This window comes from Robiginitalea rubriflava (assembly GCF_052540725.1).
This window is the reverse complement of record NZ_CP199309.1, coordinates 655,786-713,456: the sequence shown is the minus strand read 5'-3', so window position 1 is coordinate 713,456 and position 57,671 is coordinate 655,786. Positions and strand designations below refer to the sequence as shown.

Here is a 57,671-nt window from a genome sequence, read left to right as displayed (position 1 = left end):
AGTCACTGCACCATTCCCAGATATTCCCGTTCAGGTCATATAAGCCCAGCTTATTTGGTTTAAAGGAACCCACGGGAGCCGTAAATGCATAACCATCATCGTAACCTGCCCAGATATTGCTTCTTGAAGTTTCTTTCCGTAAGGATTCATCTGCCAGGTTTTCGCCCTCGGGCTTGCCATTGCCCCAGGGATAATTACCTTTTTCGCCTCCATTGCGCAAGGCGTATTCAAATTCTGCTTCTGTTGGCAAACGATACTTTTCATCGGTTCTGGCATTCAGCCACTCTATGTAGCTGCTGGCATCATTCCATGAAGTATTTATAATCGGATGCGTATCGATCCAGCCCCATCCGGGTTCTTTTGGCATGTCCCTGCCGGTGGCTACACAGAATGCTCTGTATTGCGAAACGGTAACCTCAAATTTTGCGAGGTAGAAATCCCTGATTTCAACAAGGTGTTCGGGTTTTTCGTCCTGTTCCCCATCCTTCTGCCCCATAGTGAAGGTTCCCCCTTGGATCCTGACCATTTCCGGTTTGTCGATAGCAACTTTAAGGGAATCTGCATCTTTTGAAAACCCCAGTAAAGTAAAACCGAGTAGGGCAATAATCCACTTCTTTGAATTCTCTGCGATTGTTTTCATTTTTTCAAGGATTCAAATGGGAAACAGTTTAAGACAGTTTATCTTGTTATGAAATATTCTGCCCAAAAGTAAGCAGGTTGTTGTCCGGGTCCAGTATGGAAAACTCCTTTTGTCCCCAGGGCTTGATTTCTAAGGGTCCATTCGGGTGAATAGCGGTACCTTTCTCCAATAGCGATTGGTAAAAACCTTCGATATCATCCGTTCTTATATAAACCATTCCATAATTCTCTCTTGGATTCAATTCCTTAAATTCAAAAAAGTGAATTTCAATATGGTCTTTTCCCAACATCAAATACCCTTCATAATCTGTGTTGCCCAGTACCTTAAAACCCAATTTATTCTGATAGTATTCTCGCGTAATGGCTTTGTCACGCATGGGTAATTTCGGATGTATGTTTTTGAGCATAATGCTACAAGATAAATAATATTCCGCCAGGGTTTGGTATGGGCTTCGTGAGAGGTTTACCGGCCATAATAATTATTAAGGCAGCCCTTTATTCCATTATGTATTATTCAGCAAATCCTTTAATTCCAACTGAAACTGCTTTATAAGCTCTGATTCAACGAACCAAGACTTTCTTTCTTCATTACAGTTGTTGATCTGGATCGTAATCAAAACCCCGATGACCAACAGTTATATCTTCCCGACGGCCCAAAGGGAGTATTTGGTGATTATGTTCTTGCCGGGTAATCCCGCTTTTACTTTTCTAAATGATGCCAGCACCTAGTGCAAGAGATATTATAATCAATAAAATAGCCACGGTAACCTGTACAAACCTCAATGTAACTTTTTTCAGTAGTTTATTTCCAATAAATGACCCGGCAACTCCGGAAAGTGTTGTAAAAATTACCAGGCTCAGGTTATCGATCAGGCCGGATTTTAAAAACCCGGAAGCATAGACGCTCAATCTTGTAAAATCAACAAAGGTGGAAACCACTACTGCCGTTCCAATAAATGCCTCTTTTGATAGCCCGGCCTTAATCAGAAAGGCAGTGCGCAATGCGCCCTGATTGCCCGAAAGCCCGCCGAAAAACCCACTTAAGGCCCCACCCAAAGGCAATTTGTCTTTTCCAAATTGAAGTTTATTGAAATAGGGGATAAGATCAATGGAGGCAAATATGATCAGGAGAATTGATATCAGGAATTTTACGGGATATACTTCAAAAAAAGAACCAAAGGCATGGTAAGAAAATAGCGGTTGGACGTCTTTAATATTTATTAATACCCAGGAACCAAAAAAGGCTGCAATTACTGCAGGAATTCCAAAGCGGATCAAAACATCCTTGTTTGCATTTCTGCCCACTAACCCAAGCTTATAAATGTTGTTAAAGAAATGCACCACGCCTGTAAGGGCGATTGCCAGTTCAACAGGGAAGAATATCATCAGAACCGGCGTAAGGATGGTGCCCAATCCGAAACCAGAAAAGAAGGTCAAAATGGCGACCAGAAATGCTACGATTGAAATTATTACGATTTCCATCCGAATTTTTCAGCTAATTAATACAAATTTCCTGAAATCTGATATCCAGGATTCCCTTACAAGGAGGAAGACCAGATTATCCAGGGCGTTGCCAGAAGGAAGATAACCGTATTTAAAATGGTGATAACTGCCCCCTGTTTATATATTTCCTTCGACGGTAAAAACCCACTTCCGGCAAACAGCACATTGGAACTGGAGGCCTGGGGTGTCATGACCGCAAAATAATTGGTAGCGAAAGACAACATAAAGGCCATAAGTGCAGCGGGTACCTCTGCATTTACCGCCACTTGTAAAAAAACGGCGTACAATGCCAGCAATTGGGCCGTCTGACTTACAAACAGATAGTGGATCAGCACATATAAGACAGTCAAAAGGATATAGACCGTAAACCAATTATAATCACTGATGTATGTAGCTATCTGCGCTCCCAGGGTCTTCATAAAACCCATGTCGTTCAGGGCGGTACTCATCATATACAAAATGGCAAACCACACATAGGTTTCCAGTGCATCTCCGGCACCTTCTCTGATATCTTCAAGGGAGTACACATTGGTCAGTATCAAAATCGATAGCCCAAAAAAGGCCACGATGGCTAAATTCAGGTTCAGGACAGGGGAAAGTGCCCAAAGGAGGATCATTCCAAAAAAGGTCACTCCCATAATCCATTCCTGACTGCTCATGGGGCCCATTTTGTCCAATGCCTTCCTGGCCATTTTGGGGGCTTGCGGGGTGAACTTATTTTCAGGGGGAAACAGCTTATACAAAACGAAAGGAATGGCAACGAGCGCTATTATACAGGGTACAGAGGCCACTAAGAGCCAATTTCCAAAATTCATGTTTACGCCAAATTGGGCAGCAATTCCGGCACCCACCGGGTTGGCGGCCATTCCTGTAAACCAGAGTGCTGAACTGATGGTGTGTCCGGATATGGCAGTCATCATAAGGTAACTTCCGGTCCTCTTTCGGCCTTCTGCTGTTGGCAGGGACCCGGTATCTAAAGACAATGCATGGGCTATGGGATAGAGTATTCCCGACCTGGCCGTATTGCTGGGGATGGCGGGTCCTAGCAGGGTGTCCGTCGCAACAATGCAATAGCCCAAATTCAGGGTAGATTTCCCGAAGCGGCGGATCAGTAAAAAGGCAATCCGCCTGCCCAGGCCAGACTTAATGACCCCTTTTGCCACTAAAAATGCGGCCAGGATAAGCAGGATAAAGCTCTCTGAGAACCCTGAGAAAGCCTGTTCGGGGGGGAGCACCCTTAACAGCACCACAGCCACCAGTGCCAGGACAGATGCCGTAAAAATAGAAAGGGCTTCGATTAAAACCCCCAGGATGGCCGTTATAAAGACGGCGAACAAATGCCAGGTATCAGGTGTCAGGTCCCAGGGAACAGGAAGGTTCCAGATAAGTATCCCAAATAAAAGGGTGAAGCTTCGTTTTCCCCAAAGTATTTTCTGATGTTGTGAGAGTTCTTTCAAGTTATAAGGCTGATAAGGTTAGATCTATACCCATCTTTAAACCAATGGGTCTGCTTTCGTCAATTATTTTTCTATCATATTAAGTATTTTATCAGAAGCTGTAATTAATTCTTCGTAAAAGGTTTCTAATGAACTGCATTGGTAGTATCGGGACACTAAAAGGGTTTCCAAGGTTTTATCCTTAAGAAACTTTTCTGCGTCAATCATGGATACTGGCCTTGGGTCCTTTTTGTAATATTCTGAAATGAACCCCCACTGATTGTTCTTTTGAAAAATGACAGGATAATGTTCATTCAGATAGGGTTCGTACTTTGTCTGTATTTGAGTGTTGGAGATATGCTCTCTTTCTTTAGTTCTTTCAATTAATGCGTAATAGTCCAGGACAACAGTTCTTAATTCGTTATTCAATGCAGGTATTTCATTGGACTGGTTTATTGTTTCAATTGCATTTGTATTTGGACTGAACTTAAATTCCTGATATAGCATTATCAGATACTTCTTTAATTGAATATCTGTTGGCCTTATGGTCATCATCTGAAATAGTGCGGAATCTGCGGCCTGCTTCCTTTCAGTCAAACTGTTCTTCAACTCCCGCAGTTGTATTTGGTCTTCGTTTAAATCCTTTTTGAGGATTTCAAGATGCTCAACAATCGATTGATTCAGCTTGTTTCGTTCATTCCAGTTATTGATCCCCAACGCAATTAATATTCCAATAACCACAAGCACAATTTCGCCAATGGCATATTTCAGATACTGTCCAGTCTTGCCTTCTGAAAGTAAGTTTTGTCTGATTCGCCTGAAGAGTTTGATCATTGAGAGTGCGTTATGCTAAAGATAGGATTTTCAGAAACAGCAGTGAACGGTATCAATTCTGACAGTCCATTTTGAATCGGTTCTTAATCAAACAGTGTTGGTTTAAGCACAAGCCTATTTACCTTTAAATTTTTTCCTTTAAAAAAGTCAAGTAGTATATCCCCGATAAGGGGGGATGCCATATACAAGTCGTGTCCGGCATTTTCAATTATCAGGTGTTGCCCCTTTTTAAACTTTTTGGCTATTTCAAACCCGCTCTCTAGGTAGGTCCGGCCATCCAGGGTCCCACTTAAAAGCAGCGCATCAACGGTGTTTGTTTTTAGTACTCTAAAACTATCCGGTAGTTGTGGAAAGCTGTTAGATTTCATCCATTCATAAAGCAAGAAGTTTATGGTACTTCCAAGAATGGTGTTGTCTATTTGTTCTCCAACTGCCTCAGCTCTTAGATCAGAGATACCGCTCTGCATATCCATGGCAAAGGGCATGGGTCTGATGCCATTGAAAATGTACCGTTTTACAACCATTACATCAGCTGCAATTCCAGAGAAGTCTCCCTGGTATAGCTGTGAGTAGGTTTTGGGCAGCTTCCTGGAATCGTCAGGGTTTTTTAAATAGAATGTTGCTATGGCAGCTTGCAGTTCAAAATTGGAAATGCCTATCGTATCCATCCCGCCACTCCTATTTTTATAGGAAGCGGTTACTGCTTTATTTTTGAGTCTTTTATGTACCGCAAGGATCTTTTCTTTAAGGTCAGGGTATTTTTTGTCAGCGCCGTAATTGTCTTTTGCCAATTCGGCTATTTTAAATACAAAAGCCTCGGTGTGCTTTGGCAATTTTATGGTTTGGTTCGGGCCTTCAAGACTGGCCAGCACCATTTTATTAATATTGTCTTCAAAAAGCCTTAAGTATTCAAAAGCGAGATGTGAGCCGTAACTAATACCCCAGATTGAAATCTTTTCAGCGCCAAGGACTTTTCTCAGTTCGTCAATATCTCTTGCGCTTTCGGTGGTATTATAGGCGTTTAGATTTACATTTTCTTCCTCCCAGAAGTTCAGGCATTTTGTAATGTTTTCTCTTGATTTTTGAAGGTATTCAGCCTTTTCAATCGGTCTTTTTAGTTCAAATACTGCCCTGTACGGGCAATCGGGAAGTTGATCGGACATCCCGGTACCGCGCTGGTCAAAGGCGATCACATCTGCAATTTCCCGCAGTTTCATAAACAATTTAAAACGGCCTCCTTCGGCTGTTCCCGATCCTGAGCCACCGGGGCCACCTGCCAAATAAACTATGGGGCTTCCCGGCTTCGGATTGGTACTTTTAAACCGGATAAAAGCAAGGCGGATTGAATCTTTTGAAGGGTTTGCCCGATCTTCCAACACCTTAAAATTCCCCAGTTCGGCCAGCACGGTATCTTGTGCCCTGGAAACAAACACATAGGGTTCTAAATCCAGTTTTTGGGCTAGCAGGATTGACTGAGCAAAAAGCAATAGTAATAAGGTCCCTATTTTAATCTTCATTGCCTGTTTTAATGAAATTGTGCTTAACGACCCCGACTCTTTGACATTGTGCCTGGGTCTTAGTTATGCTTAGGTCGAACTACAGCTTAATCACTGTTTATTTACAATCTAAGCTGTAGTTAATTATTAATTATTTAAAAATAGGAAATTTCTTTAGGGCGGTCGGGGTTAAGGTGAACAGCTTCTTTTAGTAAGGGCTATTTAAGAATATTCAGCGATGCTATCATATTGGAAATTCTATATTCTCCCAGTCTATGGTCGTTTAATTCAATGTCCGTGTAATCAATTAATACCTTCTTTTCTGTTTAACTACTCGCTATATACAACTGTGCCATAAGTATGGTGTCCATATAGGCATGGGCTAAAATTAAAATCCAAAGTCTCTTTTTTAATTTGATATAACTGATTCCCAAGGCTAATCCCATAAAGCCTATTTGCACAATCCCCATGGGCCCCCAGGCATAATGAATAAGCCCGAAAATAACTGAACTAAGGATAACAGCGATAATGGTGGCTTTTTTAGAATCATTGCCGATTTGGGAAATTCTGTTTATCAGGAATCCTCTGTAAATAACTTCTTCGCCAAATGAAGAAACGATATAAACACCTGCAAGTGTTATGATAAGCATCCAAATATTACCTTTTAAATAATCATAACCGCTCATGTTGGCTCCTTCGGGAATGCCCGTTATATTGGCCATGATAATGGACCCTATTAGGAAGCCGGTTACTGCGAGAGCAAACACCAGTAGGGAGAGCAGTGTAACTTTAACTGCGCTCCTCAAAGAAATGGATCCAAAGACCAGCCCAAAGTCTTTCCAACTTTCGCCGCGGAGTTTTAGTCCTATCCAAACATAAATCAGCATCAGAATATTCGCCGTCCAGACAACTGCTTGTATTAAAAGGGGGTTGTCTCCGGTGAGAGGTATTATTAGCGTAATGAAGGTATATGTTAAAATGAAAAGCAAGAATATTTCCCCTGCTTTAACCAGCTTATTTTTATGCAGCTGATTTCCAAGTTTGGCCAATAGAGCATTGTTTGCTTTATCTGTCATTGCAACATTTTTTATTTGGGTACATCCCAGGTAAAAGAACCTTTCTACCTGCACAAGTACTGCCTTAAAACAGCCCGCAGCAATCAAACAGGCAAGTTTTTTAATTACCTGGGTTACTTAAAAGTAGGAAATTTCTTTTTGAAAAATTTAGAGCAGGTAGGTAGCTGCTTATGCAATTGAATGGACGATAAACAGGTATTTCATTATGGTCGGTTTTTATAGTCAGTGAAGCATCTACGTTTAGTACCTATAAAATATGCCTTTATCGGCACAATAGCAGGGGTAAGGATATCAATTTTAAATGGTTTAACCTTAACCTAAACATCTGGGGATACAGAATTGACAATTGGGCAACAAATATCAACGATTAGGTATTTAGAATAAGGAAATAACCACTGGTGGGTGGTAATTTTATAAAGATGGCTTAGCAGCCCGTGAATTAACCAACAACCACAGATATGACTACTGCACAACCTGTTACCTCCGGAGAACGCATACAGGCGCTCGATTTTCTAAGGGGATTTGCCCTCCTAGGCATCCTGATTATGAATATTCAACTTATGGCCATGCCTCTTGCGGCCTACCTGAATCCCACCGCGTTTGGTGACTTTAGTGGAATCAACAAAGGGGTCTGGATATTCGGCCACCTGTTCGCTGAAGAAAAATTCATGACCATTTTCTCCATTCTTTTCGGGGCAGGCGTATTGCTTATGACCCAGCGCGCGGAAGCACGTAGCGGTAAGTCTGCCGGATTGCACTACAGACGTACGTTCTGGTTATTACTTATCGGGCTTGTGCATGCCCACCTGATCTGGTCCGGGGATATCCTGGTGTCCTATGCCATAGCGGCCCTATTCGTGTACCTCTTTCGCAAAGCAAGGCCTGTTACGCTTGTCATCGTTGGTATTTTGGTAATCTCCGTACATACGCTGATATATGTATTTATGGGATCGACCATGGAACACTGGCCCCCTGAAAGCCTGGAGATGGCCAAACAAAGCTGGATACTATCCGAAGCGGAACTTCAGCATCAGATTGATGCTGTGACCGGATCCCTGAGCGAACAGATCGCCTATAATTCGGCCGAAGCTACTTTCCTGGAGACCTTCGTGCTCTTTATGCAGCTATTCTGGCGAGCAACAGGGTTAATGCTAATTGGCATGGCTTTGTATAAGTGGGGTGTGCTTTTGGCAAAGAAGTCGAAAGCATTTTATATCCGGGGCCTGATTATTGGATGTAGCCTGGGTCTGCTCATTTCGGGTTATGGGATGTATACAAACTTCAATGCCAATTTCTCATTTGAGTATTCCATGTACCTTGGGTCGCAGTGGAATTACTGGGGTAGCCTGTTTATGAGTTTTGGATATATCTGTGGCATCATGGCTATTGCCAAATCAAATGCCTTTCCCTGGGTACGCGACCGATTGGCGGCAGTAGGCCAAATGGCCCTGACTAACTACCTGATGCATTCCATAATCGGGGTATTTATTTTCTGGGGGATTGGCCTGGGCTTGTGCGGGCAGTTAGACCGCTGGCAGCAATTATTGGTTGTAGTAGGTATATGGACCTTGCAGATATTTTGGTCCCGTCCCTGGCTGAACCGCTTCCATTTCGGACCCTTTGAATGGCTATGGCGCAGTCTCACCTATATGAAGAAACAGCCGATGAGGAAAAACAGGATCAAGGCAGGATCTTAGGCCCGGTGTTTGATTTTAAGGCATGGCCAGCACTCTATATCAGATAAAGCGAACCTGCCGGCAACAGTAGAGCCTTATATACCCCTGCTTTAACCAGCTTATTTTTATGCAGCTGATTTCCAAGTTTGGCCAACAGGGCATTTTTCGCTTTATCTGTCATTGCAGCATTTTTTCTATGGGCATAGCCCAGTTTATACAACCTTTCTGTAGCGCGATTGTTCTGCCTTAAAACGACCCAGAGCAATAAACCAGACAGCTGTTTTATTTGCCGGGGTTGCTTAAAAGCAGGAAATTTCTTTTTGAAAAATTTAGAGCAGGTAGGTAGCTGCTTATGCAATTGCTAATACATTATTCCTCTCTGGATAATAGCCCTAAACGTTCTCCCATTAACAGGTGTTTGTATGAAGTTCCATCATCCTGCATGGGGGCATCTAAAGTAAAGGTAACGCCCTCCTGGAAGATCATGATAAAATCGGATCCGCCGAAGGCAAAATGGCCCAGCATATCACCTTTTTTTATTGTGGTGCCCGGAGTGATATTGTCTTCAAAATTGACGGAACCCACAACTGCCATCCCGATAGGTAATAAGGCCACAAGGCCATACTCCTCGGTTTCCAGTATCACACACCCCCTTGTTTCAACGGCCTGCCATCCGGTCTTGGCACTCGGGTTAAAGGCATAACGGTTGTTCTGCTGGTCCCACCACAGCTGGCCACCTGTAGGATTGATACCCTGGATGATCCTGGCTTCTTTTATGGTTCCGCTTAAGGGAAAGTGATATCTGTGATAGTCGTTTACGTTCAGGAAGGAGTGGGTAAGTGAACCACCTGCAAATACGTCTTTGTACGCACTGTCTTCACCAATAAGTTCTGATACAGAATTGAGCGTGGCAGATTTTACCGGGACCCCGTCTTTGTCCAGCAGGTTGGAGTTATCGTCTATTTTCCAGACACCCATAGGTTGGGAATCGGCAAAGGAGACCACCACAGAATCCTGTTCAGGATTTGCAATGGGCCGCATATCGGGAGACTTCAGGTACCTGGCAAAGAATTGATTGAAGGTTTTCCAGTTTGAAGGGTCTTCATACCAGCCCTTTTGCAATCCAAAATTCGGGTCATTTAATGCCATTTGATAATATTCTTCATTCCAGGAAGCTTCGGTATCGAGAAACGCACCCCAGGATTTGCTGAAGGTTGTGAGCCATGTTGCAAAGGGTTCATAGTACTGCAAGGAATTATTGACCAGGCCTTTTCCTTCAAGCGCTGCCAGGGGCTGGTCAATCAGGAAATAAAACGCACAAAAACCCTGAAAAATATGATCAAAGATCTCGGAATATTCTTCCTTTTTTACGATTGCCCAGGGCATGGTGGTTTCTGTCCAGCTAATAAACTCATAATACTCCTCAAGGGTCTGGGCAGGATTTGTATCCCTGTCTGGATTGATTTCCTTTGCCTGGTATATAGAAGACTGCAGCATTGCTTTTAGTTCCGGGTTGCTTTCAACCAGGGTAATTAATTCTTTGGTTGCATCACCGTATACAACTTCCTTTTTGGGGGAATTGCAGTTAACAAGGCCAACAAGCAGGAAGAATATGAGAATGGAATTCTGAAGCTGTTTCATTTGCAAGGATTATTATGCTTTTATTTATTAAATAACTGTTACTTTCTGATGTATTCCCCTCCCATAATTTTGGAGAGTCCTTCTTCGGTTTTTGCAAAAAGCGACCAGTTAAAACTATTATCATTTAGAAATTCCCAGTTCTCCTGATAGGTTTCTGATACGCCATTTGCCGTGTAAGTGGTTAATGCATTCATCATATTTTTTCCTTCAAATGCCGTGGTGTATTCAAAAAAACTATAAGGCATATCCACCGCCGTGAAATAGCCTTTTATGACTTTTAAGCCCGGATGCCAGAACCATGCACCTTCGGCTACAAGCTTTGCCTGCCCGTCTACCAGAAAATAGCTTTTAGATATTACAGACAGCTTGCCCACACCCCACTCAAAGGTCTGATATGAATTATCCAGGTACCATTCGCCTCCAATCAAAACAGAAAAGTCTGCCAGGGGACCATCAATGGAAGGCTTATTGTCCTGCGCCGACGATTCCCAGGAATTAAATAATAAGAGGGACAGGCCTAAAATAGTCGCAGTTACGAATTTGGAAGGTTTCATCTTCATAAGATACGACTTAATAATAAATTCTTTTTAAACTCTCTTTGATTCAAAAATCGCCTGGGCCTCAGGTATAGGATATAAAAGCATGGGCCAAACCGAAATAAAAATTAGCAAAAGATTCTGATTTTGGGGTAAGAGGGAAAGCCGTTTAAGGCTGAGGTCATTGGCGAATCAAATAGTATGATCTAAACTGCCATTCTCTTCGAATTCCAGTCGGTCTTTCTTGCGAAAGAACCATATCCCGCCATGAATCTGGATAATATAACAGACAAGGGCAGAAACAAAAATAAAAACTGAACCAAGTGCCAGAAGAAAAATGGTTAACCCCCAAAGGCCAGGGGTGGAATCAATTCTTGAATTAAGATGATATTGAGAATCATCCGGATCATACAGGATTTTTACTTTTTCTCCAACAAAATAAGCGGGTGGATTGGTTCCCGTCTTGGAATAATGCGTGCGGGTAAAACCGTTGTGGTCAGAATATTCTACCAGAGGCCGAGATGTCCCATCCTTTTTCTGAAGGCCAACAACTATGCCATCTACAGATATCGCTTTCTCCACAAAGGTATGGGTAGTGGAATAGCAATAAGAGCCTATCGCCAGGAGCAAAACACCAACGGAAAATATTATTAGCAGTAAACCCTTTTCTCCAGAAGTCATGGTTGCAATAACAGGTTATGTATACTAACGATAGATTTGGACATAAATTCTATCTGTTTGAAGCATGATACCAGGTTGTTCCGGGAAGCTGACTGATCAATTAAAATTAGGAATTCCCTTTTTGGGAAAGGGAAGCGATAGTCGTTTCGGCTCTTGGAACTATAAAGATGTTAATCAGCGGAACCATCTGGCATCTCATTCGAATTGCGCCATTTGGCGTTGGCCCCATCAAAAACCTGAAACATTTTAAGCCTGAAATAATAGGAGTTCAGGTCCTTTTCAGACAGGTCTTCAGCCATAAATTCAACAACCCGCTCCGGGTTTTGTTTGAGTTCCGGGGAGTCAGGATTGAGCATCCTGCGCCATTTGGGATCGCTCTCCTGTAAGGATGCAAGCATTTCCTTCTCGCACTCCATTACGGCCAAACCGCTACTCTGAACTATTTTGATGTAAGGATCGTTTTCCATAAAGGCCGGGGCCTGAATGCGATAACCTTTATCTGTGTATACTTTTTGCAACACGGCCAAGTAACTCTCACTGGAGCCATCTTGTAAGACACCTTTTTCGATTAATACTTTTTCATAATCATCTATGATGGTTTTGATGTCATAGCCTTCCGCCTCGTATCTGGAGGCATAACATTCGAGTATGATCCGGTCGAGTTCCGAAGCTGGCTCCTGGCAGGCATTGCCTAAAAGCATTAAAGCGCATATAAGTAAGATTCTAACGTTCATTTTTAAACCGGGATTTTAATTTTTCACATCGTCCTTTGAGGGTAGCCCTTAAGTTAGATAAAAACAGGGACAATCTGTAGCCTGGATCACGGCAGGAGGCAGGTATTTTGAGTTTCAACTTGCTGTGGTTGCTGTCCAATGTATTTTGAATAATCAGTACGGTTCAGAAGGCTTTGTCTAAGGATTATATTTTGTGTAGCAATCTTTTTCATAAAGGAGTTTACTACAAATAGTGTTTTCCTTCAAATCAAAAACGTAACGATTCCTGTAAACAGGCTGTCCGGATCCGGCGATTAAAACATTTCCCTTTAGAGTATACGCAGTATTGTTGTTTAGCATTAACTGCCCGTTCTGAATAGTAAGTTCTAAGGTGTCTCCAAGGTTATTTAGATAGCTGCCGACTAGTTTTTCTGTATCCGATGGGGAGAGTTTCAGGTAAAAATTCGCAATAGCATCCGGATACTCTGTGGGTTGTGTCAGCACAACATTTATTTCAATAAAAAGGTCGACAAGCTGCTGTTGCAAGCCGGTGAGGGCGGCCATCATTTCCCGCATCCTCAGATGAAAATTAAACGCCCGGTTTTTGAAATGGTAATCGTCCATCAAATACTTGATAAACCCCGGGTCTATGTCTTCTGCATTCCTTTTTAGAAAGGAAGTGTACCAGGGCTGGAAATAACTATTCACCTGGAGAGCTTTTGTAGCTCCTGGCGGATTTTTTCCTGTACTACTACTGTCTGCGCCCTCATTTTATAAAGGTGGGACACAAAGTTCGCTCCTTCTGCCGCGATATAGGACAGGTTATTGATGAATTCGTGGTCTGTCCGGAGTTTTTCAAAGTTTGTGGGAACCGTCCGGTTTACTTCATTCAGCGTTAGGAATCGCTTGTTCGCTAGGGTCATGGAATTGATATGGATGTCTTTCCTTAAATCCAGCATGAGCGTATTGAGGGGATATTGCTCATCGTAAAGCCGGATTATGTCGGATCGCAGCTCCTCATTGTGGATAAGGTCCAGGCTTTTGGATTTCAGGGCCTCGTAGGCCATCCTTCGGGGGGAGAAAACATCATAACGGCTAATTTGCCCGAAATAGGTTTGCAGGGAATCATGGTAGGCAGCCTGAGGGTCCTGCATAAAGGCGAGCAACCGTCTGTTATCTACTACCTGCAGGGAATCTTCTGCATACACCCTTCGAAGTTCAAGCAGATTATATTTAAGGTCATCATTCAGGTTTTTTAGTATTACTATTTCCTGCCTAGCTTCTTTTTGCGCCTCATTCCAGTCGTTTATGCTAACAGCAATTAAGATACCGATTACAACCAATATGATCTCCCCTATGGCATACAGCAGGTAGGTGGAGAACCTGTTTTTGGTTAACAATGCTTTGCGGACTTTGCGAAGGAAGAAGAGCATGAATTTACGGTTTTAGTTCTCGGGAAATATCAGCCAGGATCTTTTGGGTGAGGGACTGTATTTCTTTTCGTTTACCCTGAGTACGTTGCAGGAGGGTTCCTTTCGTTAGCATCAGGTGCAAAAAATCTTTGGCGTGCTTTTCGGAATCAATATCTGAAAAGGAGGTAAACTTACTGAGATACAGTTTATTGCTGTTTAATCCGGCATACTCTTTAAAGTACAATGAGCTTACTTCAAAATATTGTGGCTGGAAATTATCTGCGATGTCTTTTAACTCGGAGTGCAGGGCATCCAATTCCAGAAGCGGTTTTTGGATCGCTCCCAGCAATTCGATCTTCCCAGACGAAATGAGTGATTTAAAGGTAGCATCTTTGAACCTTCTGATAGGAGCAAAATAAACGTCAAAATCATTTGCGTTCAGGAACATCAGACTGTCTGCAGTGAAAGCAGGGCGTTCCATTTTTTGTCGTAATGTTTCCAGCTGTAGCAGTTTTTCATCATTAAAGCCTATGGATATTGCCAGGTCTGTGGAATCTTTTTTCAGATCTTGCTTTAGAGATATAAGGAAGTTTCTGGCAGTCGATTTTGCGATGCGATCCTCGTTCCAGTTGTTGATGCGTACTGCAATCAGTATCCCAATAACCACCAGCACAATTTCCCCTATGGCATAAAACAAGTATTTGCTGACTTTATTTTCGGAGAGTAGTTTCTGTCTTATTTTTCTGAAAAACTTGATCATGTCTTTTGTTTTTTAAGGCCAGCGTACCGTCTGGCTCCTCACTTACAAAGGTCTGCGAGACCTTTGTTATCCGTTCGGCCCTCTGAAGAATTTTATCATGGGCTGGCAGCGACTTTTATTGGGAATAAAGCACAAGTTCTTCGGCGGCCCCGGCTGCCTTAAACTAAGATAGGGAATATGAGCCGATTGGGATAACGAAGGTTTATTTCAGTCTTTTGAGTCTTAAGAATTTAGTCCTTCCAATTGTCCATTACTTTTTTTAAGTCGGAGCCTTCAGTTGCCTCGAGTATTTCAAAATATATTCCATTTGGATCTATTGCATGTGCAATGTTGACATGGGTAAATGGACTGACAGTGGATTTTGTGCATTCCATGCCCAAACTATGAAAATGGCTAACCACCGCTTCATTGTTTTGGGTCTCCAGGCCGAAGTGATCTATCCCTTCAGGATGTTCTTCAGTAGCCGGCAACAGCTCTATAAAGGTGGACTGACTGATCTGAACGTAAGCGAAAATGGGCTTGCCTTCTTTGTTGTCGAATTTATATGTCATCGGGAAACCCAGGTCATTTTGATAAAACTCCAGGGCCTTTTCAAAATCAGCCACCCTTAAACCCACGTGATTGAGGCCAAGGATTTTACCTTCTTTTTTAGAATCAAAACCAATATAATGTCCCGTTATTAATCCTGAAACGAATAAAATGGGTACAGCCAGAATGAAAATAATTTTATGCTTCATATAATTCGGTTTCTTAAAATATGTTGGCTTCACTTAAGGAGAGGCATTTAGAAGAAAAGGCCTGGGAGGGCAAAGTGCAGCTACTATCAGCAGTGGTTAGTGCCGTAGGATCTACTCAGAAGAACAGTGGTCGGAATATATACGACTGCACTTTCAATCAGACTTATAGGCTTCCAGTTCAATTTCAACCATAAATTCGGGGAGTGCCAATTCCTTCACCCCGAGCCAAGAACCTGTCGGGAAATTGTTTTTATATATTTCAGCCCGGTACGCAGATTTTTCCACCAATAAAGGCATATTCGTCGTAAAAATATTTTCTACTATTACATCATCAAAGGTGCAGCCATAGTGTTGTAGGATTTTCTCCAAATCTGCATAACAGTTTTTCAATTGTTGTTCTATATCACCAACTGCGGTAGGGTTCCCCTGATTGTCCATACTCACTGCTCCGGAGATTTTAATCTTTTTGCCAATTTTTACGGCATGGGAATACCCATAGGCTTTTTCGACCTCAGGCCGTAACAGAAAATATTCAGGTTTATCGGATTCGACTATTATTTTCTCTTCTACTTCTTCAGTTTTTTCTTTTTCTGCTTGTTCACAACTTTGTAACCCAAGGGCCAGCGCAAAAAGGGTTGTGGTTAAAGCCAGTTGCTTGCTTATTGTTTTCATAATTCTGATCGTTTAGTGCCCGCTTTGTTAGGGTATGGCTACCGCCGGGTGTCTTTTGGTTTTACCTAAGATAGGAAATAAGCACTGAACATTGCTGCCAACCGTTTTGCGCCAGGTTTATTTACTATCATCCAGGGATTGAATGACCTGTTCAGCTACTTCTAAGGTCTTTGTCTGGCTCCGTATCCAGGCCCCTCTTAAATCATCGTATAAATATAAAAGGGATACCGCCTGAATTTTGGTGTACCCGCCCCTTTCTATGTCCAGTAATGAAATACGCTTGTTGGTAACAGTGAGGTTGCTGAAACTCAAGCCGGTTTTGATAATAAAATCGGTTGATTTTGAATTCCAGTACTCGTCAAGAAAGAATTCAGTCTTTTTGACATTCAAATGTTGGGCCGTTAACTTTCTGAGGGAACTTACAAAGGCTTCATCCTTCGTTTTTAATTTGGTATCTGAACTCAGAATATCTTCCAGGACAAAGGTATTGAGTTGGGGAGTGGCGTAATTAAAACAATTTACCAAAGACAAGACTGAAAGCGTTGTGAAATGGTTATTGATGGAATCTACTACCTTGATGGTATTGGCCCCATGCTGCTTATTTTCCTTTATGGAAGCTTTTAAAATGGCAATATTGCTGTTTATTTCATCTTTTAAAGATGCCAGTATCTCTTGTTCTTCCCTGCGTTCTTTGCTGTATTCATTCCAGTTATTAATCTGCAGGGCAATTAAGATGCCTATTACAACCAATACTATTTCTCCGAGGGCATATTTAACATAGGTTGCAGTTTTCCCTTCTGAAAGCAAGTTTTGTCTGATTTTCCTTAAGAACGTGAGCATAAGCTGTAGGTTTGTTAATAGGTTTATTGTGATGAAGGATGACCACAGGTGCTAAGTGCTTGCCTTGCACAGTATGCCTGAAAAACAGTTAAGGTAAGACTTTCAGGCTCCTTTCCCCCAGGCCAGGAAAATATAAATGATGGGCTCATCATTTTCATTCCAGAAAACGTGGTCGTGATCAGGTGGTATGAAATAGGCTTCGTTTTCTTTTACTGCAATGGTGTCATTCCCAATTTTTGCATACCCCTGCCCCTGGGTGATTATAAAATACTGCGGAAACGGATTAGTGTCCCCGGGTTCGTTTACCTGTTCGCCTTTGTTTATTTGATACCATGCGCTTCTGACTCCAATATCATCCGCTTTTTGGTAGAAAATAGGGATCGCAAGCCCGCCATGAACCACTCTTGCATGCTCCTGCCCCAGTTTAACGAGGTCGTAAGGAGTGGTGTTAAAAAACCGCTGTGCTACAAAAATAAAATCATTGGTTGCATTATCGGATATGGCCCTTTGTATCTCGAAGTTTAAGGGGATGGGATCAGAAGAGGTTGCCTGCCCCATTGAGGTCATGGCAGTTATATCGCCCCTGAAGATTTTATTGTAGTGATCCTTAGTAGCAGAAAAAGACAGATTAAAACTGTCGGTACTTTGCTTTACCAGCTCAAAGTTGTTTTTTGCAATGAGTACGTGGCAGGCTTCCGAGGAATCTGCCAGATAAAAGTTGATGGTAGCCCTGTAGGCAGAATCTATTTTTGTAACGAAAGATTCAGACCATTTTTCAACCATATAATCCAATTCATAGTTTGGCGCCTCAGTTTCGTTTAGGGTGATTAAAGCATCCTCCTTGTTTACGCCACCTGTACAGCCAAAAATGCCTAGCACAATTAATACTGAAAAAATTTTCTCCATCGTATTTAATATATAATTCTTTAAGATTGGATATAATCTATGATTTTGATGCCAGCAGTACATTCATAAAGCTGATTGCTTCAAGCCCTTTCTCTTTTAAAAATGTCATAGGCTCCTACTTCCTGAGTCCAATTTTGGCAACTAAACAAACCTCCCTTTCGCATAAGCATCTTAGTTTTTGTTATTTGTAATGCCCCCGTTCTCAGAATTTACTTCAATAAAATGTATGATTATTTGCCTATAGATGCTTTGTTCACTGAAAGACAGGTTTTTCCAGAGCCCTGCATGCGACAAGTCGTAGGCATATACCACCTGCATGTCCCTGAATGCTGTTTCCCGGACTTTTTCTTCAAAGAGTTTGGAGTATTTGTATACTTCATTGTCACAAATCAGCAAGAGTGGCGTTGATAAGTTTGAAAGATAGGTTACGGGCGATGCCTGTCTGAACCTTTCTGCACCTTCGCCAAATACGGCTTCCACGTGTAGTTTTGCAAGTTCAGGCCTTTCGCTGTTGGCCAGAGCCCTGTGGTAGTCCACTATATCAAAACCCCCTGAAACCGGAATAATCCCTTTGAATATTTCAGGAGAGAGCCCAACCTGGTTTAAATAGGTACTGTCCATACCAAGGAGTGCCGATAAATGGGCACCCGAAGAAAATCCTCCGATAAAAATATTATGGGTGTCATATCCGTATGTATCGGCATGATCGTATAACCATTTTACTGAAGCGGCCACATCCTCTATATGTTTGGGGTGCTGAATCCCTTTGTTCAGGCTGGAATCGCGCCATACTGCCGGGCTTAACCTGTGCCCGATACTGGCTACCGCTATTCCCCGGGCAGCGAACTTTTTTGCCAGGTCCATTTCCTTATCCTTGTTCACATAAGACCAGGCCCCGCCACCAATCCATATCAAAAGCGGAACGGCATCTTCCTTTATCGGCAGTACCAGATTCAGTCGCTGCAGCGAATTGACGGGTATCACATCGGGCAAATAGGAAATATCATTATGTTCAACTACCTTATAACCTTCATGGTTCTGGCTCTGGCCACAGGATAAATTCAGGCCAAGGCAAACTATGGCTATCAGGATAAAGGAAGCTTTTTTCATACTGGTATTTTATTTTACAGCAACCAATGGGCTGGAGAAAGCGAAACGCCAATAACCAAATACCAAATAATGGTGCCTGGAATTTACCTAAAGGTCCGTGCTAACAAAAACTAGCCGGGCAACCAGGCATTAGTTTAATATCAATTTAGGGAAAATGTTTCATTCTGACAGGGCCTCACAAGTGGGGTATCAACATTAAACTTTGAAATCTTAATCTACCCTCCTGAACTTCAGATAGCGCATGCTAATCAAGGCAATGAGAATGAATAAGGCTACAGACAGGAGCATGAAGGATATTGAGTAATTCAGATCGTAATACTCAACTATTATAAAAGCAATAACAATGGGCATAATTGAAATAAGGGATACAAGTACTCGGTTAAAGAAAGAATGCTCATAAATAGCTTCACAATGCTGGCAATTTATTTTTTCATAGCCCAGCCAGGCAGACCTGAGCAGTTGTTTGATTGAAAATTGATTATTGCAACTAGCACATTTTTTCATCTGCTTACCTCTTTGGGCCCCGGCTACAAAACTTGCTTTTGAACGGTTATTATGCCTAATAAATTTCTCCAGACATAAGCACTAATTATGTTCAACTTAAGCAGGGCTTAATTTTTGATTAATTAAAAGTAGGATTTTTCTTTTTTGGAAAGGAAGTGATAGCCAATAACTAATGTTGTAATTACGCTATTTATTCAATCAATAAATAACCGTTTTTTACACTGGCATATTTCTCCATACACTTTCCATCGGCATCTAATTTCTCAACTATTACGGTGTAATCCCCGCCAATACCGGCATATTCGGGTCTCGTAAATCTGAAGCTACCGGGCTTCATTGTATAGGTTCCGGTAATTTTATCGTCATTTTTTACCCTTAGGATAACATCATGCTTACTTAAATTACCCAATAAAAAACTCCTCCTTCTTTCTTTATAATCCGTTTCAGGCAACATATCGTTACATCCGAGGTGCTTAAAAGGATGCATGTCTTTGCTATTGTAAAGCATTGTTAATTCTTGTATGCCCTGTTTCTCCTTTACCACATTTATGGTACTTAGTGTTGCCATGACCTGTGCTCTGTATCGGGAGACCTGGTCAGAATAATCCTGTGCAGAAATCCAGTACAACTCAATCATTTTTTTGTATTCTTCATTTGAAAGCATGTATTCAAACCTTTCATTTTTTGAAACACTATCAATTTTAATCAATGAGACCTTGGAGGTGATTTTTTTGATGTTCTCCTGAATGGTAGTATTTAATCTTTGCCATTCAGCGTGCATGATGGTCTCTCTGTCCTTTAATAGTGTGGCAGCATTGATAATGGGCTTGTACGATTCGGGGGCACCCTTTTGATTATTTAGCAGATAATCGAGATTTTCAGATTTAGGTGACGTAATAAACCAATTCACGGCCACTATACTTATTAACTCATTATTTCGGTAATCATCTATGCTGAGTTTATCAAAAAGAACCGCTTCACAGATACTTTCCTGGGTAGCATAAAATTCGAGGATACCTGTTGCATCGTCAAAATTGTAGATAAGGTCATCCTTAAGCTGTTCAATGATTTCGACAATTTCATTTTCGCTCTTTTTGGCTTCGTTCCAATTATTGATTGCGAGCGCAATCAATATTCCAATCACCACGAGGATAATTTCGCCAATGGCGTATTTCAGATATTTTCCGGTATTGCCTTCTGAAAGTAATTTTTGTCGGATTCGCCTGAAGAATTTGATCATCGGAGGTTGGTTTCTCTAAATATAGGATTTTCTAAAATAGATACCCTTCAGAAGAACACATCCCAATCGTTAACAGACGGACAGGATTGTCTGTGACCCTTCAATAATGGAATCGATTCAATTTTCCTGTGAAAAGGATAGTGAATAATGGAATAAGAATGCCTTTTCTCTATTTTAGTGGTAATAACCGCAATATCTATCTTCTAATTATCTGGTTTATTATGGGCCGCACTTCTTTTTGCAGATATCTTTTTTACACCTTAATTGCGGTCCTGATGCTGTCCGTTTTTTCAGGCTGTTCCGATTCAGCTAAGAGCCCTGATAGGCTGGACATATCGCCCTACACCACTCTCTTTGGGGAGAACGTACTGGTATTTGATGAAACCATGGATCCGGAGGGTATCCGGACAATTCTGGATTCTATAAACCAGCAACAGATGTACAATGAATTTGGCCCGGAGCGGTACGCCTTGCTGTTTAAGCCCGGAAACTACGAGATAGATGTAACGGTCGATTATTATATGCAGGCCCTGGGGTTGGGGAGGTACCCGGGCGGGGTGACCATCCACGGAGCGGTGCAATCCACCACCACTACCAGTAGCAACAATATTCCGAATAAGGTCACTACTATGTTTTGGAGGGGTGCAGAAAACTTCAAGGTGGTGCCCAAAGATGGCGAGATGATCTATTGGGCGGTGTCCCAGGCGGCTCCCTACCGACGCATGCATGTGGCGGGCGATATCAATTTTGACAAGGGCAGCTGGGCCAGCGGGGGCGTCCTGGCCAATTCGCTTATAGAAGGCAGGGCTGGCTTGACTTCCGGGCAACAGTGGATGACACGAAATTCAGCAATCGGGTTTTGGGAAGGAGGAAACTGGAACAGGGTATTTATTGGGGTGGAAGGAGCCCCGGAAGATACCTGGCCCGATAAACCCACTACAGTGATTGACAAAACACCGGTAGTACGGGAAAAACCGTTCCTGACGTATACGGAGTCCGGAGGTTACGCTGTTTTTGTTCCGTCCCTGCAACGGGAAGCCTCCGGCCCTTCCTGGAGAGATCGGGAGGAGGACGGGGAGCTAATACCAATAGCCGGGTTCCACATCGCCTTTCCGGAAAAAGATGATGCGACGTCTATCAATAAGGCCCTGGCTAATGGAAAGCATCTTCTCCTTACACCGGGAATCTACAAGCTCGATAAAACCCTAACCGTAACAAAGCCCAATACCGTAATCCTGGGACTGGGCCTGCCAACGCTCATCCCTCAAAAAGGTAAAATTGCCCTTGCTACTGCAGATATTCAAGGGGTAAAACTGGCAGGCTTTATGGTAGATGCGGGGCCAGGGCTTTCGCCAACGCTTATTCAGATTGGGACAGTAGAATCGAATGCTGATTATCCAGACAACCCCATTTCGCTTCACGATATCTATTGTAGGGTAGGGGGTGCCTGGGCCGGGCAGGCAGAAACAACAGTGACCATCAACAGCAATTATGTGATTGGCAATCATTTTTGGTTATGGCAGGCCGACCATGGGGTGGGTACAGAATGGATGGATGGGCAAAACAAACACGGACTAATTGTCAATGGGGATCATGTTACCATTTACGGATTGTTCAATGAGCACTTCCAGGGGTACCAGACCCTTTGGCAAGGGGAATATGGCCGCACCTATTTTTATCAATCCGAAATCCCCTATCACCCGCCCAGCAATGAGGTGTGGAATGATGCCGGAAAACCAGGCTATGCCTCCTATAAGGTTGCAGATAGTGTGCAGCATCACCAGGCATACGGCCTGGGTGTCTATAGTTTTTTTAGCGGGGAACCAACGGTCTCCAATAAGGTGCGGCTGGAAAACGCCATGGAAGTCCCGGACCATCCGGGTATTTTAATCCAACATATTTCCACCTTTGCCGGACTAAACGGGAATATCAATCATCCCATTAACGGTCTGGGCCCTGCCACGAAGTCCGGAGAACTAAAACTGTACGACGGGTTTAAAGGGAGGCAATAGTGTAATATGGTTGTTAGAAGTTGCTTTTTCCTCCACTGTGACTAATTCAATTACTTTTAGAGAGAATTATTCCTGTTCTTACATCAGTTCGGTTTGGCCTTAATCGGGAAATTATGTGCTTTCATAATTTCAATATAACGAGTATCGTTTCGGTAAGGATCAATAGAAGGGCTTCCATTTATCTCCGCTAAACTGTAATCCCTGAGATCCAGTTTTGCATAGTTTGAGATCTTATTCAAATAATGAAACAAGGAATCGGTCTCTTTCAAATGGGCAAAACAGATTACTTTGAAATAATCCATAGGCTTGTATTCGGGCCTCTTAAAGACTTCATGGGTCGTTTTTGAATCGCCCTTTTTTGAATACAGCCAAGCCTTATTGGAATAATAACCTATAAGATTAAGGGGTTTTAATTGCTCCAGATATTCCTGGGCCTTTTCGTAATTACCCTGGAAGGCGTAATAATCATGAAACACTATTATTTTTTGAAACGGATTTAACAAACCCGTGAGAGCAGTGTCATTTAAAATTTTATGGGCTTCTTCAAACTGCTTATGGATATAGAAATAATTTAATTTATCCAGAATATATCCGGGATTAGTTGGATCGATTTCAAATATTCGCTTTGAATATTCCAGACTCTTTTTTCGATCCACCAAAATCCATGTGTATAATTGGTTTAATGAATGAAGTAATGAGAGATTGTCAGGATCTTCTTCTAAAGCGCGCTCATAAGTATAAATAAGTTCTTTGAGATCCTTTTTGATTGCACTGTTTATTAAACCTTCAATCCTGATGATTTCCATTGGATTTAATAGAAACTTGATTTTTTCCAGGTGGGTTTTGGCTTCCTGAATCTGATCGTTTACCAAAAGAGCTTCCAATCTTGTCTGATTTACAGGCCTGGAAAGTGGGTCCAGCTTTTGGGCTACCGTAATGTGCTTCAATAATTTTTGTGCATCATGTTGAGGCCTGTCGCGCCAATAAATGGCAAAATGGTGATGTGCCGTAGCATCATTCGGGTTGAGTTCAATGGCCTTTTCAAAGTTTGTCCGTGCCTTTTGCCAATCTCCATCCCTTATGTTCAGCATGGCCCTGACCGTATAGGGCCTGGAAATATCCGGATCGATCTCTAAAGCTTTATCAATATATTCATTAGCCTGTTTGGCGGACTCTTCTTTGCTCAGATCCCCATAAAGATAAAGCAGCATATAGGAATTGGCTATTTCGGCATAACCTTCCGCAAACAGGGGATCCAACTTTATCGCTTCTTTGAATAATTCGATACTATTTTCAAGGTTATCCTGTGCCCTGTTGTCTGCAATGTTCCGGCCTTTGGAAAACAGTTCCACTGCCATAACATTCGTAGTGGTTTCTGAGTTTAAGGCTTTTTCTTCTTCAGGGCTTATAAATATTTTAAGTTGTTTTACGATTTTTTGAGAGACCTCCTGCTGAATCTTAAAGGCATCTATTAGATTTTCATTGTAGTTATCTGCCCAAAGATGCTCATCGTTGGCTTTTATAAGCTGTGCTGTTATCAGGACCTGGTTGTCCTGTTTGCGAACACTGCCTTCAACGATATATGCCACATCCAGCTCTTTGGCAATTTGAGGTATGGATTTATCGGTGTTCCTGAATTGCATCACCGAGGTTCGTGAAATGACGCGTAAGCCTTTAACCTTGGATAAGTGCGTTAATATGTCTTCAGTAACACCAACACTAAACCATTCATTTTCCTGGTCATCACTCATATTGGTGAATGGCAGTACTGCGATAGATAATTTATCAGGGGATACGGAAGTGACCGCTCCGGGTTTAATCCAAATTAACGCAATGGTTGCCAGCAGGGCAATCATGATAACCGTATTTAAAACCCTGTTGCTGCCAGACCTCCTGGTATCGCCAACCAATTTCTCGGTCTTCTTAATTCCGGATGATGTAATTTGGTAATGCCATGAAAAGATAATCCAAAGGGGCAACCCTAAGCCCAGGGTAATGGTGATGATTTGTAAAATCCAGGCGGGTGCATTCCAAATGGGTAATACGGTTGAAAATACCTGCAGAACAAGCCAGGCGACTACCAAATAAGCGATGGTCTCTTTTAGTACATTCCTACGCTTAAGTTCCTTGATTAACTTATTCATATGCAGCAAGGCTTCTTTAAAGATAGCACATATTATCAATAGTGCTTATGGATTCGGGAAAGTCCAGATTGCAGGTTGTTATCATCAATCAACTATTTTATGGCTTACGGATTGTCTTGGAAAAACAAACGATCCTGTTCACCTCCCGGAATCCCGTAGATTTGTGAAAATCTATGCTGCCTGTATTATTCAATTCAGCATCAGAAGCAATTTCCGTACAATTTTGTTCAAGCCCCCAATCTTCTGATTTTCTGACCAGACGGCTGGCTACCCCCTGATTGCGATAAGATGGTTCAATATAGAGTCCTTCTATGTACACTATTGGCGAAGTGGTCGTCCCTTCTACATAATCAGTCCTTAATGATAATTGAATGAATCCTATAATATCGTCACCAGCTTTTGCAACAAAAATGTTTTGACGATCAGTGTTAAGAATTTCCCAGCAGTTTGCAAATTCTTCTTCATAAGAACAGCCTGGCCAAAGTTTAATGGCCAAATCGGTTATTTTGGGAATATGATTTTCGGATATTTCTTCTATTGTCAAAGTAATGTAACTTATTATCTATTCTTCTTTCATTACAAAGTCGCCTATTAACTTCACTATCCTGTCATCCTCATCGAGAATGTTAGAAAGTAGGGTCAGGTGGTCCCTGTTTGGCACTTCTTCGGTATAGACACGAAGGTTGCCAATACCTGTCATGGCTTTGGCAAATCTTTCGTTTTGTTCTTTCCTCCAGGACTCGTCCCCATCAGCATAAATTAGTAAAATATTATTCCGGTCAGGCAAAATATGGGGTGTTACAGAGGCCTGTAACCAATTTCCGGGCTCATTGCCCCAAATGCTTTTGTAGACTGAATCCCTCTCAATCCTAACTTTCGCCGTTTCTTCCACATATAGAAAAGGACTGATCAATACAGCGCCTTTTATTTTTGCGGGCGCAATATTATGGTCTTGTAAAACAGAAAAATCAATGGAAAGGAGTGCGGCAAGATACGCCCCGGCGGAATGACCCGCAACGTATATCTTTTTAGGATCACCGCCATACCTCTCTATGTTATTGATAACCCATGCTGTTGCAGCTGCTGCATCCTGTAAATGAGCCGGATGTTGAAAACCTGGAGACAAACGATAGTTGACACTTACCAGGCCAATTCCAGACTCAGCCACTTTATTACCAATATCCTTACCCCAGCTTTTATCTCCCATCAACAAGGCTCCCCCATGTAAATAGACAATAACGGGAACATTTTTGTTGCCTTCAGGCATATATATGTCCAAAAAGTCTTTGTTATCACTGTATTCAGACTCAGGAAGGTAATCAATGTCTTCATTTACAATTACCTGGGCATTAATACAGCCAGTAATCAGCATAAACAATAGTAAACTGGCGCAAAGTTTCAGGTTCATAGTTTTTATGTTAGATACCATTTAAAGTATATGAGCTATTAGCATTGGTTCGTACTGAGGATGAATCAGAACACCACAGCACATTTGTTCTTTTCGGGAAATTTTACCCGACGTTTATTTATACTAGTCATCGGTTTTAATTTCGGCTTTTATCAAATTCAGTATTTCCAGTATTCTGCTGCGTAAAGCCTCGGACTGCAGATTGGCGCCTTTGTTTAAAATAATGGCGCTTCCAAGTATAGCTTCCAGCTTTCTGCTGGTTAATATTTCATCCAGTGGCGCCCCCAGCTTTGAGGTTCCAATTTCTGCTTTAAAGGACTCTTCATTATGATCCAGTAGCCAGAGATGTCTGGAATCGTTCATAAAACTATTGTAGATATCCCTGCCCAGGCCTATTTCCGACAAAATTAAACCGAATTGCTCATATACAGCTTTAGTCCAGTTCTGCTCAATTTCCCTGACCCCTACTACATCTGACGACCAGTTGGACAGCAGGCGTTTTAATTTTGGGTTGCGAATTAAGATTAGATTGCCTGAACTTGTTAAGTCATTTTGAATAGGGTCGTATGTAGGGTCATGGAAAACGTTGGCAAGCTCTTTGACAAGACTGTCACGAATAACCCCATCGGGTTGGTCAAAGGCATTTAATGATTTCATTGCCGAAAAAATTATTCTTTCTCTGGTCGTCATTTTCTCTTCCAACTGCGCAAGATTAGCCTGATAGTCTTCCTGTAGTTGTTTCAGAACAGCCTGTTCCCTTATCCGGTCCTTTCTCTGTTCGTTCCAGTCATTCACCTGTAGGGCCAGGAGAATTCCTATCATCACCAGGATGATTTCACCAATGGCATATTTGAGGTATTTGCCCGTTTTATTTTTCTCCATAAGGCCGTATCGGATTTTCCGAAAGAATTTTATCATGGGTTATCTGTTTTCTATTTCTAATTGTAGCCTCTTTTCAAGCGATTTCATCTGGGATAAGGTCATTGCTATCCAGCGGTTGTAATATTGTCTGTTGCCCATATTTGTCTTGAGAATGGCCCTGTACGTTTTGTTGTTTTTTAATGCTTCATAGTCATTGGGAACATTGCCTCTTTCCGGCAAATACCAGGTTTTGTCAATGGATTCGAATAATTCGATCAATACAGGAGTAACCGTATTGTAGTGAAATAAAGACTGTCTTTCATCCATAGTTTGGCCAAAGGTCTGAACCTGTTCGTATAATCCCGAAAGCAATATTCTGGTTGAATCATTTTTAATAAAATCCAAACCATAGGCCTTGGCGGTCTCATAAGCATTTTTTCTTATCACCATGGTCCACCACAAATTGGCATTTTCAAAATGCAGGTCTAAGGAATCGTGATAGGGAAGGTTCTGATCAAAATGATTCAGAATTATTTCACATGAACGCGATGTCCGATTATTGCCATCAATGGCCATCTGCAATAAATTATAGTCCGCAATGATTGTACTTCGCAATTCTTTAAGCAATTTGTTTTCATACAGGTTTGAAATTCTTTGCTCATTCCAGTTATTAATCTGAAGGGCGATCAAAATTCCAATCACCACGAGGATAATTTCGCCAATAGCATATTTAAAATACTTCCCGGTTTTTCCTGCGGAAAGTAAATTTTGTCTGATTCTTCTGAAAAACTTGATCATGTCTTTTGTTTTATAGGCCAGCGCACCGTCTGGCTCCTCACTTATCCGTTCGGCCCTCGAAGAATTTTAGCATGGGTTAATGGTTGATCCCGATAACTATCGGGAATGAAGCACAAGGGCCGCTGTGGTCCAGGATGCCTTTAACTAAGATAGGGAATATGAGTAGATTAGGATAGCGATGGTAATAGCAGATGCCGTGCGCTGTTGGTATTTAATCCTTCCAATTGTCCATTACTCTTTTTAAGTCAGAGCCTTCAGTTGCCTCGATAATTTCAAAGTATATTCCATTTGGATCTATTGCATGTGCAATATTGACATGGGTAAATGGACTGACAGTGGATTTTGTACATTCTATGCCCAAGCTATGAAAATTACTAACTACCGCTTGATTGTTATGGGTTTCCAGGCCAAAGTGATCTATTCCTTCAGGATGTTCTTCATTAGCCGGCAACAGTTCTATAAAGGTTGACTTGCTGATCTGAACGTAGGCGAATATGGGGTATCCTTCTGCGTTGTCGAATTGGTATATCATCTGGAAACCCAGATCATTTTGATAAAAATCCAATGCTTTGTCGAAATCTGCCACCCTTAAACCCACATGATTGAGGCCCAAAATTTTGCCTTCTTCTTTATTTTCAGATCCGTGATGCAGTCCTGAAATAAACCCAGCAAAGAATAAAATGGGCACGGCCAGAATGAATATAATTTTTGCTTTCATAAAACTTGGTTTAAATGAGCTAAAAAATCTGTTACAACGGCAGATATGGCTTTTTAAGCGTCAATTTTCGGTTTGGTAAAGACTTTAGCAATTCTGAGTGGATTCGGACCGTGCGAAAACCGAATAAACCGAGGCTATAACTTATTTTCGCCTTTTTTAATTTCCATTGAGTTGCCTTGCATAATCATCAGCATCGTAGGTTCCGATTGATTTTTGTACAAGCCCTTGCTTATTTATTGTCCATTCCTCAAACCCACTGAATTCAACTTTATTCCCAGTCCCGTTCGGGCCTGAATTTGTTCCTTTATTGATCTTCAAAGTAATAATTACACTAATATTCCTGATCATTCTTTCCATTTGCGGAATCCTGGGAGATAATTTTTTTAAGCACCATCCCAATTTCCCAGTTCCGATGTATATCTGCGAAATTTTCCGCTCCGGGACCATCCGCCAGAAGGGGAACAACGGCTGCTGTATGATTTTTGGTTGACCATCTTATTTGCATATTGGGGTAACGATCAAAATCAGATACTGCAGAAAGGCCACCTGTTTCATGATCTGCAGTAAAAAGGACCAATGTTTCCCCGTTTGTTTTCGAAAAATCGAAAATAAGGGAAAGAGTTTTTTGAATCGATTTTAATCCGTTTAAAACTCTTTTCGAGTCATTTTCATGAGATGCCGCATCCATCTCTTCACTTTCCACCAGCAGCACAAAAGGATTATCTTGAGTTGACATGTAGCTTAAAGCCGTTTTGGTTAGATTAAAGAGGTTTGGCGATGATTGCATATCCTGAATTTCATCTTCCCTGAAAATAGCTGCGATAGGTTTTGAGCTGTTGCCACCGCCTGGAAGTTCTAGCGAGCGGTCAAGCATTATAAACCGCTTTCTTAAAATATCCAGGGATTCATTTTCTTCGGGTACATCTCCTTCACCCACATCTTCGAGTTCCCCAAAAAGCAAATCTAACTCACTTGTGGCAATCTGCTGGAGGATGCTTCTGGCATCATCTTCATTTCTAATGTGTGCCGAAAAGGCTGCAGGTGTGCCATCCCAGACGTAGGAGTCTGTCACAATTCCGGTATTATAATGCAGATCTGAGGCTAACTCAAATATGTTTTGAACCGGGTTTCCATCTTTATCCAATCCAATATGACCAAAATTCGTTGATGTTCCGGTAGCAATTGCCGTTGCAGAGGCTTCTGAGTCAGTAAGAGATCCGTAAGCGGATCTGGCGTCGTGCCAGCCTTTAACATCAAATTGCTGCCAAACCGAAACCTTTTTTTCCGACTGCTGGGTTTGCAGCGCTAAAGATAAATGACCAAACCCCATACCATCGGCTATAAAAATGATAATGTTTTTTGGTTTTTTTCCTTCGTTTGTAAAGTTTAATGGTCTCTTGGCATTGCTGGGTGAAAACTGAATATCAGAGGAAGGTATTGAAACAGAAATATTGAATAGATAAAATATTCCAATCAGCAATACCAGTAGTCCAGCTATTGTCAAAAGACTAATTTTCTTCCAATTTTTCATAATTAATCCCTGACGGTCCCGGCCATGATTCTGTTTTGATTGCAGTTAGCCAGGCGTTGGGTCTTCATCGCATTACGGAATAAATTTGCAACTGGCGCCGGCAGGTTGTTAAGGCGAAACTGCTGTAGCTAGTGTTTGGCCTGGTTGTCCTTTTAAAATTAGGATAAATTTTTAAAGGAAGGAATGGCCAACATAAATGATAGCTATTGTTGTGCTTTCGCACCGTTTTCTTTAGTAATTAAAAAGAGAATGAATACTCAATACTATTTTCTTTTTAGTCGCAGTAGGAAATTACGTTCCTTCACTATACTCTGTACAATAATTATGGCCAAAACAAGAAGCGAAACCAAACCGGAAACTAAAATATACATATAGAAAGCTTCGGAAAATTCCCGTTTAAAATAGGGCAATAATTTTAAGAATCCATAAAGGTATATTGCAAAACATATCGGTGTAATAATGTAGTTAACCTTTAACCTTAATTTGTAATGCTTTTTCAGGTATTTCTGGAATGAAATATTGTCCATGGTAACAAGCCGGCTTTCTTTTCGATAAAGCGAGACGAATTCTATAATAATGCGAAAAGTAAGGCTGGATATCATTAACAAAAGCCCGAGACTAAAGTTATTCCATTGGCTTCCGGTATAATAGGCAGCATAGATCACCAAAACTAAAACAGTTATTGACATAATTGCAATGGATGCAAATTGGCCGTTGCGTTGCTTTTTTGCTTTTCTGATAACCAACTCAGGATCCGAAAGTGGAGAATCCTTCTTTTGACTTTTCCATATCTGCGTAAGCTTATCATTTTTCATCTGTAATGCATTTTAAGAGTGCTTTTCTGATTCGGTTTAACCGCGTTCTGACTGCGCCGTGATTGATACCCAGGGTTTCTGCAATGGAGGCTTGGGGAATTTCCTCTAATTCCATTAAAATAAGGGTCTTATTGTTTTTGCTGAGTTGATTGATACAGTCGTACATTTTTGGGACTTTATCCTCCTGCTCCTCCTGATCGGGTTCCATTGTCATTTGCAGCATATTGTCCTTGATTGGAAACTGTTTAGTAGATTTTTTTAAATCGGCCAGGCAGGTGTTTACGGCTATTCTGTATATCCAGGTGCTTATGGAAGATTTCCCCTTAAATGATTTTCTGTGGTTCCAAACCTTTATAAAGGTATCCTGCTGCCATTCTTTGGCCAATTCCGGATTGCCTGAAGCGTAACCCAGGCATAATCTAAAGACCCTGGAAGCATGGTTATTATAAATAGCCGTAAACTCCTTTTCTATATCCATTTAGTTCAATGACAGGATTCTCTGAATTTGCTCCGTAAACCATTCTGGTTTATCGAACATCACAAAGTGAGCTGAATTCTCGGCAATTATCAAATCAAAGTGAGATAAATTGGCATATTGGCTTTGATAGGTTTGAGTAACCATTTCTTTTCCAAAGGGCTTCTCTGCTGCTATAATGGTTACGGGGATGGAAATATTTTTCAAGTCATCCCTCAAATCCAGTTTTAGATAATCGGTATATCCATAGACATAGGTTTTACGGTCTGCCATTATAATCCATTCCTCAATCTTTTTTTGAGCGTCCGGATTAAGGCTCATCCCTTGAGACATGCCTGTAGCCATTTGTTCGAATTCAGCCTGGTTCATGGCCAGCTGTTGATTGTTAAACGGGCTGTCATACGCCAGATTATCAGGGTTAAAATTTGGAATCATAATAGCGCCTGTGGCGGGCAGGGCATCTACCAGTACAATTTTCGATATTTTATTGTTTTCCCTGCTGGCAAGCCAGGTAGCCACGGTTCCGCCCAAGCTGTGTCCGATTACCGTTAAATCTGATAACTGTTTTTCCTCTATGTAGGCTTCAAGGGCGTTGTTAACTTTTGGGAGCCAGGGAAAATCGATTGGGTCTTTCCCTGCGAATCCCGCAATTGTAATGATATGACACTCGTGGTTTTCCTGTAGTTGCTCAACGGTGCTTTCCCAGATTTCGCCGGGAACAGTAAAGCCGGGGATGAGCAACACGGGTTTTCCCTTACCTGTTACTTCAACATGAATGGGCGGGTTTTCTTGTGCCTGAACTGCTACATAAAAAAAGAATGCTAAGAATAAAAAGAGGTTTTTCATGATTTCTGTATTTGATTTTAGCTTTAGATACAGAAATCAAAAAATGTTACATCTGTTTCATCGCATTCCTCAAGGGCATTTGGTTATTTGTTGATCTTAAAGCTTTTTAAAGTACACTGCAAAACAGTATTGACAATGATTATTGGCAGTCAGGCGGCAATGATTCAGATGGCCTGCAATTCACGGAGCGTTTGTGCGAATCAGAGGTGGGGGTAAAGGCGCTTATCTATTTTATTAGCCAGACCGACCTGCAATTAATTGTGGCGACTGGTTGTCTGGCCGATTGAGGCATAGATTAGATGCGATATTGACTACTGTTTTAGTTTGTGATTCCAACTGCTTTGTGCAGATACCTGTCGGATTCCAAATTCTCTAGCATAAAGTGGGCAACGCTGGCACGTGAGATCATTTTGGTCAGTACATAATGCCCAACCTTAATGCCATGACGATAACTCGTTCTTAATTTTCCATTGGTCAGTTGAGCAGGACGAACGATTGTCCAATCCAGATCACTTTCCATTATTCGTTTTTCTTGTTTCGATTTATCTAAAAAATAGAAAAAGAGAATTATAGGAATAGTGAAAAGAGTGTAATATAGCCCGAGCTTAAATCTACTGTCATTTATACCAAGAGAAGTGATGCAAATAAAACGTTTAACACCGTTTTTGTTCATAGCACTTATAATATTTTTTGTGCCCCTCGAAAGAATGGTTGTCTTTATAAAGAATCGTTTATGGCCTAAGGCAGATAGGGCGGCATCCTGTCCCTGAAATGAACTTTCTATGCTTTCTGGTAACAATACATCTCCTTTTACGATCCGTAAATTTGGGTTATTGATTTTTAACTTTTTAGGATTTCGGACAACAGCCGTTATTTGATGTCCCTGGGCGAGCCCTTGTTTAATCAATTCGCGACCCGTCTTGCCTGTTCCTCCGAATATCAAAAGCTTCATAGGGCTATGTTTTACCCGGGGAAATTCTCAAATTATATGTTGTTGCCAAATTTAAATTGCCTGAAGTGTCGATACTTGAGGATGAAATGAATTCGGATTGGGGATTGCAGCCGCAATTCACTAAACACCTTTTTAGCCTTGCTTTATTTCTTTGTCTAATAATTCAAGAATAAAATCAATCCTGTCGTTTGTAGGTTCAATCCATTCTTTTTGAGTGGATTGCGAAAAAGAGATAAATAGTAACAGTATATTTTGAAATTCTTTGGAATTAATTAAATCTAAGTTGCTCGAATTATTTTGGCTTTTTGATAGCCCAAAAAAGTTTTCAGATAATCCTGAATCATCCCACAATCTTTTTATATCCCCTTTTTTGCTAAACAAGTCCAATAAATTATACCATTCGTTGTGAAGATAGTTTAGATTAAGTTCCAATTCCGAATCCATAATGTCCCACTCAATTAACTGTTTTCTCAATTCCAGATTTGAAATATCTTTTAAACTCCCGGTACTTTTAATTTCATCCAGTAAGCCAATTTTAGTATTGAAACCAACAGTTCGAGCAAACGTTGCTATTAAGATTTTTGATAACTCAGGTTCATCTTCCGCCTTAATTCCATTTGCTGTTAGTTCAATTATTTCTTTAGCCGAGTTGTAAATATGAATGTTCATTTTAGATTGTTCCTCAAAGGTAATTTGGACCCGGGTAAACTCTTCTTTTAGCTGAATCAAATAGATCTGCTCTTTAGCTTTTATTATTTTATTTTCATTATTGTTATTAATATTTAATGCTATGAGTATTCCAATTACTACAAGAACAATTTCTCCTACAGCATATAATAAATATTTGCTTAATTTATTATCAGTCAGCATTTTATGTCTAATCTTACGGAAGAATTTTATCATTGCTTAGTGGTTGGTCCCGATAACTATCGGGACTGAAGATAACAGAATCGGCTATGCAAGGCTGCCCGCGCGGGTATTTTGCCTTAAAACGGCACACGGATTTAGAGCCAGACAGGCGCTGTATCTACCTGGGTTGAATACTGATTAATTAAAAGTAGGGATTTTCTTTTTGGGGAAAGGATGTTAAGGGCCTAGCCGATGTTGTAACACCTTATAGCCTTTACCAAATATCTATGGTTTCAATGAATTCTGCTTCACCTGAGACTTCAAGGGTAAGCCTGGAGGGAATAAAACTTCTTCCTTTATATTCAGGGTTTGCGTCAAAACTTAATTTTTTCCCGTCTAAGAGTAACTTCTCAACTATCCTGTCAAATCCTTCTTTGAATTCCTGGACAAATTCCGGAACGTAGAGCGTGTTAGCCGGGATATCTTCACCTCCAAACTCCAATGGCATCATATAAATTTTAGACAATTCACCTTTTTCATATAACGCAATCGCTTTTTCAATGCTATCTATATCACTAAAATCTGGTCCGTTTTCCACTTCCTGCGAAAATGAGTGTTGGGCAAATAATATAAGAAAGAAAGATAAGATTGCTTTTTTCATAAAGGATATTCTTTTTTAGCGAAGATTCGTATTAAGCAAAGAGAATAATTTTAATTTTTTTGATTTCCCTTATTAATCCTAAAGGGCAAAGTTAAGAACTTGGTAAATATTTATAAAGAAGAAAAAACCTGGAGTATAAAACTTCCTGCCTATGTTTTAAACACCTTGTTGGAGGTTCACTTTTTTTAATGACTGCCAAGGTCATGTGAATGGAGTGTGTCCCGGGAGGAATGCCTTTATAGTTATTGTTGAGGTATTGGGTTTATTTTTTTCTTTTCTCAAATTCTTCTCTAATCAGTTTTTCCAAATCGTCATATTTTATTTTCAGCGAGTTTGAAACTATGGATAATGGCGAGCCGTACATTTTATGATTAGCTTTCAATGCTCTTTTCGAAATGCCATTTTTTGCTCGATTGATGTATTTGTCAGGTTTATCAGTCTCAAGCATTAAAATTTTTGTTGAAGCCACCTGAATTGTTCCAATATCACTAATGTCATCCCATTCTATAAGTCCTACGCTTGTTGAATTGGAGTTATCGGTTATTCCCTTTTGGTCAATTATAAGTCCAGCTTTTTGGTCAAATAGTTTTTTCGCGATAAAAATCAGACATAGTCCAAAAAATCCAACTGCTACTATTCCTGCAATCCTTATCGTTTCTGGATTTCGGAAAAGGGGACTTCTAAATGGTTCAGGGTTCATTGCGAGTAGTGTTCCCAGTACTACAAAAGCGATTGCCCCGCTTAAGAGAAGAAGAATTTTGGTCTTACTTAATTGAATTTCAATTTTTTCTTCCATCCTTGGCTGTAGTTTTTCCTTTTAATATTACTTGCGCTGTTTCGGTATTATATAGTAAAAGGCCTTCTTTGTCTTTTTCCAGTTTTCCTGAGATTTCCCCTTTTTCGTTCCAAACGGCACTTTGTCCGGCACATAGTAAATTGTCGCATAATCCAATGTGATTCGCCATTATTACGGGCACTGAATATTTTTTCGCTATTTGGGGATAGTGTGCGAAGGCCTTTTCAATTCCGTTTTGAGATTTGGCAACGCTTGCCAAATAAATGGCGGCACCCAGTTTTATGGCATTTTCAGAATGCTCCTTCTGAAGGGACTCATAGCAAATAGCAGGCGCAACATTTATGTTTTTAACCGTCAAAATCAGTTGCCCCTCCGCTTCCACAAAATATGGGAGTTCATCCGGGTGCAACCTTTGTTTTGAATATTTTTTTCGGTCCTGGCCAGTTTGGAATATTGCCATGCTTATCAGAATCCCAGAATCTGACCGGGCAGGTATCCCAAGTCCGATTGTAATGTTATTCAGGTCACTTAATTTTTGGAAATCGTCCAATCTCGGATCGTTTAGGTCTATTGCCAGTTTAGCAGCCAATTCTGGTTCATAACCTGTAAGAGATAATTCCGGAAAGACAATTAAGTCTGCCTTTTCCATAATCGCAAGTTCAATCCAGGTTTTATGGATTTCAATATTCTTCTGAATATTTCCTTTACTTGTTTCTATTTGTGCTACGCCTATTTTCATCCATTTTCTCAAATTGCCACTAAAGGGCCCGGCTGCTTGAAAGGTATACCAGAGCGGGTTTGTTTGGTATACTCTAATGTAGGAAAATTTGTCCAAGCCCTGGCCGGCTAAGGGCTATAGGCGTTTTTGTAAAGCGCATTAAAAGTTCAAGTTGAGAAGCCCCCTTAATCATAGTATTCATATTCTGATTCAAAAATATTTGGGCCCTCCGCCTGTATAAGATTCTCTCGTTGGGTCTTTTTAGCCTGATTTTTTCCAAAGTCAAAGTCTTCAGGTAAATAGTATTCAGTATTTACGTAGTAGTTTAAGTTTCCTCGTTCATCAAATTTTCGTTCACTTAAGAAGCTTTTCTTATAAGGAAACTTATCTGTCATACTAGGAAATATGCCTCCGATTAATCCTTTTTTATCATGAAGTTCATATGATATGGGCTTGTCAATATTTGGGGGATAGAAAACCCAGAGCGTATCATTTCGCTTCAGTTTGCATTGCAGCAATGTGGTGTCTCGATAAAAACAAGTTTTATCACCAATTTTTTTCTCATAACTTTTTGCATTGATCCAGACCGTGTCTTTAGGATACAACAGGAAATTAATTGAATATGTCTGATTGCCATTTTTGTCAAATCCGATTTCAAAATCAAATTCGATTTCACCTTTTCTAATTTCGCGGGTTAGAGGGTCTGTTATAGCAGAATAATGTCTTGTGCGCTGTTTTTTGATCTTAGCTTGATCGCTGTTGTATTGTTGGCAGGTGCTCAAATTCAACAATATTAAGAGTAAGAATAAAAATTTCATAACAATAGGTGCCTTTTTTGCAACGGTCTTGTATATGGCCAGTGCCGCTGTTGGCAACACCTGGGAAGACTAAAACTAATTAGACCAAAAGGTAATTAATTTTGGGAAAGGGCAGAGGCATTGGCAATAATCCTTGGTGTTTTTAGATTTGTTTCATTAAGATGATCACTAAATAAACAAGAGGTATCCCGAACAACAAACCGATTAGAAAAGGGGACAAATAACTCTCCAGTTCAGGATAAAACCCCAGTCCGTTTAGAATAGATGTCAGTGTCAGAGAAAAGCAGGTAAAGCTTATGGCAGTGCCTAAAACCCTTAACATCTGTGATGCCATTTTATAGTTGTATTCGACATTTTCGGGCTTAATTCTAATGGGGTAGTTAAAAACCCATGGATACTGACTGAGCTTGGTAATGATAAGGACAATAATGCCCAGAATTATGGGTAATTCCCACAATACGCTTTTGTTACCATAACCATGGGAATCCTTCTGGGGTGTGTTGAAATGGATAGGCAGATCCTCCGGAAGGTGATTGTAATACATTAGAATAATCAGGGCTGAACTCAGTATTAATACAAGGCTCAGAATCTCTAATACCCTGTCAAATTTATTTTTCTTAATCTTTATTTTGGGGTGGCTCATTTTTTAAATTACGTACACGGTCTCGTATAACCCTCAGTCAGGGGCTTTTAGGGGATAATTTTTGTTATTCAAGCTATAATAGGATAAAATGGTTTCACCTTTTTTATAATTGCCTGTGTATTGAAGCCCAAGTTTATGCAATAAGTTGATTGACTTTATATTGTCAGGCAGTGTAATTGCAATTATATTGTCGTAGCGGTTTAAGCTTTTTATCCTTTCAAGATAAGATTTGCTTGCTTCAAAAGCATAGCCCTTTTTTTCAAACTCAGGCAAAAGGGCAAATCCTATATCGGGAAATATTTCATCTTCTCTTTTCAGAAATGTAATTATTCCAATGGCTTTTCGGGATGTTTTTAATTCAAAAATATTGTAATAAAACTCTTTATTGTCAAGTATCCTTTGAATGTAATTTTCAGCATCTTTTTTGTTCGAAACGTTTCTGTCTCCAATAAATGCTAACCAGCCTTTAGAATTCAACAAATCAATTATAAAATCAGCATCTTCTAAAGTGATCGGTCTTAATTTTAACCTCTTTGTTTCAAAGTTTATATACACCTTAATTTACATATTGTTGGCTCCTTGGTATCGTCTCGGCTTTAAGTATTTGCCTGGTTTAGTGATTAATTGCCAGTATACGCCAAACGGAGAATAAGCAATTACTTATAGCCTTGTTGGCTTTATATTATTCTTACAGGTAAAATTTAAGTCTTATAAAGAGTGTGTTTGCCCTCTTTAGTGATTTTTCTTACGCGCGTTTTATTTCTCCTGGAGAATTCCATTATCCAATGTGTTCCATCGGGTGCCATTAATCCTCCGCAAGGAGACCAAAATGTATTCGATTCGAAAATGACAGTCATTTTTCCATTAGGGCTAATTTTCTTTACATGACCTGCTCCATAAACGGCTACGAATAAATTCTTTTTCTTATCCGACCACATTCCAAATACATAGTGACGGTCAGCCACGCCTCCGAAAGACATTTTTTCCTCCTTTAGATTATCTGCTATTATGGTTACATCTCCGGCAGGGGTCACTTTTTTAATGGTCAAATGATCAACTACATAAAGGTTGCTGTCATGTTTTGAAAAATACATCCAGCGTATATCTTCGAATTTTTCATCAGTAACATAGCAGTTCTGCCCGCTTAACGTTTGCTTTATCAAAACATCATGCCCATCAGATTTTTCTACCCAATAGGTGTTATTTTCAAGATCTCTAACCAATGTATTGTTGTCGAGAAACCCTTCAACATCTGGTATGGTTTTTTCAAATACACCGTCATTGCTTAAACGCCATACATAATTGCCCCACTTATCCGTAGCTTCTCCTTCATACCATTCATGTTCTCCATATAGATTATCCTCTGGGTCTATATAAAGTTCATGTGTATGAATATTCCTGACCGCAATAGACTGTTTGCCATTTTTTGATATTTTCCATACATGATTCAAGTCTGTGTAGAATACATTACCCTTACTATCCATAACAATTCCAATACCCGGATGCGCCTCAAGGGTAGTTAAGCTGCAGATAAAACATAAAAAAAATGCGAATAGCTTAAACATTGTTCGGTGCAGATTTATTTTTCTTAAGGTGTTCGATCACGGCCTTTTTCACCTCATTATAATTTGTCTGAATTAACCAATGGCCGCCATCTAAATCCAGGAAGGTATAATCACCTTTCATATACTTATGGTTGTTTTCAGCAGCTACCTTCCCAATAGCCAAATCTTTTTTACCCCAAATAAATAATGTTGGCCGGGTTATTTCCCCAACAGCTTGTCTATTTCTTTTGCCCAGGTTTGCCCTGTAATAATTCAGAGCAGCGGTTAAAGTATATTTTCTCCTGAAAACGGAAAGGTAGTTATTCAGTTCTTCTTTCGAACTGTGTTTCCATAACCTCCTGAATTTTTTAAAATCGTTTTTCCGTAACATGATTTCAGGAATAACAGGAACCAAAAATTGTCCTATATAACGACTCTTTTTTCTTTGTTCCTTATCGGATTTAATTGCTTTTGCAAAGCCTCTGGGGTGGGGAACCGATAAGGCTGTCCAGCTTATGATTTTTTCAGGGTTTTGAAAGACAATATTCCAGCCTATACCAGCACCCCAGTCGTGACCTATAAGATGAAATTTATCGGCATGCATGGCAGCGGCAATGTTTAAAATATCGCCGCTCAATTTTTGAACGGTATAGTTATGAACGCCTTTGGGACAAGCATCCTTGCTATAACCGCGCATATCCGGGGCTACGCAATAATAGCCTAATGGAGATAGTTCTTCCATCAGATTTATCCACATGTACGAAGTTTCTGGAAACCCATGAAGTAAGATTACCAGTTCGTTTTCTTCCTTACCCGAAACCCTGCAGTCAAATTCAAACTCGTCAATTCTTATTTTGCGGATTTGCATGATCTATGAATGTTGCACCTAACGGCCCCCGGCTATACAAGGTCTATCTGGCGGCTGTTTTGGCTTTAGTTTCTTGCTTCAATTTCTTAAAGAATGATACCAGTGCTTTTATCATTACACTAGCGTTTATGTTCCGGACTATCCATCCCAGTGGTACAGCCCGCTTTCCATTCGTCTGGAAGGTTGCCATACGCGGGCACGCCACCCTGGTCTTTTAGCATTCGCGCCAAGTGCAAACAATTCCATACCAGGAAAGTGGTGTTCCTATTGGTAAAATCATTTTCCGGACCTCCAGAGCCCTCATCCATATAAGATGGTCCAGGTCCTGCTTCACCCATCCAGCCGGCATCCGCCTGTGGGGGTACGGTATAGCCAATATGAGAAAGCGAAAATAAGATGTTCATTGCACAGTGCTTTACTCCATCTTCATTCCCCGTGATGAGGGTAGCCCCAACTTTTCCGTAATCCCTGTATTGCCCTTTTTGATTAAATTGATGTGTATATCCATACATGCGTTCTAAGGTTCGGTTACATACTGATGACTTCTCTCCTAACCAAACCGAAGTACATAAAATTAAAATATCACAGGCATCCACTTCTTTTTGAATTATTGGCCAATCGTCCTTATCCCATTCAGGAGTCTTGGACATATCAAGGCCTAATCCTGCAGGAATATCGTAATCCACAGGTCTAATTATTTTGGTTGAAGCACCAACCGACTCAAAAATCATCTGAGCCTTTTTAATCAAACCTTCTGTATGCGATTGTACCGGCGTTCGATTCAATGTGCAATTAAGAAACAGCACTTTAAGGTCATCATATTTTGCAGGTGGATTTTTGCAATGCTTTTCAGTTATACTCTTAAGTTGTTCGCTCATTTTTTTGCTTTTATATTGTTTATATAAATTTTATTGCGGGCAACGAATCATATAACCCTCAGTTACCGATTAAATTAGCAATTAAAAGTGGATTAGGACGCCGTCGAATCGACCATTGCCAGCGCAGCGAACAATACAACAAATTGTGGTTACAGAAGGCTAGCCTTTAGCTATTTCCTTATTAATCAATTCAACTACTTTTTTGTTCAGGTCTTTCATTCTCTTATACTCATCGATAATTAAGGAATTCGTAAATACTGATAAGACAAATCCATTCTTAAATACTTTATCACTTATCAGGCTATCAATTTCTTCTTTTGAAAGGGGAGTATTATCAAATTCCCCGTTGTTAGCATAGAAAACAAAACTTTGGGCAAAGGGGTCTAAATCAACAGTTTTAAACCAGGGATCATAGAAATAATGCTCCATATCGTTTCTCAGATGTTCCCGATCGGATATTATTTTTTTGTGAATTAAATCTAAGTTCAGGAGCCCATTTTTTATTGAATCATTTGAAATTATGGTAAGGTTGCCTGAATTTAACAGCTCCAGGAATGTGTTGTTATTTCTCTGAAACTCCTGCCATATACCCACGTTGAACGTATGGAAATTAAACATATGTAAATTTTCCACTGGCTTGCCATTGAAGTGTTCAAGTACAATTTGAGCAGAGCTCACTATACTTTCTCTTATTCCGATATAGCTTTCAAGCTCGCTTTCTTCAAAAATTAAGTCACTCTTCAGGTTTTTCAGGAACTGAACTTCCTTGGCCCTTTGTTTATTCGATTCGTTGGAATTATTGATTTGTAATGCAATCAGAATACCGATTACAACAAGAATGATTTCACCAATTGCGTAAAACAAATATTTACTGAACTTATTTTCAGTGAGTAGATTTTGTCTGATTCTTCTGAAAAACTTTATCATTTCTTTTGTTTTTTAAGGCCAGCGCACCTTCTGGCTACACACTTATCCGTTCTGCCCTTTGAAAAATTTAATCATTGGTTATTGGATTCCATGCCTTCCAAATAATTCAGGACTGTTTCTTTTATTTGGGCAGAATTGTCTGGCGTTTGTGCCAAAGCAGGGCTATTTTGAATTAATAGCAAAACAGCAAAGAAATAAAGAGGGGTCATTATTTTTTTCATATTGAAATAATTTAATGATTGCCTACTCTATTCAGTTTTTAGCTTCCCTGTGTTCAGTTGCACTCAATTAATTATAAGTGTTTGGTTTGTCAGCAGTCTTGCCAGCGGCTGGTATAAGAATAGCATGGCGGTTATAAGCCATTCTATTTGGATGAAGCTAATGTCGTTTTTTTAATTGTCTTTTCTTTTTTAATTAATCCAAATGTTCAAAATTTGGCAACGGGCAAATTCACACAGACACTTCCATTTAGCAATTTTGCCATGTTTTTCGTACGTAGCCAGCTGCGGGCTTTGTTCATTTTGCTGGTAAATATTTATCTAAAAAATCATAAACGAAATTGAAATTTTCTAAAGGGGCAATGTGTCCACCCTCTAGTTTTACATGCTGGTAATAATACTTAAAATTTTTATTTTTTAATCTTTGAATTAATTGGTCAGACATTTCTGATGCTGGCCATTGGCCGTCATTTTTCCCTGATAGTATTAATATGGCCCCATTAATGTTTTCGACTTCAATTTCTGCTTTCTTTGAAGCTTCTTTATCTTCAAGCATCATTTTGTGAGCTGCTAACAAATCTCCTTTTAATGCAGGACCGATTGTTTTAAAAGGTGCAGGCACATAAGGAACCTCTTTATCTTTATAAGTCCAAGAAGAAGTGTTTGCAGACCAAGTAATTGCAGGGAAGCTAACGTTTGATGTTGACATTGCAATAACTGCCTTGAAATGGTCAAACCTACTAGCTAAATTCAAGACTAATTCGCCACCACGTGAACCTCCGATAAGTGCAATTTTAGACTCATCAATTTTTGGATTTTTAGCAATGTTCATTATCGTGTCTGAAATTGCGTCCAGTGAAATTCTGTCGAGATTTCTTGGCGTTCCTTCTGCGTTGAAATACCCAATCGCCAAAATCGCATAGCCTTTTTGAATTAGACTATCCCTTTTACTTTTCATGTGGTTTCTGTGCCAGTCAATGCCACCTTCTGCGCCTCCAAAAGCTACAATCAGAGGCTGATTGTCAGAATCTCCCAGGTACAAAAGCGTTTCGACAACTCCGTGTTTTTTTGATAGACCTGGCACATAAGTAAAGATGTAAACTAGCCCAGAAATGAGAGCGAGAGCGATAATGAATAGTAGTCTTTTGGTTTTTGGCTTCATTATGTGTTTTAATTCAGACTTAAAGCTACTGATTAGAATAATCAGAACTTTTGACTTAAATCAAATAATTACTTTTGAGCCCTAACCCTGCTTAAGGTTTCTTGAGTTATCCCTAAATACGAAGCAACCATTCCCAATGGGATACGATGATAAATATTAGAGTAGGTTTTCTGAAAATGAAGATATCTTTCTTTTGCTGATGTAAACCTCATAGAGGTTATACGTTCCAAAAAATGACCAAAAACAGTTCCCATAGACAGGCGTGCATAACGTTCCATTTCCGGAAAATTGTCAAAAAGATAGACAAGGTCTTTTGCCGTTATAAAATAGGCCTCTGTATTTTCTATGGCGTCAATATAATATATGTCTTTTTCTCTTTGCATAAAACTCCGAGGTGAGTTGACCCATTCATTACTTCCGCTAAAATATTCACTGACTTCTTTTCCGTCTTTAATAAAGTAAGTTCTAAGAATTCCTTTTTTGATAAAATAACTTTTTGTACAAATTTGGTCTGCATCTAATACCAGGTCTCCCTTGCGAAACGCTATCGGTTTTATTCGTTTTGTCAGTTCAGAGTTCAAATTTTCAGAAAGTCTGATAAACTTTTCAAAATGAGCGAATATATTTTCTGTTGTTTCGATGTAGTTCAATTTATGTGCGAGCGTTTCTTGAGCTTGCAACTAACGGATAGCATATAAGTCGTTTCCAGCAGCATATAGTGTAAATACATTATCAGGCTCAATTTTTTTCCATTTCATTTAAAACGGATTGTGCAATACTTTCAGCTTCTTCTACTATTCCATCTCCATTAGTGTTTGCCGAAATACATACAACCAGTTTCTTTTTTGGGTAAATTACCAACGCATTTCTTCCACCTCTGCTACGCCCGCTATGCCATGCATAATATCGTCCTTTCGCATCTGTATCATACTGCAATCCGAATCCATAATTGGTCTTGTCTCCGTTGTTGAGCCTCATTGATGTCATAACCATATTCAAGGACTCCTGGTTTAATACCTTACCCTGATGTACGGCCAGATTGAACAATACGACGTCTTTAGAAGAGGCCGAGAAGCCTCCGCCTCCAAATTTGCAAGTGTTGTTAGCATATCTGGCATTATACATTGTACCTTTCCAATATTCATAAGGCTTAGCAGTTAAATTATCAATTTCATCTGCGTTATCGAGGGTGATATTTAATTTTAATGGCTTGAAAAACGATTCTTCCAGATACTCCATAAATGGCTGGCCTGACACTTTTTCAATAACCGCACTCAACAGCACATAGCCAAATGAGGTGTAGGAATACGCCTCGCCTGGTTTAAATTCCAACGGATCATTCTGAAAGGAGATAATAGACTCAAAGGGAGTGATGCAAACACTATTCGATACTTTTTGCCACTCCTCATCTTTATAGGCACGGATTCCGGCAATATGCCCAATAAGTTGTCTGGATGTTATCATATGAAGATTTTCGTCAAGAAATGGGATATATTCAATTATTTTCTTGTCAAGATCAAGCAAGCCATCCTCGTGTAATTTTGCTGCGGCAATTGCTGTAATATGTTTTGACAAGCTGTAGATTCTGAACTTATGATAATCTTGAGTAGGCACTTTTAATTCTCTATCAGCTAATCCATATCCTTTTGAAAACAGAATGGAATCAGCAAGCCCAATGGTTATTGATGTCCCAACTATGTCTTCTCTTGCCGTAATTTCACTTAAAACCTTATCCGTGAAGACTAAAGATTCATCAAATGATTTTTGTGCATTTAAAAAGGTTGCTTGAAGTACAAATGGGATTAGCAGTAAAAAATATCTCATTCTATATTTTATTAAGCCTAACGGCCCCCGGCTATGCAAGATCACTCGGGCAGGTATTTTGCCTTAAAACGGCTCATGGCAAAACAGCCAGGCAGGAGTTGCTGTTACCTCTGGCAATTATTGGTTAATTAAATTTAGGGATTTTCTTTTTGTGAGAAGGAAGCAATGGGGTATAGCCAATGTTGGGCTCAGAATTTATTTTTAATTTCTTCGTTCCCCATAAGACTTGCAATTCCACTTCCCAGATAACCTAAGGTAATTTTGTGATGCTCCTCATCATACGATTTTACGCAGTCGGTCGCTATTATAACCTTTATGTCTCTTTGATATGCATCTATTGCCGCCATTCTAACGCAAGCATGGGTATTTATTCCGCAGATAATCAGCTGTTCGATATTTGCCCGACTTAGGATTTCATCAAGTTTGGTTTTGTAAAAAGCGCTATAACGCTTCTTTACAATTTCATAATCATTCTCGTGTATGATCAGTTCATTGAGGATTTGCGAACCTTCTGTTTTCTCAATGGTTTTGGATATGTTTTTTTCTCTCATAATCAGAAAAGCATCACTCAGGTCTTTCTTAAATTCTTGTCTAACCCAAATAACATCAAAACCTATTTCTCTGCCCAGGCCTGTTAACTCATTTATTTTATCACATAATATCTTTCTATGATCAGCCAACTTCCCATCCTGGAAGTAGTCATTCAGCATATCTATGATTAATATCGCAGTTTTCACTTTTTATTGAGCCTAACGCTTGCAGCTATGGCCAGGCGCCACTATAGACAGATCAAGCCGGTTTTGATTAATAAACCCTAATGTAGGAAAATTTACAAAGCCCGGGCAGGCGATGGGCTATAGCCATTTTTAGGCGTCGTTATTATTCTCAAACTTCTGAAGTTCATAAAATTCATCCTTCTTCACTTCCCTCTCCGCTAGGATTTCATAATTATCTTGAAGTCCAGGCCGGATCTTTGCAGAATTCCCAGAATATTCACTCAGGCGCCGTGCGGCAGCTCCAGAAATTTGGCGATTTCCCTTATGCCATTTGAAAATCATTCGCCATTGCTTGTTTATACGGATACTATAAAAGCACATGAGGTTTCCACTCAGTTTTTCAAGTGGGTTGGAAGGTGTATTCTGGAGTCAGAATTTTTCTTCATAGAAACCCAGTACCAACCCATTTGGTTCCCGTACATAGAAACTTCTATGGCCCCATGGTTGATCAATTATCTCTTGTTTGAAAGGAACATCCCTTGCTTTATATGTATTAAATAGTTCGTCTATATTCCAAACCTGGATACCGGTAAAAACACCTTGCGGCATGCGATAGTCCAAAGCAGGATACTTATTTTCAGAATCTTTGGGCCTTTGTAGTATTTCAATCAACCCTTCACCAATCCTAAAAAGAGCGCCTTTATCATCTTCATTTCTATCCCAGGAATGTTCTAAACTAAAATCTAAGCTGATCTTGTAAAAGTCAAAAGTTTCATTATACTTATCGGTAAAATATGTGAAACGAAAAGTACCTGCATTGTCTTTCATTCTATCTAATCTATTTGTTCTCAGAGATTATACTCAAGGTTCTGGTAAAAAATTAATAGCGCCTTAAAAACCTAGCACATTCAAACAGCCATCAACTTACTGAATTGCTTTGACCTCAGTATAACCCTGATGCAGCTATTGCTTATACACCGCGTTGGCGCCAGTAATCTTTCTATTCTTGTGGTTTTAGTTTTTCTATAACCTCTGAGCTTACCCAAAATATGTCTACATTCTCATAATTATCTGAGCCCATATTCCTGTTAAAGAATAGATATTTTCCATCTGGTGTTACACTTGCAGAAGCTTCCCAAGCACTGGTGTTTATTTTATCTCCTAAATTAATAGGATTGCCCCATGAACCATTTTGTTGACGAAAACTAATATAAATGTCAGAATCGCCGTAACCGCCTTCTCTTTCACTATCAAATAGTAAGTAAGATTCATCGGGTGCTATAAAAGGATGAAAGCTTTTTCCAGTATTGATCTTTTCACTGAGTAATTTTGGTTCTTCATATTTACCATCTATTAATCTTGAATAGCGAATATCGCCTGTAAAATCCTGTTTGAATTCATCAAAATAATAAGTCCCTTTTGAAGAAGCTGTAAGACGCATGATTAGTAAACTATCGAAAGGCGCGTCTAGTTTTTTTATTTCAGACCAGTCTCCATTTTTCAGACGTTCCTTATATCTCCTGCCCAGATGCATTGTCTTGCCATCTGGAGAAATAAAAGGCTGTCCCTGGCGAGAAGAGATGACTGTCTCATTCCATTTATCCCCCACATTTTTGTAGACAACAAATTCTTGTTGCTCAGTTCCTTCAACTTGTCTGAGGAAATAAAATTCTTTCATATCAGGACTAAAGACTCCACTGTACTCCCAACCTCCTGTTGAAACCAGATCAGATGCGAAAGGTTCAGGTGTTAAACCAGGAGGTTCTTGGTCAAGATAAAGTCTTTCTTCGGCGGAAGAATTATTTTCTTTTGTCTTTGATTTCTCGGTTTTGCAAGCACTTAATAAGAGTATAAATGCCAATACTGAGAATTTAATACTGCTATTTCTCATGGTTCAATTTGTTTTTAATTACCGGCAACGGTCAGTATATGAAACGTAGCAACCCAAAGAAGCTATGACTTCATATACATTGTTGAGTCGTGTTTTTCACCTTTCACTTTCAGTTCCGGATAGAAAAACTTTCTGACACCAATGAAAACAAAAACCATGACTGTATAAACTAAAAAGAAAGGCAGAATAATGGCTTTCAAGCCTAATACAAGCATAGCTGCAATAATGAGCAGTTGGAAACCCAAACCAAAGGTAGAAACACAAGTCATCAACCAATTGGGCAATACTGCTCCTTTATCTGCATTACTATCTAAGGCATAAATGGTTTTATCAAAAGCACTATATAACAGTTTATACAAGCCAAAAAGGATATTCACATGCTTTTGGTTTTCGCCATCTAATGCTTTTGGAGTTTTGTTTTCAAACACACGACTGGTAGTATCGCCATCAAATTTATTTCTTAAAATGACATAGTAGTAATTATAAAGCGTGCCTTGTAATTGCAAGCCAATGAATGCCGCAATGCAAGTCCAAATGGTAGTATTGGTAATATACCAGATAGAAATAAAAAATAAAGCATTCAATAGAATGTCTGCTACAGAATCCAAATAACGACCTGTATACGATGGTTTTTGTTTTACGCGAGCCAATTCACCATCTGCAGCATCTAAAATTGACTTAAAAATCAGAAAGAATGCAGCCAGCCAATAATACCCCTGTATAATACAATAAATGGCAATTAGGCCAGATATTATAAATCCAATAGTAAGGTGTACAGGAGTTATAGCAGTATTCTTTAATGAGTTCGCGATAACTTTGGCTATGGGTCTTCCATAGTCTGAAAGATCAACAAATTTATTCTCTTTGGGTAATTTGGACATGTAATAGTATTGCAAACCGTAGTGTGGAAGATACCAGGAATAGCATAAAGATAAAATTAAATTATGGCTTGCCTATTGGTTTTAAGAAGTAATTATGTTGGATAAGGAGGGTTCTATTTTGATGTTTATCAGATGAGGCAATGTTAAGTCAAATGGAACACAACTGTCTGATGTGCGGTCTGCGCGGTGGCAAACACGTTGTGCCGTGATTCACCAATATTTTTGATACCGTGTTCGTGATTGGAGCGCGCTTTTAAGTGCGAACTGCTCGGGAATACAAAAATTTATTATTCTGAAAGTTAGTGATTTTTTGTGCTAGCCCGCAGCGTGAGCTATTCACGTTGTTGGCAATAGTACCAGTTGAAAAGGAATATGTTAAATGTTGTTATTAAGGTGTATTACCAGTGTTTTTATTGTTGTAAATCAGGACAATTGCAGCAGCAAGAACAATCAATGAAATAATAAACAACCAGAATTTTTTAGCACTGAAATCCACACCGAAGTCATAATTCAAAATGATAAGGATCATTGCTATTGCAATAAGAACAGGAGAGGGGTTTTTTTGAAACATTGATTATCTTGATTGGTTTGTTGTTCTAATTAATGCCATCGGCCCTGGCTATGGCCCGACGGGACCGGAAATTCCAAAAAACAAATTACAAATTCCATAGTGATTTCTTGGAATTTGGAATTTGAGATTTATGACGCGCCAGCCGAATCGATGGTTATAGCCGTTGTGGTGTGCTGCCCTTTTTATTAGCGTATCTAGTGTTCAATTTCATGGGTGTCACGAACACTGCTAAATGTCAAGTCCAATAGTTTCCAGTCATTATCTTGCTTTTGATATATTTCTGTGACTGTAAATTCATTGGAAACTTCATTACCACGAACCACTGCTATAAGAGTTCTCCGATTCCAGAGAATTGCTGTATTGCCAATTATTTCAACGGCAACATCATGAACATCGGCATTTTTGTACCAAATATTTCCAGTTTCAATAATCTCAAGCTCTCTCTTTTTTCCATGTTCCACTCATGTGAACATATTTGGATTTAGCGTCAAAGAGATTAGCAAGTTCTTCCACATTTTTATCTGCCATCCATTGCCATTTTTCTTTAGAGAGATTAATAATTTCTTGTTAAGTAGCAGGTTCTTGAGAGAAGGACAGGTTAACTGGCGCAATTATTAAAGTAAATACCATAATTAGATTTTTCATGATAAAAATATTTTATGAATTTAAATTTGATGCTGGTTTTACATGTGCGCCTTGTTATCCTCTGGTTACTTTTGTTCAAGTTTTCTCAATTCATATTCAAGAGATTCCAATAATTTGTCTCCATGTTGTTTCGCGTCTTTTAAAGGGGATCTAACATACCAGTATAACTGGTTCTTTTGGCTTCTTAAAAAATACAGATACTCTTTGTCATTTTTCAATGCCTCATAATCGTTTGGAATCATCAACCTTCCGCCACTAAATTCTTTATCTGGGTCATTCCAGCTATTGTTCCAAAGCGCATTGAATCGGGAAGGAAAAATATTCTTACTGGCATCTTCAATTATATCGGCATACCGATTAATAAAAACATCAAATCTTCTTTTTGCAAACGAATAATATGAGATGATATCTTTTTTCAAAGTATCATTCGAAATGATATTCAGGTCAGTGGAGGTAAGGGTGGCAAAAACTTCCTGGTCAAGCCTGGGCATCCAAAGGGCAGTTGAATTCATGAAATAACCATTGATGGAATCATGATGCGGCAAATCTTTTTCTATATGACGAAGGATAACATTAATATAGTCATTTCTTAAATCAAAATCCTTAATATACCCAATCACCCTCGTTGTGTCCGCTTCAATACTTGACTTGAAAACTTGTAACAACTTAATTTCCTCTGCTTTCAATTTTTGATTTTCATTCCAGTTATTGATTTGTAAGGCTATTAAAATCCCGATAACCACAAGCAAGATTTCACCAATGGCATAAAGTAAATACTTGCTAAAGCGATTTTCCCTCAGCAATCGTTGGCGAATTTTACGGAAGAACTTTATCATTAATTATTTTTTAATTCTTGAAGATCAAGTATATGAGCCGTTTTAATGGCTTATATACATTGTTAGCGGTAGTTTTCTTTTTTTATCTAAAGTGAAATTCGCCACAAGGAATAATAATACACCCCTCAAAATCTAACTTAAGGGCTAAAGACTTCTTTGGCTTCTTTTGTTGCCAATTTTCTGATAACCATTTACATTGCTCATATAAGGTTTTGTCACTTATTAAGAATAAGGCTTTGACATCAATGCCACCATTCTGAGGAGGCAGGGGGTATAGGGTTCCAATCCCAATTTTAATAGTTTCATCAGGTTCCAAGGACAAGTTCATTTTTGGTTGGTTTATGTAGTCCTTTAATTCATTCCGCATCATTTCAGTAATTCCTTTGCCTTCAACTGCCCATTCAGTTGGAAGAGGTATTACTTTGAATTTTTCATCAGCATTGGGATATTGATATTCTTTATCGAATACAATTGATGCTTCCACATGAACACCGGACTCATTAGTGATAGTAATTGGAATATATCTCAGCTTATAGTTATTCCCCAATGAATCAGTGTACTCTGTTCCGCGATACATATGATTTTGGATCAGAATTCCATTGTCTGAAACACTTTCAGTAATTGAGTTTACTGCGTTTTCTGAACTATTATGCCTGACTTGTTTACAAGAACAAAATACGACCAAAATCGATAGTCCAATTATAGTCTTAATTTTCATGTTATTTATATTACCGCCAACTGCCCGGGCTATGAGCAGTTGCGTGGGTTAGAACTAAACGTTGAAAGCCCTTTATAAACTTAAAAACCTTGCGTCCCGACAGCTATCGGGATTCGGAGGTAGCCAAGAACAAGCAATTACTTATCGCCACTTTTGGGCAATGTTTTTTCACCCTTTATAATTATTTCTTCTCGATACCGGATTTCTTTAAGTTCATCGTTGTAATAAGTAAGTTGTTCAGTCCAATTTTCATCCGCCTGAGGTCTGTATTCATATTTAACCTTGAAGGTGGGATTATCTTCAAGGTCAACTATATTCTCTAAAACAACTATTCCATTGTCGTTGAAGGTCCTTTTATAATATTCAATAACTTCTTCTTTTGAGTTTAAAGACCCGGTAGAAATGTGATTTCCATTTTTATCATATTCATTTAAATAACCATATAAAGGTTCATCTGTTTTTGCATTAAATGCCATCCCTTTCAAAATTCGGCCTTCATTACCTAAATCATATTTGTAAATCGTAGTTAATGAATCGCCTTCAAAGTATTTTGAGCCTGTTTTGTATCCTTCATTGTTGTAATTATAAATTTCATATCCATACATATCTGTCATATTCGATTTATAAAAACGTAATTCCGTTTGTTTTCCATTTCTGTCATAGACTTCTGCTTGATTACATGAGAAGCAGTCTTTTAGGCTATCCTTTACTGCAATTCCGTTTTCCATCTTAACGGAGTAATAATGTGTTACTAACATTTTGGGTTCCGTTCCAATCTCAGTTTCAGTATCTTTTGTTGTCTCTTTTTGTTTACAAGAAAAAGTAAAAACTAGAATTAGCAGAATTATGATATTATTGTATTTCATAGTTTGTTTTTAAATGTTGCCAGGCTCGTATTATATCTGTTCTTAAATATATGTAAATAGTCCAAACTTATAAGAAAGCAGCTGCGGATTATAGCGCTTTGGCAGCAACGTTCTTTACTTAAATTCGTTCGTGATTCTGGCGTTTTCATTTTATTTTAAAAAAGAATCCTAAGTTGGAATAATGGGGGTTATTTCATTTTCACTTCTGTTCACATGCCAATTCGAAACCGCTTTTGCTTACATTTGTTGCTGGCAAAAAATGGACAATCATTTTCTTTGCTTTTTCATTTAAAATAGTCACTTCTTTTTAAGCAATAAGGGTAAAACGCAATTTTAGCGATAACAACTTGCATCTGATATAGCTCTTAAGAGTGCTGCCAACTTGAATTAACTCTAATCAAATGAGAATAATACCTCTTTTATTGATTCTGGCATTTTTTTCCTTTCATCCTCCTGCAATCAGTCAGACATTAATTGATAATAACAGCACTCCCAATAAACTCGGGGTGTTTATAGATGGCTGCGAGCGGTGGGATGGAGGCTGTGATTTAGATTATATTAGGACAGAAATTACGGCCGTAGACTTCTACAGGGATAATCAGAGGGCTGATGTCTTTTTGCTGATTAACTCGAACAGGTCTGGTGGAGGGGGAAGACAATACCAACTGATTTTTATTGGGCAACAAAACATTCATGCGGGAAGAACAGACACCCTCTATGTAGATAACAAACAGACCGACACAGACTTTGAAGTGCGGAAAAAACTAACCCGGTTTATCAAATTAGGTTTAGCTCCGTATGTTGCGAAAACCAAAGCTGGAGAGCAGATCGAAATCAATATGAAGACTGACCCTGGCACTCTGGAAGATACAAGTGAGGAAAGCCTTGATCCCTGGAATTACTGGGTTTTTAATGTGGGGAGCGATGCGAACATTGAATTAGAGGAATTGAGCAGTGAAATCAATATTGGTGGAGACATCAATATTAACCGTATAACGGATAAATGGAAAATATCCCTGTCCGGGAGAATAGATGAAAGGCTGAGAAGAACGATTCAAAAAGTACCAAGAGTTGATAACGATGGCAATCCGGTTCTTGATGGAGACGGTAACCAGATCATCGATGAGGTTGTGAGTAATTTTGACGTTTCAGAATTTGGATTTAGCCACCAGCTTGTGAAGTCTATTTCCCCCCAATGGTCTTATGGATATGATATTGCAGGGCGTCAGAACACCCGGCTTAATTATCAGTTTCAGACCAGCTTCAGGCCAGCTGTAGAGTATAATTTTTTCCCGGAAGCCGTGCAGAATTCCAGATTTCTAAGAGTGAACTATGGGGTTGAAGTCAGGAATAATCGATATGTGGAAGAAACGATTTACGATGTTCTTAAAGAAACCAGGGTCCTTCAAAGTTTGAGAGCCAGCCTGGGACTAAATAGACGCTGGGGAAACCTGGAGGTGGGATATCGTCTGAGAAATTATCTGGATGATTTTAGCTTTTGGTCCACAGGCTTGAATATCAGAGCAGAAGTCCGTATCACCGGGAATTTTTCTTTCTATGTAAGGGCAGAAGGCAACTACGTAAAGGACCAGATATACCTGGCATCCGGAGACTTCACCGAGCAGGATATTCTGAGCGGGAGATTTACCTTACCCTCAGCTTACAACATAGATACCAGATTTGGATTTAATTATCGGTTTGGTTCTAACCTCAATAACTTCGTGAACCGTAGATTTTTTGGAAGGGCCAATTTTGTTGGGAATGATTAATAAACCCTATTGTAGGAAAACTTCCCGCGCCCTGTCGGGCGATGGGCTATAGCTGGTTTTGGCCATTCGTTACTTCTTGAGTTCTAGTTCAATCAAATCCAGAATTTCAATAATTCTGCTTCTTAAAATGTCTGACTGGCTATTTGCAATTTTTGCCAAAGTAGCACAAAAAGCGATGTGGTCTTCAAAATTAGAATGGTCTAATAAATGATTGAGATCAATTTCTTTGTTCGAATTTCCAACGTCAAACTTCGACTTTTTGCCTTTATCCAGAAGATAAGATTCAGTCACATTGTTCTTCCAGAATTTGTCAAGAATATTTCTCATGGAACCATATTCGAGTAGTGTTGAATAATGCCTGTTTTCATATTGCGCCCATTTAGCTTCTTCCTCAGTTACTTGTACTACCTCGCTTGTCCAGCTAGACAATTTGCCTTTGAGTTCATTGTTTCTTAATAGTTGAACTCTTCCTGAACTTAAAATATCATTGACTATTGGATCAAATGTTGGTGCTACTATAGTAAATCCTATTTTGGTGTAAATGCTGTCAATATTTCTTTTTTCCGGATGATTTACGTATTCAAGTAATTTCAGTGACGCTAAAATCATATTGTTCCTCATCTCTATTTTATCATCAAGTTGTTCCAGGTTACTTGTGAAATCCGATTGCAATTGCGATAAGAGCACTTTTTCTTTTTTACGTTCTTGCTTTTCCTCATTCCAGTTGTTAATCTGCAAGGCTATTAAAATACCGATTACTACAAGTGCTATTTCACCAATGGCATAGAACAAATACTTACTGAACTTATTTTCAGAGAGTAGTTTCTGTCTGATTTTTCTGAAAAACTTGATCATGTCTTTTGTTTTTTAAGGCCAGCGCACCGTCTGGCCCCTCACTTACAAAGGTCTGCAAGACCTTTGCTATCCGTTCGGCCCTTTAAAGAATTTAATCTTTTTTTGTTCTAATTAAGGCTAACGGGCAAGTGCATAAGCCGTTTTAATGGATTATATACATTGTTGTGTTTAGTTTATTACCCTATTCGCAGGATATCTGTTTTTACCCATAACCCATTCCAAGGTTTTAAATCTACCATTCTCACTATCACTGAATTCTAGAATAACCCAATATTGAATGTAAAAAAAACGGTTACCTCCTAGAGAAATTAACTTGTCTGCCGAATCCATGTCAGCCGCGCCATAAGTCAGCGAATTCCCTTTTACCAGAAGTTTACGTATGGGGCCAAACCCAAAATCATAGTTGCCTTCATATGCCTTTAGTTCTTCAACGGGAACTTGAGTTTCCTGACCTAGATAATTTAAAGGAATGGCATAAGGGTTCCCAGAATAGATATTATAAATGTCATCTGAAATTGGTAGTGCTAGATTCGAATAGTGATTCCCCAAAACCATTACGGTTAAATCACTTGAAAATCTATGTGTAATTTGATGGCAAAATCCCTGGACCCTCCCGCTTGCCTGGAAGGCTTGCTCTCCTTCTATTTCATTAAAGTTCGGAAGCTCATTCAATGAACTCTGAATTAATTCCTTTCTAAATAGACTTTGAAGAAAAATGTTTAAATCTCCAGCTGTAGAGTACATAGAACCACCACCTATTTTAATACTCATATTTACATAGTCCGCATTTGCTAAATCTCCTGAACTATTGAACATATATCCTTTGGCTCGTTTTTCTAATATCTGCTTGTTGTTGTCAATTCCGGTATTGGCTAGCCCTAGAGGGTTTAAAATTTCCGTTTGTAAGTAGTCCCCATATTTCGCTTGGCTTACTTTTTCAATGATATAGGCCAATAAGACATAGCCGGAATTGCTATATCGATATCGAAGGCCAGGATCAAAATCTAAAGGTTTGTTTTTAAATAAGTCTATAATGTCATCAATTTCATAGTCATATTTAATCAGGTCATTGTAATGGGGAAAATTGTTTAAATGAGGTATTCCCGCACGATGATTCAACAATTGCTTAACGGTAATTTCAGAGCCTCTGGGATAATCTATAATGAATTTGGATAAAGGGTCGCTTAACGAAATAGTATTTTCTTCAACCAGTTTCAGGATTGCCACTTCTGTAAATAACTTGGATATTGATGCTATGCGAAATTTGGTATCCTTTGTATTGGGAATTTTCCATTCACGGTCCGCATATCCATATGCTTTTTGAAATATCGGTTCACCATCTTCATATATGGAAATAATTCCACTCCATGCGTCCATGTCTAGATATGGCTGCAGATATTCGTCAATTTTAGATTCTATTGTTGTGTTTTTTTGTGCAAAGGCAGTAATAGAATTGATAATTATAACGAGCACACACAGTATGAGGTAATATTTTTTCATTTTCTTTATTAAAACTCAACATGTTCGTGTATGGCTCGTGCAGTCCCGATAGCTATCGGGATTCAGCAGAGTAATTGACACGAAAATTTATTGAATTAAAAGGTAATGAATTTTTGTGTTTGCAACGGCATGTGCTATACGCGTTGTTATGCTTTCGTTATTTGTTTATTGCATTTTGCAACTCGTTTCTGATTTGTTTTATTTGAGGGATACCTCTTCTTAATCGAGGTACGTAATTATTATAAACCTGTTGGTAAATATAGATTACATTATGCCTGTACTCTTGACTGTTCACGAAGTAATCTTGTAATTCCGGACTGCCGTTGTCTTTTGTTATTCTTTTGTTTATCCATTCAGGATACCAACTATAATTATCTTTATAGTTAATGGTCAATAATCTTTGGCTTTCAGAAATTGTTTGTTCTTTTCTAATGAACCACTCTAATTGCTCATACATTTCTATCACTTTCAACGATAAGCTATCATTAACAGATATTGTTTTTAGGCGTTCAACTCCTGATTTATTTAGGATAGTATTTGGACTTCCAGCAATTATTCTAGATAATCCATCATCCAATAATTCTACTGTTCTGGAATCTGAAACAACATTATCGAAAACAGGCTTTATAGATTCATACCAATTCAAATTTTCCGAAAGTTCAGCTATATCGTTATCTAGTTCAAAAACTATTTGGTTGTAGATTTCTCGAATTTCCTTCTGGACTTTTCGATTTTCATTCCAATTATTGATTTGCAGTGCAATTAAAATTCCAATTACTACTAGAAGGATTTCACCAATGGCATAAATCAGATACTTGCTGAATTTATTTTCAGAGAGTAGTTTCTGTCTGATTTTTCTGAAAAACTTGATCATGTCTTTTGTTTTTTAAGGCCAGCGCACCGTCTGGCTCCTCACTTACAAAGGTCTGCAAGACCTTTGCTATCCGTTCGGCCCTCTAAAGAATTTTATCATTGGTTAGCGGTTGGTCCCGATAACTATCGGGAATGAAGTACAACGGATCTGCGACATCCGTCGTGCTGACGAAGAAAGCATGATCGTGATTGTCGCTTGTTAGGCTTTCGTTATTTATTATTTTTTAATTCAATGTCAATCTTATTAATAATATACTTTGCTACCTGTACTAAATTTTCTGATCCATTTTCTATAAGCAACAATAGTGACATTCTCATAGCATAATTATTTTCTATGTCAGAATCTTTAAAATATCCATCATAATTGGACTTCATAGCACCATTTGGCATTGATTGAAAAGGAATATTTCTATACTTAAACAGCTTCATTTGGTTAGTCTTGGATAAGTATTTACTACTATTATTATCATATTGATTATAGCTTAAGTCTCTAAGTATTATTTCTTCTTCCGTCACATCATCAACAAGTCCTGGCCAAGTAATTAAAAGATTTTTTATTTCATCATTTGAAATAATATTCACCTTTCCTGAATTAAAAAGCATTTCCAGGGTTCCCATTTGTCCATTGTAAGTAGGTGGTACCGAAGCGTACATTACCAAACTGTCTAACTG

Annotated in this window: 61 protein-coding genes and 1 pseudogene (2 of these 62 only partly in view); 3 read left to right on the top strand and 59 right to left on the bottom strand. The window is 39.4% G+C overall.

Annotated elements, in window-relative coordinates; translation table 11 throughout:
- The 7 genes from ACT6NU_RS03295 to ACT6NU_RS03265 form a co-directional block, all read right to left on the bottom strand.
- Positions 1-640 carry the 5' portion of a formylglycine-generating enzyme family protein gene (locus ACT6NU_RS03295; RefSeq protein ID WP_445383036.1) on the bottom strand. Its footprint begins 185 nt before the window's first position, so 640 of the gene's 825 nt are visible here — the first part of the coding sequence; its start codon is at positions 638-640; the stop codon falls past the left edge of the window.
- Positions 641-686: 46 nt separating this feature from the next.
- Positions 687-1,046: a bleomycin resistance protein gene (locus ACT6NU_RS03290; RefSeq protein ID WP_445383035.1), complete on the bottom strand. Its 360-nt coding sequence runs from the start codon at positions 1,044-1,046 to the stop codon at positions 687-689.
- A gap of 301 nt (positions 1,047-1,347) precedes the next feature.
- Positions 1,348-2,121 carry a TSUP family transporter gene (locus tag ACT6NU_RS03285; protein WP_445383034.1) on the bottom strand — a complete coding sequence of 258 codons (774 nt, stop codon included), beginning with the start codon at positions 2,119-2,121 and terminating at the stop codon, positions 1,348-1,350.
- Between the two features lie 56 nt (positions 2,122-2,177).
- Positions 2,178-3,599, bottom strand: coding sequence for a DASS family sodium-coupled anion symporter (locus tag ACT6NU_RS03280; protein ID WP_445383033.1), 1,422 nt, complete (start codon positions 3,597-3,599; stop codon positions 2,178-2,180).
- Positions 3,600-3,662: 63 nt separating this feature from the next.
- Positions 3,663-4,412 carry a DUF6090 family protein gene (locus ACT6NU_RS03275; protein WP_445383032.1) on the bottom strand — a complete coding sequence of 250 codons (750 nt, stop codon included), beginning with the start codon at positions 4,410-4,412 and terminating at the stop codon, positions 3,663-3,665.
- Positions 4,413-4,495: 83 nt separating this feature from the next.
- On the bottom strand, positions 4,496-5,929 hold the full coding sequence (locus ACT6NU_RS03270; RefSeq protein ID WP_445383031.1) for an alpha/beta fold hydrolase: 1,434 nt from the start codon (positions 5,927-5,929) through the stop codon (positions 4,496-4,498).
- Between the two features lie 305 nt (positions 5,930-6,234).
- Positions 6,235-6,984, bottom strand: coding sequence for a CPBP family intramembrane glutamic endopeptidase (locus ACT6NU_RS03265; protein ID WP_445383030.1), 750 nt, complete (start codon positions 6,982-6,984; stop codon positions 6,235-6,237).
- 458 nt (positions 6,985-7,442) lie between these two features.
- On the opposite strand from ACT6NU_RS03265, the gene ACT6NU_RS03260 reads away from it, so the two are divergent.
- Positions 7,443-8,681: a DUF418 domain-containing protein gene (locus ACT6NU_RS03260; RefSeq protein WP_445383029.1), complete on the top strand. Its 1,239-nt coding sequence runs from the start codon at positions 7,443-7,445 to the stop codon at positions 8,679-8,681.
- A gap of 348 nt (positions 8,682-9,029) precedes the next feature.
- Here ACT6NU_RS03260 and ACT6NU_RS03255 read toward each other — a convergent pair whose 3' ends face one another.
- From ACT6NU_RS03255 to ACT6NU_RS03190, 14 genes are all read right to left on the bottom strand, one after another.
- Complete coding sequence (locus ACT6NU_RS03255; protein WP_445383028.1) at positions 9,030-10,301, bottom strand: phosphatidylserine decarboxylase; 1,272 nt, start codon at positions 10,299-10,301, stop codon at positions 9,030-9,032.
- Between the two features lie 38 nt (positions 10,302-10,339).
- Positions 10,340-10,861 carry a hypothetical protein gene (locus tag ACT6NU_RS03250; RefSeq protein ID WP_445383027.1) on the bottom strand — a complete coding sequence of 174 codons (522 nt, stop codon included), beginning with the start codon at positions 10,859-10,861 and terminating at the stop codon, positions 10,340-10,342.
- A 168-nt stretch (positions 10,862-11,029) separates the two neighbouring features.
- Positions 11,030-11,518, bottom strand: coding sequence for a DUF3592 domain-containing protein (locus tag ACT6NU_RS03245; protein ID WP_445383026.1), 489 nt, complete (start codon positions 11,516-11,518; stop codon positions 11,030-11,032).
- Positions 11,519-11,688: 170 nt separating this feature from the next.
- A complete protein-coding gene (locus ACT6NU_RS03240; protein WP_445383025.1) occupies positions 11,689-12,252 on the bottom strand; it encodes a hypothetical protein in 564 nt (187 codons plus the stop codon).
- A gap of 177 nt (positions 12,253-12,429) precedes the next feature.
- Positions 12,430-12,939 (bottom strand): hypothetical protein, encoded by a 510-nt coding sequence (locus ACT6NU_RS03235; protein ID WP_445383024.1) that lies wholly within the window; start codon positions 12,937-12,939, stop codon positions 12,430-12,432.
- Complete coding sequence (locus ACT6NU_RS03230; protein ID WP_445383023.1) at positions 12,936-13,664, bottom strand: DUF6090 family protein; 729 nt, start codon at positions 13,662-13,664, stop codon at positions 12,936-12,938. The genes ACT6NU_RS03235 and ACT6NU_RS03230 overlap by 4 nt, the downstream gene beginning before the upstream one ends.
- 4 nt (positions 13,665-13,668) lie before the next feature.
- Positions 13,669-14,403 carry a DUF6090 family protein gene (locus tag ACT6NU_RS03225; protein ID WP_445383022.1) on the bottom strand — a complete coding sequence of 245 codons (735 nt, stop codon included), beginning with the start codon at positions 14,401-14,403 and terminating at the stop codon, positions 13,669-13,671.
- Between the two features lie 230 nt (positions 14,404-14,633).
- Entirely contained in the window at positions 14,634-15,140 is a 507-nt protein-coding gene (locus tag ACT6NU_RS03220) for a VOC family protein (RefSeq protein WP_445383021.1), read from the bottom strand.
- A gap of 153 nt (positions 15,141-15,293) precedes the next feature.
- A complete protein-coding gene (locus ACT6NU_RS03215) occupies positions 15,294-15,812 on the bottom strand; it encodes a RidA family protein (protein WP_445383020.1) in 519 nt (172 codons plus the stop codon).
- 117 nt (positions 15,813-15,929) lie between these two features.
- Positions 15,930-16,652, bottom strand: coding sequence for a DUF6090 family protein (locus ACT6NU_RS03210; protein ID WP_445383019.1), 723 nt, complete (start codon positions 16,650-16,652; stop codon positions 15,930-15,932).
- Positions 16,653-16,754: 102 nt separating this feature from the next.
- The gene (locus tag ACT6NU_RS03205; RefSeq protein WP_445383018.1) at positions 16,755-17,558 is read right to left on the bottom strand and encodes a cupin domain-containing protein; all 804 of its coding nucleotides are present in this window, start codon (positions 17,556-17,558) and stop codon (positions 16,755-16,757) included.
- A gap of 171 nt (positions 17,559-17,729) precedes the next feature.
- Positions 17,730-18,668: an alpha/beta hydrolase fold domain-containing protein gene (locus ACT6NU_RS03200; protein ID WP_445383017.1), complete on the bottom strand. Its 939-nt coding sequence runs from the start codon at positions 18,666-18,668 to the stop codon at positions 17,730-17,732.
- A gap of 210 nt (positions 18,669-18,878) precedes the next feature.
- Positions 18,879-19,172, bottom strand: coding sequence for a TIGR04104 family putative zinc finger protein (locus ACT6NU_RS03195; protein ID WP_445383016.1), 294 nt, complete (start codon positions 19,170-19,172; stop codon positions 18,879-18,881).
- A 190-nt stretch (positions 19,173-19,362) separates the two neighbouring features.
- On the bottom strand, positions 19,363-20,412 hold the full coding sequence (locus ACT6NU_RS03190; RefSeq protein WP_445383015.1) for a DUF6090 family protein: 1,050 nt from the start codon (positions 20,410-20,412) through the stop codon (positions 19,363-19,365).
- A gap of 221 nt (positions 20,413-20,633) precedes the next feature.
- Here ACT6NU_RS03190 and ACT6NU_RS03185 point away from each other — a divergent pair, with 221 nt between their 5' ends.
- Positions 20,634-22,424, top strand: coding sequence for a hypothetical protein (locus ACT6NU_RS03185; protein ID WP_445383014.1), 1,791 nt, complete (start codon positions 20,634-20,636; stop codon positions 22,422-22,424).
- A gap of 83 nt (positions 22,425-22,507) precedes the next feature.
- Here the strand turns inward: ACT6NU_RS03185 and ACT6NU_RS03180 are convergent, their stop codons facing one another.
- From ACT6NU_RS03180 to ACT6NU_RS03015, 34 genes and pseudogenes are all read right to left on the bottom strand, one after another.
- On the bottom strand, positions 22,508-24,568 hold the full coding sequence (locus ACT6NU_RS03180) for a tetratricopeptide repeat protein (RefSeq protein ID WP_445383013.1): 2,061 nt from the start codon (positions 24,566-24,568) through the stop codon (positions 22,508-22,510).
- A gap of 97 nt (positions 24,569-24,665) precedes the next feature.
- Complete coding sequence (aac(6'), locus tag ACT6NU_RS03175) at positions 24,666-25,112, bottom strand: aminoglycoside 6'-N-acetyltransferase (RefSeq protein WP_445383012.1); 447 nt, start codon at positions 25,110-25,112, stop codon at positions 24,666-24,668.
- Positions 25,113-25,130: 18 nt separating this feature from the next.
- Positions 25,131-25,976: an alpha/beta hydrolase gene (locus tag ACT6NU_RS03170; protein WP_445383011.1), complete on the bottom strand. Its 846-nt coding sequence runs from the start codon at positions 25,974-25,976 to the stop codon at positions 25,131-25,133.
- Positions 25,977-26,099: 123 nt separating this feature from the next.
- The gene (locus ACT6NU_RS03165) at positions 26,100-26,894 is read right to left on the bottom strand and encodes a DUF6090 family protein (RefSeq protein WP_445383010.1); all 795 of its coding nucleotides are present in this window, start codon (positions 26,892-26,894) and stop codon (positions 26,100-26,102) included.
- A gap of 3 nt (positions 26,895-26,897) precedes the next feature.
- Entirely contained in the window at positions 26,898-27,635 is a 738-nt protein-coding gene (locus ACT6NU_RS03160; RefSeq protein ID WP_445383009.1) for a hypothetical protein, read from the bottom strand.
- A gap of 211 nt (positions 27,636-27,846) precedes the next feature.
- The gene (locus ACT6NU_RS03155; RefSeq protein WP_445383008.1) at positions 27,847-28,353 is read right to left on the bottom strand and encodes a VOC family protein; all 507 of its coding nucleotides are present in this window, start codon (positions 28,351-28,353) and stop codon (positions 27,847-27,849) included.
- 331 nt (positions 28,354-28,684) lie between these two features.
- Positions 28,685-29,884, bottom strand: a complete 1,200-nt coding sequence (locus ACT6NU_RS03150) for an alkaline phosphatase (RefSeq protein ID WP_445383007.1) — start codon at positions 29,882-29,884, stop codon at positions 28,685-28,687.
- Positions 29,885-30,688: 804 nt separating this feature from the next.
- A complete protein-coding gene (locus ACT6NU_RS03145; RefSeq protein WP_445383006.1) occupies positions 30,689-31,177 on the bottom strand; it encodes an RNA polymerase sigma factor in 489 nt (162 codons plus the stop codon).
- Positions 31,178-32,020 (bottom strand): alpha/beta fold hydrolase, encoded by an 843-nt coding sequence (locus ACT6NU_RS03140; RefSeq protein WP_445383005.1) that lies wholly within the window; start codon positions 32,018-32,020, stop codon positions 31,178-31,180.
- 319 nt (positions 32,021-32,339) lie between these two features.
- Complete coding sequence (locus tag ACT6NU_RS03135) at positions 32,340-32,972, bottom strand: NAD(P)-dependent oxidoreductase (protein ID WP_445383004.1); 633 nt, start codon at positions 32,970-32,972, stop codon at positions 32,340-32,342.
- Between the two features lie 132 nt (positions 32,973-33,104).
- The gene (locus tag ACT6NU_RS03130; RefSeq protein WP_445383003.1) at positions 33,105-33,875 is read right to left on the bottom strand and encodes a hypothetical protein; all 771 of its coding nucleotides are present in this window, start codon (positions 33,873-33,875) and stop codon (positions 33,105-33,107) included.
- A 220-nt stretch (positions 33,876-34,095) separates the two neighbouring features.
- Positions 34,096-34,482, bottom strand: a complete 387-nt coding sequence (locus tag ACT6NU_RS03125; RefSeq protein ID WP_445383002.1) for a hypothetical protein — start codon at positions 34,480-34,482, stop codon at positions 34,096-34,098.
- A 262-nt stretch (positions 34,483-34,744) separates the two neighbouring features.
- Positions 34,745-35,278 (bottom strand): STM3941 family protein, encoded by a 534-nt coding sequence (locus ACT6NU_RS03120; protein ID WP_445383001.1) that lies wholly within the window; start codon positions 35,276-35,278, stop codon positions 34,745-34,747.
- Complete coding sequence (locus ACT6NU_RS03115) at positions 35,262-36,017, bottom strand: carbon-nitrogen hydrolase family protein (protein WP_445383000.1); 756 nt, start codon at positions 36,015-36,017, stop codon at positions 35,262-35,264. Before ACT6NU_RS03115 ends, ACT6NU_RS03120 begins: the two co-directional genes overlap by 17 nt.
- A 164-nt stretch (positions 36,018-36,181) precedes the next feature.
- On the bottom strand, positions 36,182-36,814 hold the full coding sequence (locus ACT6NU_RS03110; protein ID WP_445382999.1) for a hypothetical protein: 633 nt from the start codon (positions 36,812-36,814) through the stop codon (positions 36,182-36,184).
- 142 nt (positions 36,815-36,956) lie between these two features.
- Positions 36,957-37,457 (bottom strand): hypothetical protein, encoded by a 501-nt coding sequence (locus tag ACT6NU_RS03105; protein ID WP_445382998.1) that lies wholly within the window; start codon positions 37,455-37,457, stop codon positions 36,957-36,959.
- A gap of 33 nt (positions 37,458-37,490) precedes the next feature.
- Positions 37,491-38,012: a GNAT family N-acetyltransferase gene (locus tag ACT6NU_RS03100; RefSeq protein ID WP_445382997.1), complete on the bottom strand. Its 522-nt coding sequence runs from the start codon at positions 38,010-38,012 to the stop codon at positions 37,491-37,493.
- A gap of 146 nt (positions 38,013-38,158) precedes the next feature.
- Positions 38,159-39,022 carry a hypothetical protein gene (locus ACT6NU_RS03095; protein ID WP_445382996.1) on the bottom strand — a complete coding sequence of 288 codons (864 nt, stop codon included), beginning with the start codon at positions 39,020-39,022 and terminating at the stop codon, positions 38,159-38,161.
- On the bottom strand, positions 39,015-39,869 hold the full coding sequence (locus ACT6NU_RS03090; RefSeq protein ID WP_445382995.1) for an alpha/beta fold hydrolase: 855 nt from the start codon (positions 39,867-39,869) through the stop codon (positions 39,015-39,017). Before ACT6NU_RS03090 ends, ACT6NU_RS03095 begins: the two co-directional genes overlap by 8 nt.
- A gap of 119 nt (positions 39,870-39,988) precedes the next feature.
- Positions 39,989-40,747, bottom strand: a complete 759-nt coding sequence (locus ACT6NU_RS03085) for a flavodoxin family protein (protein ID WP_445382994.1) — start codon at positions 40,745-40,747, stop codon at positions 39,989-39,991.
- Between the two features lie 159 nt (positions 40,748-40,906).
- A complete protein-coding gene (locus ACT6NU_RS03080) occupies positions 40,907-41,674 on the bottom strand; it encodes a DUF6090 family protein (RefSeq protein WP_445382993.1) in 768 nt (255 codons plus the stop codon).
- Positions 41,675-41,745: 71 nt separating this feature from the next.
- The gene (locus tag ACT6NU_RS03075) at positions 41,746-41,895 is read right to left on the bottom strand and encodes a hypothetical protein (protein ID WP_445382992.1); all 150 of its coding nucleotides are present in this window, start codon (positions 41,893-41,895) and stop codon (positions 41,746-41,748) included.
- A 295-nt stretch (positions 41,896-42,190) separates the two neighbouring features.
- The gene (locus ACT6NU_RS03070; protein WP_445382991.1) at positions 42,191-43,054 is read right to left on the bottom strand and encodes an acyl-CoA thioester hydrolase/BAAT C-terminal domain-containing protein; all 864 of its coding nucleotides are present in this window, start codon (positions 43,052-43,054) and stop codon (positions 42,191-42,193) included.
- A gap of 68 nt (positions 43,055-43,122) precedes the next feature.
- Complete coding sequence (locus tag ACT6NU_RS03065) at positions 43,123-43,734, bottom strand: Crp/Fnr family transcriptional regulator (protein ID WP_445382990.1); 612 nt, start codon at positions 43,732-43,734, stop codon at positions 43,123-43,125.
- A 58-nt stretch (positions 43,735-43,792) separates the two neighbouring features.
- Entirely contained in the window at positions 43,793-44,878 is a 1,086-nt protein-coding gene (locus tag ACT6NU_RS03060) for a serine hydrolase domain-containing protein (protein ID WP_445382989.1), read from the bottom strand.
- A 188-nt stretch (positions 44,879-45,066) separates the two neighbouring features.
- Positions 45,067-45,615, bottom strand: coding sequence for a cysteine hydrolase family protein (locus tag ACT6NU_RS03055; protein ID WP_445382988.1), 549 nt, complete (start codon positions 45,613-45,615; stop codon positions 45,067-45,069).
- A gap of 129 nt (positions 45,616-45,744) precedes the next feature.
- Positions 45,745-46,008, bottom strand: a pseudogene (locus ACT6NU_RS03050) (type II toxin-antitoxin system RelE/ParE family toxin); the annotation flags it as partial.
- A 15-nt stretch (positions 46,009-46,023) separates the two neighbouring features.
- Positions 46,024-46,422, bottom strand: coding sequence for a VOC family protein (locus ACT6NU_RS03045; RefSeq protein WP_445382987.1), 399 nt, complete (start codon positions 46,420-46,422; stop codon positions 46,024-46,026).
- Positions 46,423-46,594: 172 nt separating this feature from the next.
- The gene (locus ACT6NU_RS03040; RefSeq protein ID WP_445382986.1) at positions 46,595-47,485 is read right to left on the bottom strand and encodes a hypothetical protein; all 891 of its coding nucleotides are present in this window, start codon (positions 47,483-47,485) and stop codon (positions 46,595-46,597) included.
- A gap of 62 nt (positions 47,486-47,547) precedes the next feature.
- Positions 47,548-48,366 (bottom strand): CDP-alcohol phosphatidyltransferase family protein, encoded by an 819-nt coding sequence (locus ACT6NU_RS03035; RefSeq protein ID WP_445382985.1) that lies wholly within the window; start codon positions 48,364-48,366, stop codon positions 47,548-47,550.
- A 765-nt stretch (positions 48,367-49,131) separates the two neighbouring features.
- The gene (locus ACT6NU_RS03030) at positions 49,132-49,398 is read right to left on the bottom strand and encodes a nuclear transport factor 2 family protein (RefSeq protein WP_445382984.1); all 267 of its coding nucleotides are present in this window, start codon (positions 49,396-49,398) and stop codon (positions 49,132-49,134) included.
- Positions 49,399-49,647: 249 nt separating this feature from the next.
- Positions 49,648-50,418 (bottom strand): DUF6090 family protein, encoded by a 771-nt coding sequence (locus tag ACT6NU_RS03025; RefSeq protein ID WP_445382983.1) that lies wholly within the window; start codon positions 50,416-50,418, stop codon positions 49,648-49,650.
- Positions 50,419-50,500: 82 nt separating this feature from the next.
- The gene (locus tag ACT6NU_RS03020; RefSeq protein ID WP_445382982.1) at positions 50,501-51,136 is read right to left on the bottom strand and encodes a hypothetical protein; all 636 of its coding nucleotides are present in this window, start codon (positions 51,134-51,136) and stop codon (positions 50,501-50,503) included.
- A 137-nt stretch (positions 51,137-51,273) separates the two neighbouring features.
- Complete coding sequence (locus ACT6NU_RS03015; protein WP_445382981.1) at positions 51,274-52,002, bottom strand: hypothetical protein; 729 nt, start codon at positions 52,000-52,002, stop codon at positions 51,274-51,276.
- Between the two features lie 401 nt (positions 52,003-52,403).
- Here ACT6NU_RS03015 and ACT6NU_RS03010 point away from each other — a divergent pair, with 401 nt between their 5' ends.
- Entirely contained in the window at positions 52,404-53,771 is a 1,368-nt protein-coding gene (locus tag ACT6NU_RS03010; RefSeq protein WP_445382980.1) for a hypothetical protein, read from the top strand.
- Between the two features lie 69 nt (positions 53,772-53,840).
- Here ACT6NU_RS03010 and ACT6NU_RS03005 read toward each other — a convergent pair whose 3' ends face one another.
- From ACT6NU_RS03005 to ACT6NU_RS02990, 4 genes are all read right to left on the bottom strand, one after another.
- Positions 53,841-54,626: a DUF6090 family protein gene (locus ACT6NU_RS03005; protein WP_445382979.1), complete on the bottom strand. Its 786-nt coding sequence runs from the start codon at positions 54,624-54,626 to the stop codon at positions 53,841-53,843.
- Positions 54,627-54,794: 168 nt separating this feature from the next.
- Positions 54,795-56,126 (bottom strand): serine hydrolase domain-containing protein, encoded by a 1,332-nt coding sequence (locus tag ACT6NU_RS03000; RefSeq protein WP_445382978.1) that lies wholly within the window; start codon positions 56,124-56,126, stop codon positions 54,795-54,797.
- A gap of 157 nt (positions 56,127-56,283) precedes the next feature.
- The gene (locus ACT6NU_RS02995) at positions 56,284-57,000 is read right to left on the bottom strand and encodes a DUF6090 family protein (RefSeq protein WP_445382977.1); all 717 of its coding nucleotides are present in this window, start codon (positions 56,998-57,000) and stop codon (positions 56,284-56,286) included.
- 209 nt (positions 57,001-57,209) lie between these two features.
- Positions 57,210-57,671: the 3' portion of a DUF6090 family protein gene (locus tag ACT6NU_RS02990; protein ID WP_445382976.1), read on the bottom strand. The gene runs 276 nt beyond the window's last position; 462 of the gene's 738 nt are visible here — the last part of the coding sequence; its start codon lies off the right edge, out of view — the gene reads right to left on this strand; its stop codon occupies positions 57,210-57,212.

What these genes read in the sequence shown, in the direction of transcription:
- ACT6NU_RS03290 (WP_445383035.1), bottom strand. Translation starts at nt 1,046, where the DNA reads ATGCTCAAAAACATACATCCGAAATTACCCATGCGTGACAAAGCCATT.
- ACT6NU_RS03285 (WP_445383034.1), bottom strand. Translation starts at nt 2,121, where the DNA reads ATGGAAATCGTAATAATTTCAATCGTAGCATTTCTGGTCGCCATTTTG.
- ACT6NU_RS03275 (WP_445383032.1), bottom strand. Translation starts at nt 4,412, where the DNA reads ATGATCAAACTCTTCAGGCGAATCAGACAAAACTTACTTTCAGAAGGC.
- ACT6NU_RS03270 (WP_445383031.1), bottom strand. Translation starts at nt 5,929, where the DNA reads ATGAAGATTAAAATAGGGACCTTATTACTATTGCTTTTTGCTCAGTCA.
- ACT6NU_RS03265 (WP_445383030.1), bottom strand. Translation starts at nt 6,984, where the DNA reads ATGACAGATAAAGCAAACAATGCTCTATTGGCCAAACTTGGAAATCAG.
- ACT6NU_RS03260 (WP_445383029.1), top strand. Translation starts at nt 7,443, where the DNA reads ATGACTACTGCACAACCTGTTACCTCCGGAGAACGCATACAGGCGCTC.
- ACT6NU_RS03255 (WP_445383028.1), bottom strand. Translation starts at nt 10,301, where the DNA reads ATGAAACAGCTTCAGAATTCCATTCTCATATTCTTCCTGCTTGTTGGC.
- ACT6NU_RS03250 (WP_445383027.1), bottom strand. Translation starts at nt 10,861, where the DNA reads ATGAAGATGAAACCTTCCAAATTCGTAACTGCGACTATTTTAGGCCTG.
- ACT6NU_RS03245 (WP_445383026.1), bottom strand. Translation starts at nt 11,518, where the DNA reads ATGACTTCTGGAGAAAAGGGTTTACTGCTAATAATATTTTCCGTTGGT.
- ACT6NU_RS03240 (WP_445383025.1), bottom strand. Translation starts at nt 12,252, where the DNA reads ATGAACGTTAGAATCTTACTTATATGCGCTTTAATGCTTTTAGGCAAT.
- ACT6NU_RS03230 (WP_445383023.1), bottom strand. Translation starts at nt 13,664, where the DNA reads ATGCTCTTCTTCCTTCGCAAAGTCCGCAAAGCATTGTTAACCAAAAAC.
- ACT6NU_RS03225 (WP_445383022.1), bottom strand. Translation starts at nt 14,403, where the DNA reads ATGATCAAGTTTTTCAGAAAAATAAGACAGAAACTACTCTCCGAAAAT.
- ACT6NU_RS03220 (WP_445383021.1), bottom strand. Translation starts at nt 15,140, where the DNA reads ATGAAGCATAAAATTATTTTCATTCTGGCTGTACCCATTTTATTCGTT.
- ACT6NU_RS03215 (WP_445383020.1), bottom strand. Translation starts at nt 15,812, where the DNA reads ATGAAAACAATAAGCAAGCAACTGGCTTTAACCACAACCCTTTTTGCG.
- ACT6NU_RS03210 (WP_445383019.1), bottom strand. Translation starts at nt 16,652, where the DNA reads ATGCTCACGTTCTTAAGGAAAATCAGACAAAACTTGCTTTCAGAAGGG.
- ACT6NU_RS03205 (WP_445383018.1), bottom strand. Translation starts at nt 17,558, where the DNA reads ATGGAGAAAATTTTTTCAGTATTAATTGTGCTAGGCATTTTTGGCTGT.
- ACT6NU_RS03200 (WP_445383017.1), bottom strand. Translation starts at nt 18,668, where the DNA reads ATGAAAAAAGCTTCCTTTATCCTGATAGCCATAGTTTGCCTTGGCCTG.
- ACT6NU_RS03195 (WP_445383016.1), bottom strand. Translation starts at nt 19,172, where the DNA reads ATGAAAAAATGTGCTAGTTGCAATAATCAATTTTCAATCAAACAACTG.
- ACT6NU_RS03190 (WP_445383015.1), bottom strand. Translation starts at nt 20,412, where the DNA reads ATGATCAAATTCTTCAGGCGAATCCGACAAAAATTACTTTCAGAAGGC.
- ACT6NU_RS03185 (WP_445383014.1), top strand. Translation starts at nt 20,634, where the DNA reads ATGGGCCGCACTTCTTTTTGCAGATATCTTTTTTACACCTTAATTGCG.
- ACT6NU_RS03180 (WP_445383013.1), bottom strand. Translation starts at nt 24,568, where the DNA reads ATGAATAAGTTAATCAAGGAACTTAAGCGTAGGAATGTACTAAAAGAG.
- ACT6NU_RS03170 (WP_445383011.1), bottom strand. Translation starts at nt 25,976, where the DNA reads ATGAACCTGAAACTTTGCGCCAGTTTACTATTGTTTATGCTGATTACT.
- ACT6NU_RS03165 (WP_445383010.1), bottom strand. Translation starts at nt 26,894, where the DNA reads ATGATAAAATTCTTTCGGAAAATCCGATACGGCCTTATGGAGAAAAAT.
- ACT6NU_RS03160 (WP_445383009.1), bottom strand. Translation starts at nt 27,635, where the DNA reads ATGATCAAGTTTTTCAGAAGAATCAGACAAAATTTACTTTCCGCAGGA.
- ACT6NU_RS03155 (WP_445383008.1), bottom strand. Translation starts at nt 28,353, where the DNA reads ATGAAAGCAAAAATTATATTCATTCTGGCCGTGCCCATTTTATTCTTT.
- ACT6NU_RS03150 (WP_445383007.1), bottom strand. Translation starts at nt 29,884, where the DNA reads ATGAAAAATTGGAAGAAAATTAGTCTTTTGACAATAGCTGGACTACTG.
- ACT6NU_RS03145 (WP_445383006.1), bottom strand. Translation starts at nt 31,177, where the DNA reads ATGGATATAGAAAAGGAGTTTACGGCTATTTATAATAACCATGCTTCC.
- ACT6NU_RS03140 (WP_445383005.1), bottom strand. Translation starts at nt 32,020, where the DNA reads ATGAAAAACCTCTTTTTATTCTTAGCATTCTTTTTTTATGTAGCAGTT.
- ACT6NU_RS03135 (WP_445383004.1), bottom strand. Translation starts at nt 32,972, where the DNA reads ATGAAGCTTTTGATATTCGGAGGAACAGGCAAGACGGGTCGCGAATTG.
- ACT6NU_RS03130 (WP_445383003.1), bottom strand. Translation starts at nt 33,875, where the DNA reads ATGATAAAATTCTTCCGTAAGATTAGACATAAAATGCTGACTGATAAT.
- ACT6NU_RS03125 (WP_445383002.1), bottom strand. Translation starts at nt 34,482, where the DNA reads ATGAAAAAAGCAATCTTATCTTTCTTTCTTATATTATTTGCCCAACAC.
- ACT6NU_RS03120 (WP_445383001.1), bottom strand. Translation starts at nt 35,278, where the DNA reads ATGGAAGAAAAAATTGAAATTCAATTAAGTAAGACCAAAATTCTTCTT.
- ACT6NU_RS03115 (WP_445383000.1), bottom strand. Translation starts at nt 36,017, where the DNA reads ATGAAAATAGGCGTAGCACAAATAGAAACAAGTAAAGGAAATATTCAG.
- ACT6NU_RS03110 (WP_445382999.1), bottom strand. Translation starts at nt 36,814, where the DNA reads ATGAAATTTTTATTCTTACTCTTAATATTGTTGAATTTGAGCACCTGC.
- ACT6NU_RS03105 (WP_445382998.1), bottom strand. Translation starts at nt 37,457, where the DNA reads ATGAGCCACCCCAAAATAAAGATTAAGAAAAATAAATTTGACAGGGTA.
- ACT6NU_RS03095 (WP_445382996.1), bottom strand. Translation starts at nt 39,022, where the DNA reads ATGTTTAAGCTATTCGCATTTTTTTTATGTTTTATCTGCAGCTTAACT.
- ACT6NU_RS03090 (WP_445382995.1), bottom strand. Translation starts at nt 39,869, where the DNA reads ATGCAAATCCGCAAAATAAGAATTGACGAGTTTGAATTTGACTGCAGG.
- ACT6NU_RS03085 (WP_445382994.1), bottom strand. Translation starts at nt 40,747, where the DNA reads ATGAGCGAACAACTTAAGAGTATAACTGAAAAGCATTGCAAAAATCCA.
- ACT6NU_RS03080 (WP_445382993.1), bottom strand. Translation starts at nt 41,674, where the DNA reads ATGATAAAGTTTTTCAGAAGAATCAGACAAAATCTACTCACTGAAAAT.
- ACT6NU_RS03075 (WP_445382992.1), bottom strand. Translation starts at nt 41,895, where the DNA reads ATGAAAAAAATAATGACCCCTCTTTATTTCTTTGCTGTTTTGCTATTA.
- ACT6NU_RS03070 (WP_445382991.1), bottom strand. Translation starts at nt 43,054, where the DNA reads ATGAAGCCAAAAACCAAAAGACTACTATTCATTATCGCTCTCGCTCTC.
- ACT6NU_RS03060 (WP_445382989.1), bottom strand. Translation starts at nt 44,878, where the DNA reads ATGAGATATTTTTTACTGCTAATCCCATTTGTACTTCAAGCAACCTTT.
- ACT6NU_RS03045 (WP_445382987.1), bottom strand. Translation starts at nt 46,422, where the DNA reads ATGAAAGACAATGCAGGTACTTTTCGTTTCACATATTTTACCGATAAG.
- ACT6NU_RS03040 (WP_445382986.1), bottom strand. Translation starts at nt 47,485, where the DNA reads ATGAGAAATAGCAGTATTAAATTCTCAGTATTGGCATTTATACTCTTA.
- ACT6NU_RS03035 (WP_445382985.1), bottom strand. Translation starts at nt 48,366, where the DNA reads ATGTCCAAATTACCCAAAGAGAATAAATTTGTTGATCTTTCAGACTAT.
- ACT6NU_RS03025 (WP_445382983.1), bottom strand. Translation starts at nt 50,418, where the DNA reads ATGATAAAGTTCTTCCGTAAAATTCGCCAACGATTGCTGAGGGAAAAT.
- ACT6NU_RS03020 (WP_445382982.1), bottom strand. Translation starts at nt 51,136, where the DNA reads ATGAAAATTAAGACTATAATTGGACTATCGATTTTGGTCGTATTTTGT.
- ACT6NU_RS03015 (WP_445382981.1), bottom strand. Translation starts at nt 52,002, where the DNA reads ATGAAATACAATAATATCATAATTCTGCTAATTCTAGTTTTTACTTTT.
- ACT6NU_RS03010 (WP_445382980.1), top strand. Translation starts at nt 52,404, where the DNA reads ATGAGAATAATACCTCTTTTATTGATTCTGGCATTTTTTTCCTTTCAT.
- ACT6NU_RS03005 (WP_445382979.1), bottom strand. Translation starts at nt 54,626, where the DNA reads ATGATCAAGTTTTTCAGAAAAATCAGACAGAAACTACTCTCTGAAAAT.
- ACT6NU_RS03000 (WP_445382978.1), bottom strand. Translation starts at nt 56,126, where the DNA reads ATGAAAAAATATTACCTCATACTGTGTGTGCTCGTTATAATTATCAAT.
- ACT6NU_RS02995 (WP_445382977.1), bottom strand. Translation starts at nt 57,000, where the DNA reads ATGATCAAGTTTTTCAGAAAAATCAGACAGAAACTACTCTCTGAAAAT.